Source organism: Escherichia sp. TC-EC600-tetX4, assembly GCF_019356055.1.
Classification (GTDB): domain Bacteria; phylum Pseudomonadota; class Gammaproteobacteria; order Enterobacterales; family Enterobacteriaceae.
The window spans coordinates 3,567,241-3,623,876 of record NZ_CP079924.1; the positions used below are offsets into that span (position 1 = coordinate 3,567,241).

54 protein-coding genes, 2 tRNA genes, 1 rRNA gene and 8 pseudogenes (1 of these 65 running past the window's edge) are annotated in these 56,636 nt (G+C 49.9%); 35 read left to right on the top strand and 30 right to left on the bottom strand.

All coding sequences use genetic code 11. The features are described from left to right. Positions 1-539: 539 nt before the first annotated feature. From ecpR to KXD89_RS17375, 7 genes are all read left to right on the top strand, one after another. On the top strand, positions 540-1,082 hold the full coding sequence (ecpR, locus tag KXD89_RS17345) for an ECP biosynthesis operon DNA-binding transcriptional regulator EcpR (protein WP_001301257.1): 543 nt from the start codon (positions 540-542) through the stop codon (positions 1,080-1,082). A 74-nt stretch (positions 1,083-1,156) separates the two neighbouring features. Further along, positions 1,157-1,744 carry a common pilus major fimbrillin subunit EcpA gene (ecpA, locus tag KXD89_RS17350; protein WP_000730972.1) on the top strand — a complete coding sequence of 196 codons (588 nt, stop codon included), beginning with the start codon at positions 1,157-1,159 and terminating at the stop codon, positions 1,742-1,744. A 57-nt stretch (positions 1,745-1,801) separates the two neighbouring features. Then, entirely contained in the window at positions 1,802-2,470 is a 669-nt protein-coding gene (gene ecpB, locus KXD89_RS17355) for a fimbrial chaperone EcpB (RefSeq protein WP_000716398.1), read from the top strand. A 25-nt stretch (positions 2,471-2,495) separates the two neighbouring features. Next, positions 2,496-5,021, top strand: a complete 2,526-nt coding sequence (gene ecpC / locus KXD89_RS17360; protein ID WP_001131096.1) for a fimbrial usher EcpC — start codon at positions 2,496-2,498, stop codon at positions 5,019-5,021. Next, the gene (gene ecpD / locus KXD89_RS17365; protein WP_001310578.1) at positions 5,011-6,654 is read left to right on the top strand and encodes a fimbrial adhesin EcpD; all 1,644 of its coding nucleotides are present in this window, start codon (positions 5,011-5,013) and stop codon (positions 6,652-6,654) included. Before ecpC ends, ecpD begins: the two co-directional genes overlap by 11 nt. Next, positions 6,623-7,333, top strand: a complete 711-nt coding sequence (ecpE, locus tag KXD89_RS17370; protein WP_001350485.1) for a fimbrial chaperone EcpE — start codon at positions 6,623-6,625, stop codon at positions 7,331-7,333. Before ecpD ends, ecpE begins: the two co-directional genes overlap by 32 nt. 312 nt (positions 7,334-7,645) lie before the next feature. Beyond that, positions 7,646-7,975 (top strand): YkgJ family cysteine cluster protein, encoded by a 330-nt coding sequence (locus tag KXD89_RS17375; protein ID WP_001303809.1) that lies wholly within the window; start codon positions 7,646-7,648, stop codon positions 7,973-7,975. A gap of 247 nt (positions 7,976-8,222) precedes the next feature. Here the strand turns inward: KXD89_RS17375 and KXD89_RS17380 are convergent, their stop codons facing one another. Next, positions 8,223-8,837 (bottom strand): YagU family protein, encoded by a 615-nt coding sequence (locus KXD89_RS17380; protein ID WP_001019920.1) that lies wholly within the window; start codon positions 8,835-8,837, stop codon positions 8,223-8,225. Positions 8,838-9,254: 417 nt separating this feature from the next. Here KXD89_RS17380 and paoA point away from each other — a divergent pair, with 417 nt between their 5' ends. The 11 genes and pseudogenes from paoA to KXD89_RS17435 all read left to right on the top strand — a co-directional run bounded on the left by paoA (position 9,255) and on the right by KXD89_RS17435 (position 19,506). Beyond that, a complete protein-coding gene (gene paoA / locus KXD89_RS17385; protein ID WP_000070700.1) occupies positions 9,255-9,944 on the top strand; it encodes an aldehyde dehydrogenase iron-sulfur subunit PaoA in 690 nt (229 codons plus the stop codon). Further along, positions 9,941-10,897: an aldehyde oxidoreductase FAD-binding subunit PaoB gene (gene paoB / locus KXD89_RS17390; protein WP_000643333.1), complete on the top strand. Its 957-nt coding sequence runs from the start codon at positions 9,941-9,943 to the stop codon at positions 10,895-10,897. Before paoA ends, paoB begins: the two co-directional genes overlap by 4 nt. After that, complete coding sequence (gene paoC, locus KXD89_RS17395) at positions 10,894-13,092, top strand: aldehyde oxidoreductase molybdenum-binding subunit PaoC (RefSeq protein ID WP_000667026.1); 2,199 nt, start codon at positions 10,894-10,896, stop codon at positions 13,090-13,092. The genes paoB and paoC overlap by 4 nt, the downstream gene beginning before the upstream one ends. A gap of 9 nt (positions 13,093-13,101) precedes the next feature. Then, complete coding sequence (paoD, locus tag KXD89_RS17400) at positions 13,102-14,058, top strand: molybdenum cofactor insertion chaperone PaoD (protein ID WP_000121359.1); 957 nt, start codon at positions 13,102-13,104, stop codon at positions 14,056-14,058. Positions 14,059-14,108: 50 nt separating this feature from the next. Beyond that, positions 14,109-14,447: pseudogene (locus KXD89_RS17405) on the top strand (LysR substrate-binding domain-containing protein); the annotation flags it as partial. Between the two features lie 284 nt (positions 14,448-14,731). Beyond that, the gene (locus KXD89_RS17410; protein WP_001407714.1) at positions 14,732-16,132 is read left to right on the top strand and encodes an integrase family protein; all 1,401 of its coding nucleotides are present in this window, start codon (positions 14,732-14,734) and stop codon (positions 16,130-16,132) included. A gap of 116 nt (positions 16,133-16,248) precedes the next feature. Beyond that, positions 16,249-16,689, top strand: a complete 441-nt coding sequence (gene yagN, locus KXD89_RS17415) for a protein YagN (protein ID WP_000224818.1) — start codon at positions 16,249-16,251, stop codon at positions 16,687-16,689. Next, positions 16,686-16,910, top strand: coding sequence for an AlpA family transcriptional regulator (locus KXD89_RS17420; protein WP_001272156.1), 225 nt, complete (start codon positions 16,686-16,688; stop codon positions 16,908-16,910). The genes yagN and KXD89_RS17420 overlap by 4 nt, the downstream gene beginning before the upstream one ends. Positions 16,911-17,028: 118 nt before the next feature. Beyond that, entirely contained in the window at positions 17,029-17,883 is an 855-nt protein-coding gene (yagM, locus tag KXD89_RS17425) for a protein YagM (RefSeq protein WP_000072039.1), read from the top strand. Between the two features lie 26 nt (positions 17,884-17,909). Further along, entirely contained in the window at positions 17,910-18,608 is a 699-nt protein-coding gene (locus tag KXD89_RS17430) for a recombinase family protein (RefSeq protein WP_001214248.1), read from the top strand. 271 nt (positions 18,609-18,879) lie between these two features. Beyond that, positions 18,880-19,506: an inovirus Gp2 family protein gene (locus KXD89_RS17435; protein ID WP_000860996.1), complete on the top strand. Its 627-nt coding sequence runs from the start codon at positions 18,880-18,882 to the stop codon at positions 19,504-19,506. 90 nt (positions 19,507-19,596) lie between these two features. Here the strand turns inward: KXD89_RS17435 and KXD89_RS17440 are convergent, their stop codons facing one another. Continuing rightward, a complete protein-coding gene (locus KXD89_RS17440) occupies positions 19,597-20,328 on the bottom strand; it encodes a protein YagJ (RefSeq protein ID WP_000388269.1) in 732 nt (243 codons plus the stop codon). A 153-nt stretch (positions 20,329-20,481) separates the two neighbouring features. Here KXD89_RS17440 and KXD89_RS17445 point away from each other — a divergent pair. The 3 genes and pseudogenes from KXD89_RS17445 to fbpC all read left to right on the top strand — a co-directional run bounded on the left by KXD89_RS17445 (position 20,482) and on the right by fbpC (position 22,601). After that, a protein-coding gene (locus KXD89_RS17445; protein ID WP_223293341.1) for an IS1-like element IS1B family transposase occupies positions 20,482-21,179 on the top strand; the annotation gives its coding sequence in 2 pieces (ribosomal slippage) (positions 20,482-20,731 and positions 20,731-21,179; 699 coding nt in all). Between the two features lie 16 nt (positions 21,180-21,195). Beyond that, positions 21,196-21,543, top strand: a pseudogene (locus tag KXD89_RS17450) (ABC transporter permease subunit); the annotation flags it as partial. An 11-nt stretch (positions 21,544-21,554) separates the two neighbouring features. After that, the gene (gene fbpC / locus KXD89_RS17455; protein WP_000192349.1) at positions 21,555-22,601 is read left to right on the top strand and encodes a ferric ABC transporter ATP-binding protein; all 1,047 of its coding nucleotides are present in this window, start codon (positions 21,555-21,557) and stop codon (positions 22,599-22,601) included. 108 nt (positions 22,602-22,709) lie between these two features. On the opposite strand, the gene mmuM is transcribed toward fbpC, so the two are convergent. Together mmuM and mmuP are read right to left on the bottom strand one after the other, a co-directional pair. Then, positions 22,710-23,642: a homocysteine S-methyltransferase gene (mmuM, locus tag KXD89_RS17460; RefSeq protein ID WP_000081352.1), complete on the bottom strand. Its 933-nt coding sequence runs from the start codon at positions 23,640-23,642 to the stop codon at positions 22,710-22,712. After that, entirely contained in the window at positions 23,629-25,032 is a 1,404-nt protein-coding gene (gene mmuP / locus KXD89_RS17465; RefSeq protein WP_001393629.1) for an S-methylmethionine permease, read from the bottom strand. Before mmuP ends, mmuM begins: the two co-directional genes overlap by 14 nt. A 243-nt stretch (positions 25,033-25,275) precedes the next feature. Between mmuP and KXD89_RS17470 the strand changes: the two genes are divergently transcribed. Both KXD89_RS17470 and pepD read left to right on the top strand, forming a co-directional pair. Beyond that, positions 25,276-26,256: an IS5-like element IS5 family transposase gene (locus KXD89_RS17470; protein WP_000019403.1), complete on the top strand. Its 981-nt coding sequence runs from the start codon at positions 25,276-25,278 to the stop codon at positions 26,254-26,256. A gap of 321 nt (positions 26,257-26,577) precedes the next feature. Continuing rightward, positions 26,578-28,035: a cytosol nonspecific dipeptidase gene (gene pepD, locus KXD89_RS17475; protein ID WP_001292994.1), complete on the top strand. Its 1,458-nt coding sequence runs from the start codon at positions 26,578-26,580 to the stop codon at positions 28,033-28,035. Between the two features lie 56 nt (positions 28,036-28,091). Here the strand turns inward: pepD and prfH are convergent. The 7 genes and pseudogenes from prfH to lafU all read right to left on the bottom strand — a co-directional run. Beyond that, positions 28,092-28,598, bottom strand: a pseudogene (gene prfH, locus KXD89_RS17480) (peptide chain release factor H); the annotation flags it as partial. Between the two features lie 10 nt (positions 28,599-28,608). Then, positions 28,609-28,815, bottom strand: a pseudogene (locus KXD89_RS17485) (RtcB family protein); the annotation flags it as partial. 317 nt (positions 28,816-29,132) lie between these two features. Next, positions 29,133-29,585 (bottom strand): GNAT family N-acetyltransferase, encoded by a 453-nt coding sequence (locus KXD89_RS17490; protein ID WP_001059892.1) that lies wholly within the window; start codon positions 29,583-29,585, stop codon positions 29,133-29,135. Positions 29,586-29,594: 9 nt separating this feature from the next. Then, positions 29,595-29,993: a type II toxin-antitoxin system mRNA interferase toxin YafO gene (yafO, locus tag KXD89_RS17495; protein ID WP_001263489.1), complete on the bottom strand. Its 399-nt coding sequence runs from the start codon at positions 29,991-29,993 to the stop codon at positions 29,595-29,597. Between the two features lie 2 nt (positions 29,994-29,995). Beyond that, positions 29,996-30,289 carry a type I toxin-antitoxin system antitoxin YafN gene (yafN, locus tag KXD89_RS17500; protein ID WP_000554758.1) on the bottom strand — a complete coding sequence of 98 codons (294 nt, stop codon included), beginning with the start codon at positions 30,287-30,289 and terminating at the stop codon, positions 29,996-29,998. A gap of 51 nt (positions 30,290-30,340) precedes the next feature. Continuing rightward, on the bottom strand, positions 30,341-31,396 hold the full coding sequence (gene dinB, locus KXD89_RS17505; protein ID WP_001226164.1) for a DNA polymerase IV: 1,056 nt from the start codon (positions 31,394-31,396) through the stop codon (positions 30,341-30,343). Positions 31,397-31,466: 70 nt separating this feature from the next. Beyond that, positions 31,467-32,252 carry a putative lateral flagellar export/assembly protein LafU gene (lafU, locus tag KXD89_RS17510; RefSeq protein ID WP_000207552.1) on the bottom strand — a complete coding sequence of 262 codons (786 nt, stop codon included), beginning with the start codon at positions 32,250-32,252 and terminating at the stop codon, positions 31,467-31,469. On the opposite strand from lafU, the pseudogene KXD89_RS17515 reads away from it, so the two are divergent. Continuing rightward, positions 32,218-33,936 (top strand): annotated as a pseudogene (locus KXD89_RS17515) (flagellar biosynthesis protein FlhA); the annotation flags it as partial. The gene lafU and the pseudogene KXD89_RS17515 sit on opposite strands and share 35 nt — an antisense overlap. Before the next feature lie 223 nt (positions 33,937-34,159). On the opposite strand, the gene rayT reads toward KXD89_RS17515, so the two are convergent. Both rayT and KXD89_RS17525 read right to left on the bottom strand, forming a co-directional pair. Next, positions 34,160-34,657, bottom strand: coding sequence for an REP-associated tyrosine transposase RayT (gene rayT / locus KXD89_RS17520; protein WP_000006255.1), 498 nt, complete (start codon positions 34,655-34,657; stop codon positions 34,160-34,162). 175 nt (positions 34,658-34,832) lie between these two features. Continuing rightward, positions 34,833-35,582, bottom strand: a complete 750-nt coding sequence (locus KXD89_RS17525; protein WP_000056849.1) for a C40 family peptidase — start codon at positions 35,580-35,582, stop codon at positions 34,833-34,835. Positions 35,583-35,791: 209 nt separating this feature from the next. On the opposite strand from KXD89_RS17525, the gene dinJ reads away from it, so the two are divergent. From dinJ to dpaA, 3 genes are all read left to right on the top strand, one after another. Continuing rightward, positions 35,792-36,052: a type II toxin-antitoxin system antitoxin DinJ gene (dinJ, locus tag KXD89_RS17530; protein ID WP_000729703.1), complete on the top strand. Its 261-nt coding sequence runs from the start codon at positions 35,792-35,794 to the stop codon at positions 36,050-36,052. Between the two features lie 2 nt (positions 36,053-36,054). Further along, a complete protein-coding gene (yafQ, locus tag KXD89_RS17535; protein WP_000615983.1) occupies positions 36,055-36,333 on the top strand; it encodes a type II toxin-antitoxin system mRNA interferase toxin YafQ in 279 nt (92 codons plus the stop codon). Between the two features lie 155 nt (positions 36,334-36,488). Next, positions 36,489-37,229, top strand: coding sequence for a peptidoglycan meso-diaminopimelic acid protein amidase (gene dpaA, locus KXD89_RS17540; protein WP_001225679.1), 741 nt, complete (start codon positions 36,489-36,491; stop codon positions 37,227-37,229). On the opposite strand, the gene KXD89_RS17545 is transcribed toward dpaA, so the two are convergent. Beyond that, positions 37,200-37,967, bottom strand: a complete 768-nt coding sequence (locus KXD89_RS17545; protein ID WP_000333380.1) for a class II glutamine amidotransferase — start codon at positions 37,965-37,967, stop codon at positions 37,200-37,202. The two genes, dpaA and KXD89_RS17545, sit on opposite strands and share 30 nt — an antisense overlap. A 205-nt stretch (positions 37,968-38,172) precedes the next feature. Further along, positions 38,173-38,751, bottom strand: a complete 579-nt coding sequence (lpcA, locus tag KXD89_RS17550; protein WP_000284050.1) for a D-sedoheptulose 7-phosphate isomerase — start codon at positions 38,749-38,751, stop codon at positions 38,173-38,175. A gap of 239 nt (positions 38,752-38,990) precedes the next feature. Here lpcA and fadE point away from each other — a divergent pair, with 239 nt between their 5' ends. Further along, positions 38,991-41,435, top strand: coding sequence for an acyl-CoA dehydrogenase FadE (gene fadE / locus KXD89_RS17555; protein WP_000973083.1), 2,445 nt, complete (start codon positions 38,991-38,993; stop codon positions 41,433-41,435). 42 nt (positions 41,436-41,477) lie between these two features. Here the strand turns inward: fadE and ivy are convergent, their stop codons facing one another. Continuing rightward, on the bottom strand, positions 41,478-41,924 hold the full coding sequence (gene ivy, locus KXD89_RS17560; protein ID WP_001308392.1) for an Ivy family C-type lysozyme inhibitor: 447 nt from the start codon (positions 41,922-41,924) through the stop codon (positions 41,478-41,480). 180 nt (positions 41,925-42,104) lie between these two features. Here ivy and yafV point away from each other — a divergent pair, with 180 nt between their 5' ends. Then, positions 42,105-42,875, top strand: a complete 771-nt coding sequence (gene yafV, locus KXD89_RS17565) for a 2-oxoglutaramate amidase (protein ID WP_001118036.1) — start codon at positions 42,105-42,107, stop codon at positions 42,873-42,875. Positions 42,876-42,915: 40 nt separating this feature from the next. Here the strand turns inward: yafV and KXD89_RS17570 are convergent. Next, positions 42,916-43,203 (bottom strand): annotated as a pseudogene (locus tag KXD89_RS17570) (ISAs1 family transposase); the annotation flags it as partial. Between KXD89_RS17570 and KXD89_RS17575 the strand changes: the two are divergent. Both KXD89_RS17575 and ykfM read left to right on the top strand, forming a co-directional pair. Continuing rightward, positions 43,192-43,548: pseudogene (locus KXD89_RS17575) on the top strand (hypothetical protein); the annotation flags it as partial. The pseudogenes KXD89_RS17570 and KXD89_RS17575 overlap by 12 nt on opposite strands. Positions 43,549-43,557: 9 nt before the next feature. Beyond that, positions 43,558-44,037: a protein YkfM gene (gene ykfM / locus KXD89_RS17580; protein ID WP_001236645.1), complete on the top strand. Its 480-nt coding sequence runs from the start codon at positions 43,558-43,560 to the stop codon at positions 44,035-44,037. A gap of 136 nt (positions 44,038-44,173) precedes the next feature. Here ykfM and KXD89_RS17585 read toward each other — a convergent pair whose 3' ends face one another. The 3 genes from KXD89_RS17585 to dnaQ form a co-directional block, all read right to left on the bottom strand. Continuing rightward, entirely contained in the window at positions 44,174-44,959 is a 786-nt protein-coding gene (locus KXD89_RS17585) for a lipoprotein (protein ID WP_001086141.1), read from the bottom strand. A gap of 327 nt (positions 44,960-45,286) precedes the next feature. Then, positions 45,287-45,363: transfer RNA gene (locus KXD89_RS17590), tRNA-Asp, on the bottom strand. Positions 45,364-45,495: 132 nt separating this feature from the next. Beyond that, positions 45,496-46,227 carry a DNA polymerase III subunit epsilon gene (dnaQ, locus tag KXD89_RS17595; protein ID WP_001340895.1) on the bottom strand — a complete coding sequence of 244 codons (732 nt, stop codon included), beginning with the start codon at positions 46,225-46,227 and terminating at the stop codon, positions 45,496-45,498. 64 nt (positions 46,228-46,291) lie between these two features. On the opposite strand from dnaQ, the gene rnhA reads away from it, so the two are divergent. Beyond that, positions 46,292-46,759 (top strand): ribonuclease HI, encoded by a 468-nt coding sequence (rnhA, locus tag KXD89_RS17600; RefSeq protein WP_000917883.1) that lies wholly within the window; start codon positions 46,292-46,294, stop codon positions 46,757-46,759. Here the strand turns inward: rnhA and KXD89_RS17605 are convergent. After that, positions 46,756-47,478 carry a class I SAM-dependent methyltransferase gene (locus KXD89_RS17605; RefSeq protein ID WP_001326702.1) on the bottom strand — a complete coding sequence of 241 codons (723 nt, stop codon included), beginning with the start codon at positions 47,476-47,478 and terminating at the stop codon, positions 46,756-46,758. The two genes, rnhA and KXD89_RS17605, sit on opposite strands and share 4 nt — an antisense overlap. A 33-nt stretch (positions 47,479-47,511) precedes the next feature. Here KXD89_RS17605 and gloB point away from each other — a divergent pair, with 33 nt between their 5' ends. Together gloB and mltD are read left to right on the top strand one after the other, a co-directional pair. Beyond that, positions 47,512-48,267 (top strand): hydroxyacylglutathione hydrolase, encoded by a 756-nt coding sequence (gloB, locus tag KXD89_RS17610; protein WP_001052715.1) that lies wholly within the window; start codon positions 47,512-47,514, stop codon positions 48,265-48,267. A 71-nt stretch (positions 48,268-48,338) separates the two neighbouring features. Then, positions 48,339-49,697, top strand: a complete 1,359-nt coding sequence (gene mltD / locus KXD89_RS17615; RefSeq protein ID WP_000644685.1) for a murein transglycosylase D — start codon at positions 48,339-48,341, stop codon at positions 49,695-49,697. A gap of 47 nt (positions 49,698-49,744) precedes the next feature. On the opposite strand, the pseudogene KXD89_RS17620 reads toward mltD, so the two are convergent. Next, positions 49,745-50,341, bottom strand: a pseudogene (locus KXD89_RS17620) (class I SAM-dependent methyltransferase); the annotation flags it as partial. Positions 50,342-50,371: 30 nt separating this feature from the next. Next, a complete protein-coding gene (locus tag KXD89_RS17625) occupies positions 50,372-51,172 on the bottom strand; it encodes an endonuclease/exonuclease/phosphatase family protein (RefSeq protein ID WP_001230983.1) in 801 nt (266 codons plus the stop codon). 240 nt (positions 51,173-51,412) lie between these two features. On the opposite strand from KXD89_RS17625, the gene yafC reads away from it, so the two are divergent. Further along, entirely contained in the window at positions 51,413-52,327 is a 915-nt protein-coding gene (yafC, locus tag KXD89_RS17630) for a DNA-binding transcriptional regulator YafC (RefSeq protein WP_000648572.1), read from the top strand. Here yafC and dkgB read toward each other — a convergent pair. The 7 genes from dkgB to KXD89_RS22605 all read right to left on the bottom strand — a co-directional run. Beyond that, positions 52,324-53,127: a 2,5-didehydrogluconate reductase DkgB gene (dkgB, locus tag KXD89_RS17635; RefSeq protein ID WP_000997010.1), complete on the bottom strand. Its 804-nt coding sequence runs from the start codon at positions 53,125-53,127 to the stop codon at positions 52,324-52,326. The two genes, yafC and dkgB, sit on opposite strands and share 4 nt — an antisense overlap. 162 nt (positions 53,128-53,289) lie before the next feature. After that, positions 53,290-53,366 (bottom strand) — tRNA-Asp (locus KXD89_RS17640). Positions 53,367-53,420: 54 nt separating this feature from the next. Beyond that, positions 53,421-53,536, bottom strand: a 5S ribosomal RNA gene (gene rrf, locus KXD89_RS17645). Between the two features lie 324 nt (positions 53,537-53,860). After that, positions 53,861-54,558 (bottom strand): IS1-like element IS1A family transposase gene (locus KXD89_RS17650; RefSeq protein ID WP_236727822.1). Its coding sequence is split into 2 segments (ribosomal slippage): positions 53,861-54,309 and positions 54,309-54,558, totalling 699 coding nucleotides; the frame shifts between segments, so codons are not numbered across the junction. A 264-nt stretch (positions 54,559-54,822) separates the two neighbouring features. Continuing rightward, positions 54,823-55,980 carry a tetracycline-inactivating monooxygenase Tet(X4) gene (locus KXD89_RS17655; RefSeq protein ID WP_094309310.1) on the bottom strand — a complete coding sequence of 386 codons (1,158 nt, stop codon included), beginning with the start codon at positions 55,978-55,980 and terminating at the stop codon, positions 54,823-54,825. Between the two features lie 210 nt (positions 55,981-56,190). After that, positions 56,191-56,604, bottom strand: a complete 414-nt coding sequence (locus KXD89_RS17660; RefSeq protein ID WP_042062454.1) for an IS1 family transposase — start codon at positions 56,602-56,604, stop codon at positions 56,191-56,193. Positions 56,605-56,612: 8 nt separating this feature from the next. Beyond that, a protein-coding gene (locus tag KXD89_RS22605) for an IS1-like element transposase (RefSeq protein WP_024133889.1) crosses the window boundary here: on the bottom strand, positions 56,613-56,636 show its final stretch. The gene runs 78 nt beyond the window's last position; only the last 24 of its 102 coding nucleotides appear in the window; its start codon lies off the right edge, out of view; it ends in the stop codon at positions 56,613-56,615.

Genomic DNA, 56,636 nt, shown 5'->3' on the forward strand with positions numbered 1-56,636 from the left:
TGAACACCTGTAACCATTTTGTGCGGCATGTTAATCCATTAAAATATCTTACTGATTGGCAAATCATCTTCAATGACAGCTCATCATAGTTTTATATTCTATCCCTTACCCTTAAAACTTGTTTTTTTACTAGTCCATCACACAGCGCATTAAGACTATTCCTAACACTTCAGGGCAAAGTTCCTGACCAATATAAAATGCAAGTAAGAATTGAACGTTATATTGCCAATAACCTTATGAAACCAAATGTCTTTTTCTTCTTATCAAAAAAGCAATATTTTCAGTTTTTCTAAATATTGACTTAACCATTGAATTCCTTTTCCGTTCACATATTGACACTCATCGGGAAAAAAAACATAAATTTAAGCCCAATCGAAAATAATTAAACTTAATCTCGTTTAACCTTTATTGATATGTACTACGTATCTTATTTACTTCCGGTTTACTAAGGAAACTGAATGCACCTGTAAAAATTACAGGTTTGGAAAGTAGTGACATGGCAAAGTGATTACAGTAGGGACTATGAGGTTAAAAACCATATGGAATGTCAAAACCGTTCTGATAAATACATCTGGTCTCCCCATGACGCCTACTTCTATAAAGGACTATCTGAACTGATTGTGGATATCGACAGATTAATTTATCTATCGTTGGAGAAAATTAGAAAAGATTTCGTGTTTATCAATCTCAGTACGGATTCTTTATCTGAATTTATAAACCGTGATAATGAATGGTTATCCGCGGTAAAGGGGAAACAGGTCGTATTGATTGCGGCCAGAAAGTCAGAGGCCTTAGCAAATTATTGGTATTACAATAGCAATATTAGGGGCGTGGTATACGCTGGACTGAGTCGTGATATTAGAAAAGAACTGGTCTATGTGATTAATGGCAGGTTCCTGAGAAAAGATATTAAGAAAGATAAAATCACGGACCGGGAAATGGAAATTATCCGCATGACGGCCCAGGGAATGCAACCTAAATCGATTGCCAGAATTGAAAATTGTAGTGTGAAGACAGTGTATACCCATCGGCGTAATGCTGAGGCCAAGCTGTACTCAAAAATATATAAGTTGGTTCAGTAAACTCCAGGCAAGTTAGTTTTAAAAAATGACTCACTGGGACATCACGTCCTCAATTCAACTCGGGAAGAAATGCAATGAAAAAAAAGGTTCTGGCAATAGCTCTGGTAACGGTGTTTACCGGCATGGGTGTGGCGCAGGCTGCTGACGTAACAGCTCAGGCTGTAGCGACCTGGTCGGCAACAGCCAAAAAAGACACCACCAGTAAGCTGGTTGTGACGCCACTCGGTAGCCTGGCGTTCCAGTATGCCGAAGGCATTAAAGGTTTTAACTCACAGAAAGGTCTATTTGACGTGGCTATCGAGGGTGACTCAACGGCTACCGCCTTTAAACTGACCTCACGTCTTATCACCAACACATTAACCCAGTTGGATACCTCAGGTTCCACACTGAATGTGGGCGTGGATTATAACGGCGCGGCAGTCGAAAAAACTGGCGATACCGTGATGATCGATACCGCCAACGGCGTACTGGGCGGCAACCTTAGCCCGCTGGCTAACGGTTACAATGCCAGCAATCGTACCACCGCACAGGATGGTTTCACCTTCTCCATCATCAGCGGTACCACCAATGGTACCACCGCAGTAACAGATTACAGCACTCTACCGGAAGGCATCTGGAGCGGCGACGTTAGCGTACAGTTCGACGCGACCTGGACCAGTTAATCTCTCTGATGTACCAGCAGGGGTAGCCCCCCTGCTTTATTCCTGGACGGAATTGTTATGAAAAAGCACCTTCTGCCTCTCGCTCTGCTGTTTTCCGGAATATCTCCGGCCCAGGCGCTGGATGTCGGCGATATATCATCGTTTATGAACAGTGACAGCAGCACGCTGAGCAAAACGATCAAAAACAGTACCGACAGTGGTCGCCTTATCAATATCCGTCTCGAACGGCTCTCTTCACCGCTTGACGACGGGCAGGTTATCTCAATGGACAAGCCGGATGAGTTGCTACTCACTCCCGCCAGCTTGCTGCTACCCGCCCAAGCCAGCGAAGTGATCCGCTTCTTCTATAAGGGACCCGCAGATGAAAAAGAGCGCTACTACCGCATTGTCTGGTTTGATCAGGCCCTCAGTGATGCGCAGCGCGATAATGCCAACCGCAGCGCTGTGGCCACTGCTTCCGCCCGCATCGGCACCATTCTGGTCGTCGCCCCTCGTCAGGCGAACTACCACTTTCAGTACGCCAACGGCTCCCTGACAAATACAGGAAATGCGACGCTGCGGATCCTCGCCTACGGACCTTGCCTGAAAGCCGCCAACGGTAAGGAGTGTAAAGAGAATTACTACCTGATGCCGGGCAAGTCGCGTCGTTTTACCCGCGTGGACACTGCGGATAACAAAGGACGGGTTGCACTTTGGCAGGGTGATAAGTTCATTCCCGTGAAATAGATAGCTGTGCAGATGGATAACGACAATGCCTTTACGACGGTTCTCCCCAGGACTGAAAGCCCAGTTTGCCTTCGGCATGGTCTTTTTGTTCGTTCAGCCCGATGCCAGCGCTGCTGACATAAGTGCGCAGCAAATAGGTGGGGTGATTATTCCGCAGGCCTTCAGTCAGGCGCTTCAGGACGGCATGAGCGTCCCGCTCTATATTCATCTCGCCGGTAGCCAGGGTCGCCAGGACGATCAGCGAATCGGCAGCGCTTTTATCTGGCTGGACGATGGACAGCTACGCATCCGGAAAATACAGCTGGAAGAGAGTGAAGATAACGCCAGTGTCAGCGAACAAACTCGACAGCAGCTGATGGCTCTGGCCAACGCCCCGTTCAATGAGGCCCTTACCATCCCCCTGACTGACAACGCGCAGCTGGATCTCAGCTTGCGCCAACTGCTGCTGCAGCTAGTGGTCAAGCGCGAAGCGCTGGGCACCGTACTACGCTCACGTAGCGAAGACATCGGGCAGTCCAGTGTTAACACCCTCAGCAGTAATCTGAGCTATAACTTGGGCGTCTATAACAACCAGTTGCGTAACGGCGGGAGCAACACATCCAGCTATCTGTCGCTGAATAACGTTACTGCACTGCGCGAACATCATGTGGTGCTCGACGGCTCGCTGTACGGGATCGGTAGCGGTCAACAGGACAGTGAATTATATAAAGCGATGTATGAACGCGATTTTGCCGGTCACCGATTTGCCGGTGGAATGCTCGACACCTGGAACTTGCAGTCCTTAGGGCCGATGACCGCCATTTCAGCAGGGAAGATTTACGGCCTTTCCTGGGGAAACCAGGCCAGCTCCACCATCTTCGACAGCAGCCAGTCAGCCACGCCAGTGATCGCCTTTTTACCGGCGGCGGGCGAAGTACATCTCACCCGTGATGGGCGGCTACTAAGCGTTCAGAACTTCACTATGGGCAATCATGAAGTGGATACCCGGGGTCTACCGTACGGGATTTACGATGTGGAAGTTGAGGTGATCGTTAACGGTCGCGTGATCAGCAAACGCACCCAGCGGGTCAATAAGCTGTTTAGCCGGGGGCGCGGCGTCGGTGCACCACTGGCGTGGCAGGTATGGGGCGGTAGCTTTCATATGGATCGCTGGTCGGAAAACGGGAAAAAGACGCGACCAGCTAAAGAGAGTTGGCTAGCAGGTGCCTCGACCTCCGGCTCATTGAGTACGCTTAGCTGGGCGGCAACGGGATATGGATACGATAATCAGGCGGTGGGTGAAACCCGTCTGACGCTGCCGCTTGGGGGGGCGATCAACGTTAACCTGCAAAATATGCTGGCCAGTGACAGCTCATGGAGCAGCATCGGCAGCATCAGCGCCACTCTACCGGGAGGCTTTAGTTCGCTGTGGGTTAATCAGGAAAAAACCCGCATTGGCAATCAATTGCGACGTAGCGATGCCGACAACCGTGCAATCGGCGGCACACTCAACCTGAACTCACTGTGGTCGAAGCTGGGCACATTCAGCATCAGCTACAATGATGACCGCCGTTACAACAGCCATTATTACACGGCAGATTACTATCAAAATGTCTACAGCGGTACCTTTGGTTCGCTTGGCCTGCGGGCCGGTATTCAGCGCTATAACAACGGCGACAGCAACGCCAATACAGGAAAATATATCGCTCTCGATCTCTCGCTACCACTGGGCAACTGGTTTAGCGCAGGGATGACTCATCAAAACGGCTACACCATGGCAAACCTGTCAGCACGCAAACAGTTTGATGAAGGAACCATTCGCACTGTTGGTGCCAATCTGTCACGTGCCATCTCCGGCGATACCGGTGATGACAAAACCCTCAGCGGCGGGGCGTATGCACAATTCGACGCTCGTTACGCCAGCGGAACGCTGAACGTCAATAGCGCGGCGGACGGCTACGTCAATACCAACTTGACCGCCAATGGCAGCGTCGGCTGGCAGGGTAAAAACATTGCTGCCAGCGGGCGGACTGATGGCAACGCTGGGGTGATATTCAACACCGGGCTGGAGGACGACGGTCAGATCAGCGCCAAAATCAACGGGCGGATTTTCCCGCTTAACGGCAAGCGTAACTATCTCCCGCTCTCTCCCTATGGAAGATATGAGGTGGAGTTACAGAACAGCAAAAACTCACTCGACAGTTACGATATCGTCAGCGGCCGCAAAAGTCGTCTGACTCTCTATCCAGGCAATGTCGCTGTCATTGAGCCAGAGGTGAAGCAGATGGTTACCGTCTCCGGTCGTATCCGTGCGGAAGACGGCACACTGCTGGCTAACGCACGGATTAACAACCATATCGGCCGAACCCGAACCGATGAAAACGGCGAGTTTGTCATGGACGTGGATAAGAAATACCCCACTATCGATTTTCGCTACAGTGGCAATAAAACCTGCGAAGTGGCTCTGGAACTCAACCAGGCGCGCGGTGCCGTCTGGGTCGGTGATGTGGTCTGCAGCGGCCTCTCATCGTGGGCGGCGGTGACGCAGACAGGAGAAGAGAATGAGAGTTAACCTACTAATAACGATGATAATTTTCGCGCTAATCTGGCCAGTAACTGCGCTCAGAGCGGCAGTGAGCAAAACAACCTGGGCGGATGCACCGGCACGCGAGTTTGTGTTTGTCGAAAACAACTCAGACGACAACTTTTTCGTCACTCCTGGCGGGGCGCTGGATCCGCGCCTGACCGGTGCCAACCGCTGGACCGGTTTAAAATACACTGGTTCAGGAACCATCTATCAGCAAAGCCTCGGCTACATTGATAACGGTTACAACACCGGCCTTTATACCAACTGGAAGTTTGATATGTGGCTGGAAAATTCACCAGTTTCATCTCCTTTAACTGGCTTGCGCTGCATCAACTGGTACGCTGGGTGTAATATGACCACCAGTCTTATCCTGCCGCAAACCACCGACGCCAGTGGATTTTATGGCGCGACGGTGACCAGCGGCGGCGCGAAGTGGATGCACGGCATGTTGTCAGACGCGTTTTACCAGTATATGCAACAAATGCCCGTCGGCAGCAGCTTTACAATGACCATCAATGCCTGCCAGACCTCTGTGAACTATGACGCCAGCAGCGGCGCACGCTGTAAGGATCAGGCCTCCGGCAACTGGTATGTTCGCAACGTCACCCATACGAAAGCAGCAAATCTACGGTTGATAAATACCCACTCGCTGGCGGAAGTATTTATCAACAGCGACGGAGTACCGACTCTGGGCGAAGGGAACGCCGACTGCCGGACGCAAACCATCGGCAGCCGTTCAGGATTAAGTTGTAAGATGGTTAACTATACCCTGCAAACAAACGGACTCAGCAACACCTCAATCCATATATTCCCGGCGATCGCCAACTCGTCGTTAGCCTCGGCCGTCGGGGCGTACGATATGCAGTTCAGTCTGAATGGCAGTTCATGGAAACCGGTGAGCAATACCGCCTATTACTACACCTTCAACGAGATGAAGAGCGCAGACTCGATCTATGTTTTCTTCTCGAGCAACTTCTTTAAGCAGATGGTGAACCTCGGGATCAGCGATATCAACACCAAAGATCTATTCAACTTTCGCTTTCAGAACACCACATCACCGGAGTCTGGCTGGTATGAATTTTCTACCTCCAACACGCTGATTATCAAACCCCGTGATTTCAGCATCAGTATTATCTCCGATGAATATACTCAGACACCGTCGCGGGAGGGATATGTTGGCAGCGGCGAGTCGGCACTCGATTTCGGCTATATCGTAACCACCAGCGGTAAAACAGCTGCCGACGAAGTGCTGATCAAGGTGACCGGACCCGCGCAGGTGATTGGCGGGCGCTCCTATTGTGTCTTCAGCTCCGATGACGGTAAGGCGAAAGTACCGTTCCCGGCGACACTTTCCTTTATTACCCGCAACGGAGCTACAAAAACCTACGATGCCGGGTGCGATGATAGCTGGCGGGATATGACCGATGCGCTGTGGTTGACCACACCGTGGACTGATATCTCTGGCGAAGTGGGGCAGATGGATAAGACCACAGTCAAATTTTCGATTCCAATGGATAACGCCATTTCGCTGCGTACGGTAGATGATAACGGCTGGTTTGGCGAAGTCAGCGCTTCAGGAGAGATTCATGTTCAGGCGACGTGGCGTAACATTAACTAAGGCCCTGCTGACAGCGGTCTGTATGCTGGCGGCACCTTTGACACAGGCGATTTCGGTCGGCAATCTGACATTTTCGCTGCCGTCCGAGACTGACTTTGTCAGCAAACGTGTAGTGAATAACAACAAAAGCGCACGGATATACCGTATTGCCATCAGTGCTATTGATAGCCCGGGCAGCAGTGAATTGCGCACCCGACCGGTGGATGGTGAACTGCTTTTCGCCCCCCGCCAGCTGGCGTTGCAGGCTGGTGAGAGCGAGTATTTTAAATTTTACTATCATGGTCCACGGGATAACCGCGAGCGCTACTACCGGGTCTCATTTCGCGAGGTCCCCACTCGTAACCATACAAGACGCAGCCCAACCGGCGGCGTGGTCAGCACGGAGCCGGTGGTGGTGATGGATACCATTCTGGTAGTACGACCACGTCAGGTTCAGTTTAAATGGTCCTTCGACAAGGTGACAGGAACGGTAAGTAACACTGGCAACACATGGTTTAAGCTACTGATTAAGCCAGGATGTGATTCGACCGAAGAGGAAGGCGATGCCTGGTATCTACGTCCGGGAGACGTGGTTCATCAGCCTGAGTTACGTCAGCCGGGGAATCACTATCTGGTCTATAACGACAAATTCATTAAGATTAGCGATTCCTGTCCGGCTAAGCCCCCTTCGGCGGACTAAGACTTATCCATCGGTCGAGGGAAGAATTCCACCTCAGAGCCCCAAAAATCGTTTAAATGATGTGGAAGCGATCGTCAATATCACCTGTAACGATGGGCTTTCTCATATGCACACCATAGTGTTCAGGAGACACGGAAAGGTATCAGGCAGCCTGCTAACGAGTGGTTTAATCACGAATTAGTACGTAAAATCGGTAACGGCTGGAAATCATTCAATACTCACACTATCGAAAGTTCCCCAGCCAACCGCGGTACGTTCTTACATACGATGTACCGCTGTTCTCTTTACGATTTTTAGCTGTACTGGTGAATTATGAGCAATCTGAATCCATGCATGACGTGTGGTGCCTGTTGTGCATTTTTCCGCGTCTCTTTTTACTGGGCCGAAGCCGACGATGCTGGCGGTACTATTCCCGCCAGGCTCACTGAACAAATATCCCCTTTTCACCGATGCATGAGCGGTACCAATCAGAAAAACCCCCGATGTATTGCCCTTGCAGGAACCCCGGGCAAAAATGCCTGCTGCACGATATATAAAAATCGATCGTCCACATGCAGAGAATTCGCCATGTCTGGTGAGAACGGAGTCGTCAATGAGGCTTGCAATCGTGCAAGGGCTAAATACGGGCTGACACCGTTATAAACATACAATAATTAATTGCACTGCCCCGCCAGCGATAATAGCGGGGCTTCGTTTTTCAGGGGTAACAAAACCCGATACTTCTTCTATTTGCCAGCAACAATGCCTCTCTTCTGTAGCGTTCTTCGGATCTACATCATCCTGAAGTAGCGCGATATACTCACTGACTATCTGCATCAGAATATAAAAAGCAATGTTTTTAACCTATAAAAATGGCGCTGTATTTGCGCCATTTTTATCATTCAATGCATTATCTGTTTGAGCCTAAAGGGATCTCAGGGTCTGGCTCATGAGTAATTCTGTTTCGTAAATCTCTGCGAATAATTTCAATAGACCAGAACCAGACTAAATGTCCAAAAATTTCAGAAACATTCTCATACCACGGGAGATCAAACAGAGGTGGCGTCAGTCCCATGAGAGGGAATGAAATCATATGAACAAAAAGTTGGGCTAAAGCACCTGCCAGTAAGCCCTGCCAGAGTTTAATTTTTGGAAATACTTCAGCGACCACACAATAACCGACAGCAAACACTATCGAAAAGATAATGTGCGTAACACCAACCCAGTTAAAGACATGCCCGGCAAAGGTATAAACAGCCGCATTGGGATCTGTCAGCCCCAACCAGTCTCGAAGAAAAATATACGGTGGATTGAGAAAATTACGCGAGCAATCAATTTGGCCTGCAGCCCTGATTAATGATTCCGGGCCACACGCTGCATTAAACATATCCACCGGGCTACGTGGCGGCAATGGAACTTCAGCCCCCCACTTCACGAATGCGGAAACAACGCCAGCAATCAGCCCAATGAATGCAGCAAGACCATAACGTCTGCGGTTCGGTGGAGTTTGTTCAAATATATTCATATCTACCCTGCTTGTACCATTATGTTATACACCTCTTCAGGAGTATTCATAAAACAAGGCAAATGTAAAGAACTGTATTGTTTTGTATAACAAGATAGTTTCCTAATCGCCAATGAATATAAGCTCCATCATTTCTCCCTATTTTTATATTAGAAGTGACAGAGATTTGCAGGGTGATGTAGAGCTGAAAATCACAGGTTTCCTTATTGGTTTTTGCATCGTACAACTAAAGCAATAAACCAGCTCCCATCATCATCAACATCCCGGCGAACATGAATTTATTAGCCGGGCTCATAGCTGCATTCGCGTTTTAAGAATAATCCTCCTGCTGTCGCCGACTATGCTTAACGTTTAAAAAAGCATCAGCACTCTCGCAACGCACTCTTATTTTCCCCTTTAGAATACCGGAGGCCTGGTATGAGCAACCAAGGCGAATACCCCGAAGATAATCGGGTTGGGAAGCACGAGCCGCACGATTTAAGTTTGACCCGTCGCGATCTGATTAAAGTGAGCGCCGCAACAGCGGCGACCGCCGTGGTTTATCCTCATTCTACGCTGGCGGCAAGCGTTCCGGCAGCTACACCCGCGCCAGAGATAATGCCCCTGACACTGAAGGTGAACGGCAAAACCGAGCAGCTTGAGGTGGATACCCGAACCACGCTACTGGACACTTTGCGTGAAAATCTGCATTTGATCGGTACCAAGAAAGGTTGCGATCACGGACAGTGCGGAGCCTGTACCGTGCTGGTCAATGGTCGCAGGCTTAATGCCTGCCTGACGCTTGCAGTCATGCATCAGGGGGCCGAGATCACCACCATTGAAGGCCTGGGTTCGCCAGATAATCTTCACCCCATGCAGGCGGCCTTTATCAAGCATGATGGCTTCCAGTGCGGCTACTGCACCTCCGGGCAAATTTGCTCATCAGTAGCGGTGCTAAAAGAGATTCAGGACGGCATTCCCAGTCACGTCACGGTCGATTTGGTTTCCGCTCCAGAAACAACTGCCGATGAGATCCGTGAACGTATGAGCGGCAACATCTGTCGCTGTGGTGCATACGCTAACATCCTTGCCGCCATTGAAGATGCTGCGGGGGAGATAAAATCATGAAGGCGTTTACCTATGAACGAGTGAATACCCCAGCCGAGGCGGCACTTAGCGCTCAGCGCGTACCCGGCGCAAAATTTATCGCGGGCGGGACCAATCTGCTGGACCTGATGAAGCTGGAAATTGAAACGCCCACCCACCTTATCGATGTGAACGGCCTCGGGCTCGATAAGATTGAAGTGACCGACGCGGGTGGGCTGCGCATCGGCGCACTGGTACGGAACACCGACCTGGCGGCTCACGAGCGCGTGCGTCGTGATTACGCGGTACTCTCCCGCGCCCTGCTCGCTGGCGCGTCTGGTCAGTTACGTAATCAGGCAACCACCGCAGGTAATCTGCTCCAGCGCACGCGCTGCCCCTATTTTTACGACACCAATCAGCCCTGCAATAAGCGCCTGCCCGGGAGCGGCTGCGCGGCGCTTGAAGGCTTTAGCCGTCAGCACGCGGTGGTAGGCGTAAGCGAAGCCTGCATTGCCACCCATCCGAGCGATATGGCGGTCGCAATGCGGTTGCTGGATGCGGTGGTGGAAACCATCACGCCGGAGGGAAAGACTCGCAGTATCACACTGGCTGATTTTTATCACCCTCCGGGAAAAACGCCGCACATTGAAACCGCCCTGCTTCCCGGTGAGCTTATCGTTGCGGTGACGTTACCTCCACCGCTCGGCGGAAAACATATCTACCGTAAGGTGCGCGATCGCGCCTCCTACGCCTTTGCCCTGGTATCGGTCGCGGCGATTATTCAGCCTGACGGCAGCGGGCGCGTCGCGCTGGGCGGAGTAGCACATAAGCCCTGGCGCATTGAGGCTGCGGATGCTCAGCTATCCCAGGGGGCGCAGGCCGTATATGACACGCTGTTCGCCAGCGCCCATCCCACCGCTGAAAACACCTTTAAACTCCTGTTGGCGAAGCGAACGCTTGCCTCCGTACTGGCTGAAGCGAGGGCACAGGCATGAAATTTGATAAACCCGCAGGGGAAAACCCGATCGATCAGCTGAAGGTTGTCGGTCGTCCCCATGACCGCATCGACGGACCGCTGAAAACTACCGGCACGGCACGCTACGCCTACGAATGGCATGAAGAAGCCCCCAACGCCGCCTATGGCTATATCGTCGGTTCCGCCATTGCCAAAGGACGCCTCACCGCCCTTGATACGGACGCCGCGCAAAAAGCGCCGGGCGTACTGGCTGTCATTACCGCCAGTAACGCCGGGGCACTCGGCAAAGGCGACAAAAACACCGCCAGGCTGTTAGGCGGCCCCACTATTGAGCACTATCATCAGGCCATTGCGCTGGTAGTGGCCGAGACCTTCGAACAGGCGCGAGCGGCGGCCTCGCTGGTGCAGGCACACTATCGCCGTAATAAAGGAGCTTACTCCCTGGCGGACGAAAAACAGGCCGTCAATCAGCCGCCGGAAGACACGCCCGACAAAAACGTCGGTGACTTTGACGGGGCTTTCACCTCCGCTGCGGTGAAGATTGATGCTACCTACACGACCCCGGACCAGAGCCATATGGCGATGGAGCCGCATGCCTCGATGGCCGTCTGGGATGGAAATAAGCTTACCCTCTGGACCTCAAATCAGATGATTGACTGGTGCCGCACCGATCTGGCAAAAACGCTGAAAGTTCCCGTGGAGAATGTGCGTATTATCTCCCCGTATATCGGCGGAGGGTTTGGCGGCAAGCTGTTCCTGAGAAGCGATGCGCTGCTGGCGGCCCTCGCCGCCCGAGCGGTGAAACGTCCGGTTAAAGTGATGCTCCCCCGCCCCTCTATTCCCAATAACACCACGCACCGCCCCGCCACCCTTCAGCACTTGCGTATCGGTGCCGACCAGAGCGGGAAAATCACCGCTATCTCACATGAAAGCTGGTCTGGAAACCTGCCCGGCGGCACGCCGGAAACGGCGGTACAGCAAAGCGAATTACTCTACGCCGGGGCGAATCGTCATACCGGCCTGCGGCTCGCCACGCTTGATTTGCCGGAAGGGAACGCCATGCGTGCGCCCGGCGAAGCCCCCGGTCTGATGGCGCTCGAAATCGCGATCGACGAACTGGCGGAAAAAGCGGGCATCGATCCCGTCGAGTTTCGCATCCTGAATGACACTCAGGTTGACCCCGCCGACCCGACGCGCTGCTTCTCTCGCCGTCAGCTTATCGAGTGCTTGCGCACCGGAGCGGATAAATTTGGCTGGAAGCAGCGCAACGCCACACCCGGACAGGTGCGCGACGGGGAGTGGCTAGTCGGCCACGGTGTTGCGGCGGGCTTTCGCAATAATCTGCTGGAAAAATCGGGTGCTCGGGTTCACCTCGAACAAAACGGCACCGTTACCGTAGAAACGGACATGACCGACATTGGCACCGGCAGCTACACCATTCTGGCCCAGACGGCAGCGGAAATGCTTGGCGTACCGCTGGAGCAGGTTGCGGTTCACCTCGGCGATTCCAGTTTCCCGGTTTCTGCGGGTTCTGGTGGACAATGGGGCGCGAATACCTCCACCTCCGGCGTTTACGCCGCCTGTATGAAGCTTCGCGAAATGATTGCCTCGGCAGTCGGGTTTGATCCTGAGCAGTCGCAGTTTGCCGACGGCAAGATTACCAACGGTACCCGAAGCGCCACGCTACATGAAGCCACCGCAGGCGGCAGACTGACAGCGGAAGAGAGCATTGAATTCGGAACACTGAGCAAAGAGTACCAGCAGTCGACCTTTGCCGGGCATTTTGTGGAGGTCGGCGTGCATAGCGCGACGGGAGAAGTTCGGGTCCGGCGTATGCTCGCTGTGTGTGCTGCAGGACGCATCCTGAATCCGAAAACTGCGCGCAGCCAGGTCATTGGCGCAATGACTATGGGCATGGGCGCGGCACTGATGGAGGAGCTGGCGGTGGATGACCGTTTGGGCTACTTCGTTAATCACGATATGGCGGGGTATGAGGTGCCGGTTCATGCGGATATCCCAAAACAGGAGGTGATTTTCCTGGATGATACCGACCCCATATCCTCCCCGATGAAGGCCAAAGGTGTCGGTGAGCTGGGCCTGTGCGGCGTGAGCGCGGCTATCGCCAACGCGGTGTATAACGCCACCGGTATTCGGGTACGGGATTATCCCATCACTCTGGATAAGCTGCTCGATAAGCTGCCGGATGTGGTTTAAGGAGGAACAATGTCATACCCGCTTTTTGACAAAGACGAACACTGGCATAAGCCAGAGCAGGCGTTTCTCACCGATGACCACCGGACCATTCTGCGCTTCGCCGTAGAGGCGCTAATGTCCGGTAAAGGAGCGGTGCTGGTGACGCTGGTGGAGATACGCGGCGGCGCGGCGCGCCCGCTCGGGGCGCAGATGGTGGTGCGCGAAGATGGTCGTTACTGCGGTTTTGTCTCTGGCGGCTGCGTGGAGGCCGCTGCCGCTTTTGAAGCGCTGGAGATGATGGGCTCAGGCCGCGATCGCGAAATTCGCTATGGCGAAGGTTCGCCGTGGTTTGACATCGTTCTGCCCTGCGGCGGTGGGATCACGCTGACGCTCCATAAACTACGCTCGGCACAGCCTCTGCTCGCCGTGCTGAACCGCCTGGAACAGAGAAAACCGGTGGGGCTGCGCTACGATCCGCAAGCACAATCGCTGGTGTGCCTGCCCACGCAAACCCGGACGGGCTGGAATCTCAATGGCTTTGAGGTGGGGTTCAGGCCATGCGTCAGGCTGATGATTTACGGACGTTCTCTTGAGGCGCAGGCAACCGCGAGTCTTGCAGCAGCCACAGGCTATGACAGCCATATCTTCGATCTTTTTCCGGCCTCAGCCAGCGCTCAGATCGATACCGATACGGCGGTCATTTTGCTGTGCCATGATCTCAACCGGGAGCTGCCAGTGTTGCAGGCCGCGCGAGAAGCAAAACCCTTTTATCTCGGCGCATTGGGCAGCTATCGAACCCACACGTTACGTCTGCAAAAGCTCCACGAGCTGGGATGGTCCAGGGAGGAAACAACGCAAATCCGGGCACCCGTCGGGATATTCCCCAAAGCCCGGGATGCGCATACTCTGGCACTCTCCGTGCTGGCAGAAGTCGCCTCTGTACGTCTCCATCAGGAGGAGGATTCATGCCTGCCCCCGTCGTCCTGATCCTTGCGGCCGGGCGTGGAGAGTGCTTTCTCGCCTCCGGGGGAAATACCCATAAGTGTATCGGCTGGCGTCAGTCCCCGGAGGTTGCGCCTTATCGCTGGCCATTTGAAGAAAACGGGAGAACTTTCGACCTTGCGATTGAACCGCAGATTACGACTAATGATCTGCGTCTGATGTTGAGGCTGGCTCTTGCCGGCGGAGGAATAACAATTGCCACTCAGGAAACTTTCAGGCCATATATTGAAAGCGGTAAGCTTGTATCGCTGCTTGATGACTTTCTTCCACAATTTCCGGGCTTCTATCTGTATTTCCCACAGCGTCGCAATATTGCACCAAAGCTCCGCGCCCTGATTGACTACGTCAAAGAATGGCGGCAGCAATTGGCTTAAATGTCTGCACCTGCACTGCCTGATGTCAGAACAGTATTTTGATGAATTGCCAAGGTTACAATGGCACAAATACGGCACAGGAGGAAACGTGGTGTATTTAAATATGGGGTAACTCTTTGATTTTAATGGTGCCGATAATAGGAGTCGAACCTACGACCTTCGCATTACGAATGCGATGTTAATGCATTTTTAACTACTTGAGCAATCAATCAAAACAACATACTTTATATTATAAAACACCAAGTTATAGCAATAAACCCGTTGATTGAAATTAACAAAAGTTGATGTTTATTCCCTCCATTTACTTACACCAGCAGTTACATTATTGTAAGACAGCAATTCTCAACTGGAGCCGAAAAATGGCGCTTTCAAGACAAAAATTTACCTTCGAAAGACTTCGCAGATTCACCTTACCGGAAGGGAAAAAACAAACTTTTCTTTGGGATGCAGATGTAACAACCCTGGCATGCCGAGCAACTAGCGGAGCAAAAGCCTTTGTATTCCAAAGCGTATATGCGGGGAAAACCCTTCGCATGACTATTGGCAACATTAACGACTGGAAGATTGATGATGCGAGAGCCGAGGCAAGACGGTTACAAACATTGATCGATACAGGGATAGATCCACGAATTGCTAAGGCTGTAAAAATCGCAGAAGCAGAATCCCTGCAGGCAGAATCACGTAAAACAAAAGTGACTTTCTCCGTCGCCTGGGAAGACTATCTTCAAGAATTGAGAACCGGTATCAGTGCAAAAACTAAACGCCCATATTCTACTCGATACATTGCCGATCACATTAACTTGTCCAGTCGTGGAGGCGAAAGTAAAAAAAGAGGCCAAGGCCCGACTTCGGCTGGACCATTGGCTAGTTTGCTCAACCTGCCGTTATCGGAGCTAACCCCAGATTACATAGCAGCGTGGCTGAGTACAGAAAGGCAAAATAGACCTACCGTCACTGCTCACGCTTATCGCCTACTACGTGCTTTCATCAAATGGAGTAATTATCAGAAAAAATATCAAGGGATCATTCCTGGCGATCTGGCACAAGATTACAACGTAAGAAAAATGGTTCCCGTGTCAGCGAGTAAAGCTGATGATTGCCTGCAAAAGGAACAACTAAAAAGCTGGTTTAGTGCCGTGCGTAGCCTCAATAATCCTATTGCATCGGCCTATCTCCAAGTACTTTTGCTCACTGGTGCTCGGCGTGAAGAAATTGCGTCGCTTCGCTGGTCAGACGTAGATTTCAAATGGTCAAGCATGCGAATTAAAGACAAGATCGAAGGTGAACGTATCATCCCTCTCACTCCTTATGTTTCTGAATTGTTAAATGTACTAGCGCAATCCCCAAATTCTGACGTAAATAAGGAGGGTTGGGTTTTCAGAAGTAACAGTAAAAGTGGCAAAATTATTGAGCCGCGTTCAGCGCACAACAGAGCATTAGTGCTGGCTGAGTTACCACATATCAGCCTTCACGGTTTACGTCGTAGTTTTGGTACTTTGGCCGAGTGGGTTGAAGTTCCCACTGGTATTGTTGCTCAAATTATGGGACACAAACCCAGCGCTCTTGCCGAAAAACACTATCGCCGTCGTCCGTTAGATCTGTTACGAAAATGGCACGAGAAAATTGAGACATGGATCTTAAATGAAGCAGGTATTACCATAAAAAACAACGTTGATATGCGTTGATTCCATTAAAAATCAACATATTACAAAATATCATCAACTATTGATCAAGATAGATTTTCATGTATCGTAATACACAGTTTAGTCAATGATACAGCAACTACACAGGAGATAAGCCAATGGCAACCCCAGCAACTGTATCCATAGAACCCACTCTGGCAGCTATCAGAGCTCGCTGGTGTATTAATTCAAGTAAAACAACTCAATCCTTTAACGATCCTGCGTCCATGGAAGAGGTTGTCGAGTATCTCAAAGGAACATACTCAGCTCTTCGCAAGTCTGTCGCATGCGCCAAACTGAAAATTTTACATCTTAAACAAAGAATGCAAAATGCTACTAACTTTCTCGCGCGTCTGATGTCATGTAAAAATCAGGCATCCAGATCGCATCACAGTACGGCTAAATCAGCTAAAAGTGCCTTATCATCAGATTCAGGTGATGGTAGTGACCCCGACCCCGAGCCCGAAACGTTTCCTTCTGCCTTCATTACTACCCCTACTAATTCAATAATGCTTAAAGCTTTCTTTGCCAATATCTCAATCACTGAGGTGGCAAAATGAGCGCATTCAAACTCCCGGATACATCTCAATCACAGCTCATTTCAACAGCTGAGTTAGCTAAAATCATTAGCTACAAATCTCAAACCATTCGTAAATGGCTTTGTCAGGACAAATTGCCTGAGGGGCTACCTCGCCCAAAACAAATCAATGGCCGCCATTACTGGTTACGTAAAGATGTCCTCGATTTTATAGATACATTTTCTGTACGAGAAAGTCTGTAATAAATTACAGATTTAATTTTATTGATTTATAGCGATGTTGCCCCGAGAAAAATGGGGCAACACTGAGAAATTTCAGATAGTAGTTTTATATTGAGATAACAAAGAGGTTTCCTTAAAAATGTCTAATAGTGTTACTAATTTTGAGATGAGCAGCGTTCTACCAGGAAAAAAACCTTGTCAAGGCAAAAACAATGAGTCACAGGTAGTACAGACTACTCCCATAAAAAAACACTCAGTCACGTTCAAAAATCAATCTTCATTAGGAGTAATTGATCATTATGCCAGACTAACAAATAAATCTCACTCTTCCGTAATAGCGGAAGTTGTGGATTTGGCTATCCCTATATTAGAAAAATGCAATCGTCATAACTGGTCAATAAATGAAATAAAAAATGACCTGTTAAAGTTCTCTATAAAAGAAAGCATCAATCGAAGCCGAGGTAAAACAGAAGTAACTCTGGAAGAGTACTGTTCGTTAATCTGGAAAACGAACATCATGAGTCCATTAAAAATCCCCATTGCAGATTACTTTCAACTGAACGCTAATGATGAATTCATGGGGAAAGATGAAAAAACAGTTATACGTGAAAGGCTATCCTCGCTAAGGGAAAATTACGATATGGAAAAAGCCATTTACATTTACAATCAAAGACATTTTGATGTAAAGCATCAAAGTGTCTCAGGATATTCAAACATTATTCTTATTCATAGAACAACCTTTGAGGGTTATTACTTTGATGCCGGGCAGGCTCTACTCTTGTCAACATCCCAATTGATTATATTCGGGATAAATGAAGTTCTTAGAAGAAAGGGGATTGTTATGCCTTATCCGGTTGTTTGTTGGATTGATATTTACCATGTCAATGAAATGGTGGTTATGCTGCCAGTGCTCCGCAAAACAGATGTTTCCAACCGTGTTAATGTACCGGATGACATCATTATAAACCCATACTCACAAGAGAGCAGAACCTAAGAGGTAACAAAGAAGGACAAACAATTATGAGAGGTAAAATACTACTTTACCAGTTAAAGTATCGCTGGCAATCACTCTCTATTTTTGGTTGTTTTTTATGCAAAATGACATTATTCAGGTATCAAAAAATAATTTATGACACCGGAGTGCATCAGATGCGTTCATTTTTTTACACCATATGCAGTAGCGAACAGCAAGAAAGCATTACAGATCATCACTCACTTGCTGAGATATGCCAAAAATTTAATATTCTACCTGAACATGTTGTGATCGAGCAGGTAGATATTAAAGAGGTTGTTTCAGAGCAACGTTTACTCAGACAATTGATTCATCATGAAATGAACCGGCAGGACACGCTTGTCATTCCAGATCTAAGCTGTCTTGGCAGAACTGTGGAGGACTTACAGAATATTTTATTTTTTTGCCTTCAAAAAGAAATGTTTATCTACAGCTACCATCCAGCTTCAAGGATAGAGCCTTCTGCTGAAAGTTGCTTGTCTTTTTTGATTGCTCGTCAGGATACGATTGACATTCACAATCTGAAATCAACTAAAAGCCGATATCGACATGTTAAGAAAAAATTAGGACGAAAGGAGGGAAGCAAATACCGACGTGATATCACAATACTTAAGAAAGGTGGATTTACTCAGGCTGAGATTGCAAAGAAATTGAGTATCAGTTTATCGACTGTGAAGCGGCACTGGAATAACGGAATCATCGGTTAATTCCAGAAGCTAATTGCAGAGTAACTTTTTAACAGCCATCACAGGCTGGGGCTACCTTCGTCTCAAATTTAGATGTTGGATAGGTATTATATAATGGCATTGTGTACTCTTACTACCTGTATTCACCAGTAAGAGTAGTAATCAGATCAGTATGTCCGTACTAAAATCTGATACCAGTATATACCGACAACAGTGACCAGGAATAGCCCTGCCTGTATGGCATCCCTGTACGGTCTGCTATAGACCGTAGGACCAAATACAGGTATATATTATGAAAACATATCAAGGTACTCATGGAGTACATATCCTCGAATATCAGAGTAAGATTAATAAATTATTATGTTATTTGACTAACCGGTATCCTAGGTTAATTGCTGTACGTGTCGATCTCCACTATCCCAAAATAGTTGATAACGGTGACAATATCTGTTGCTTCCCTAACCTGGAACCTGGGGTGATATCCCGGATGCGTGAATCCCTCAGAGCTAAGCTGGAGGCTGACCGTACCCGTAAGGTGCGTGAGGATAAACGCATTTACCGTTGCCCTTTATTTATTATATGGGCGAAAGAGTATTCTGAATCAGGTAAATGCCACTATCACATTTGCCTGTTGTTCAACAAAGACGCTTACTACCACCTCGGGGATTACGATCAGGACGATAACCTTAGAGGGATGATCACAGGAGCCTGGTACAGCGCCCTGAGACTGGAGAGAGACGATCACCCTGGTCTGGTCCATTTTCCTGAAAACTGTAAGTATGTGCTAGACACCAATAGTACTGACTTCCAGCAGAACTACCAGGCGCTGTTAACCCGACTGGACTACCTGACCAAAGTTGAAAGCAAAGTGTTTGGTGAAGGAGACCGTAACTTCGGCTGTAGCCAAATCGAACTGTAAGTCGGTAATGGCCTTCTCAGTGAGAAGGCCTTATTTGTATTGTTTCAAAAAATTACTAAAATGCAGTTTCGTTACGCAATTTTCTATAGATTACTGATAGTCATCAGCAAGTCCGCTACTAAATAACGTTTCTGCATTTTCAGCGGTAGCAACAGCATCCTGCACATCCTGCCGTTTCAAATCTAACACTCGTAATTTACCCTTTACTTCGGCGACAGATTCGATTCGCCTGTAAGCATCAGAATGATGTTCGGCATATAGCGCAAGTCCTTCCAGTTTGGGCAAAGCATCAGCCAGATGTAGGCTATGTGGATCTACCAGGTCCACAACCATTTTGCCATCCTGTTCGGCAAAGAACAGGAAATCGGGACGAACAATCTTGTACTGTTCAGCTTCAACATAAGCGATTCCCAGTGACGACTGCCCTGTGTACTGTGGATTACGATACCAGAAAGCAAATCCTTCACGTTTGGTTTCGATCTCAAAAACCTTGGTTTCCCAATGGTTCAACAGAGCCGGATAGTTCCCGCTTTCGTCACACAACAAATGGTGTTTCCAGACTGGAAGGTCAGCTTCCTTTTCACCTTCACGCACCCTGGTCATTTCAAACTTGTTCGCCGGCCTGACCAGATCCACATCCTGCGGTTCGGTACTCATTTCGACGATTTGACGATAGGCCTCTTTACGCTCATCTTTCAACGACTTGATTTGCGGTGTGTACTCGGCCAGCCACGCCTTCGCCAGTCTATCGGCCTCGCCATCGAAGTAATCCTGCACCTCCATCACCAGCCCCATGCCAGCAACGGTAACACGAGCCTCCATGATTGCTTCCAGATATTCCTCTGCATCCTCTTCTCGATCCGCAACCTTATCGGCCAGATATTCGACATAGGTACGTGAAACATCCGGGCTGAAAATTCGGTGATGCTGCCAACTTACTGATTTAGTGTATGATGGTGTTTTTGAGGTGCTCCAGTGGCTTCTGTTTCTATCAGCTGTCCCTCCTGTTCAGCTACTGACGGGGTGGTGCGTAACGGCAAAAGCACTGCCGGACATCAGCGCTATCTCTGCTCTCACTGCCGTAAAACATGGCAACTGCAGTTCACTTACACCGCTTCTCAACCCGGTACGCACCAGAAAATCATTGATATGGCCATGAATGGCGTTGGATGCCGGGCAACCGCCCGCATTATGGGCGTTGGCCTCAACACGATTTTCCGCCATTTAAAAAACTCAGGCCGCAGTCGGTAACCTCGCGCATACAGCCGGGCAGTGACGTCATCGTCTGCGCGGAAATGGACGAACAGTGGGGCTATGTCGGGGCTAAATCGCGCCAGCGCTGGCTGTTTTACGCGTATGACAGGCTCCGGAAGACGGTTGTTGCGCACGTATTCGGTGAACGCACTATGGCGACGCTGGGGCGTCTTATGAGCCTGCTGTCACCCTTTGACGTGGTGATATGGATGACGGATGGCTGGCCGCTGTATGAATCCCGCCTGAAGGGAAAGCTGCACGTAATCAGCAAGCGATATACGCAGCGAATTGAGCGGCATAACCTGAATCTGAGGCAGCACCTGGCACGGCTGGGACGGAAGTCGCTGTCGTTCTCAAAATCGGTGGAGCAGCATGACAAAGTCATCGGGCATTATCTGAACATAAAACACTATCAATAAGTTGGAGTCATTACCGGGCCAAATCGATAAATCGCTCGATGAAGCCTCACTCAGCCTGCGCGCCGGTTCCCTGCGTACCATTACGCACATCCTGCTGCCGCTGCTGCGCCCGGCGATCCTCTCGGCGCTGATTTACAGCTTTGTGCGCGCCATTACCACCGTCAGCGCCATTGTGTTCCTCGTCACGCCGGATACCCGCGTAGCGACGGCTTACATCCTCAACCGCGTGGAAGATGGCGAATACGGTGTAGCGATTGCCTACGGTTCCATTCTGATCGTGGTGATGCTGGCGATTATTTTCATCTTTGACTGGCTGATCGGTGAATCACGTACCTCCCGTTCAAAAGCCAAAAACCAGGCGTAATGGAGCGCACTATGACTCAGAAAAATTTCGTTGAACTGCGCAACGTCACTAAACGATTTGGCAGTAATACGGTAATCGACAATATCAACCTCACCATCCCGCAGGGGCAAATGGTGACGCTGCTCGGCCCGTCCGGCTGCGGCAAAACCACTATTTTGCGCCTGGTTGCCGGGCTGGAAAAACCGAGCGAAGGGCAAATTTTCATTGATGGCGAAGACGTCACCCATCGCTCTATTCAGCAGCGCGATATCTGTATGGTGTTTCAGTCCTATGCCCTGTTCCCGCATATGTCGCTGGGAGAGAATGTCGGTTATGGCCTGAAAATGCTCGGCGTACCGCGCGCAGAGCTGAAAGCCCGCGTCAAAGAGGCGTTGGCGATGGTGGATCTGGAAGGATTCGAAGACCGCTTTGTCGATCAGATCTCCGGCGGGCAGCAGCAGCGCGTGGCGCTGGCCCGCGCGCTGATCCTCAAGCCGAAAGTGCTGCTGTTTGATGAGCCGTTGAGTAACCTCGACGCCAACCTGCGTCGCAGCATGCGCGACAAGATCCGCGAGTTGCAAAAGCAGTTTGATATCACCTCGCTGTACGTCACCCACGATCAGAGCGAAGCCTTTGCGGTTTCTGATACTGTGCTGGTGATGAACAAGGGACACATCATGCAGATCGGCTCACCGCAGGATCTTTACCGCCAGCCCGCCTCCCGCTTTATGGCGAGCTTTATGGGCGATGCCAACCTGTTCCCGGCAACCTTCAGCGACGGATACGTTGATATCTACGGCTATCATCTGCCGCGCCCGCTGCACTTTGGTACACAGGGTGAAGGGATGGTCGGTGTGCGCCCGGAAGCGATCACGCTCAGCGATCGCGGCGAAGAGAGCCAGCGCTGCGTGATCCGCCATGTCGCCTATATGGGGCCGCAGTATGAAGTGACGGTGGAATGGCACGGGCAGGAGATATTATTGCAGGTCAACGCTACGCGTCTGCAACCGGACGTCGGCGAGCAGTATTATCTTGAAATCCATCCGTACGGCATGTTTGTTCTGGCGGATGCGGCATAACGTTTTGTGGTTTTGTAGGCCGGATAAGGCGCTTGTGCCGCCATCCGGCAATGCCTGATGCGCTGCGCTTATCAGGCCTACAATGAACGATGTAGACCCGATAAACCCTCAGCTTCGCGCTTTTAACGCGGCGATATCCGCAGGCGTGGTGCGACAGCACCCGCCAATCAACCGTGCGCCAGCGGCCTGCCACTGCGGCAGATAATCCGCCAGCTGCGCGCAATGTTCACCGTGATGATGCCAGGTTTTGCTCACGGCATCGTAATGCTCGCCCGAGTTCGGATACACCACCAGCGGCAGCACCGTTAAACCGTGTAAATGCTGCAACGCAGCGGTGGTGTTTTCCAGCGCAATACAGTTAATGCCTAGCGCCACCACCTGCGGATAACCCGCCAGCAACGCAACCACGTCACGCAGCGGCGTACCGTCGCTCAGGTGTTCGCTGTCGCGCAGGGTAAATGAGAACCACGCCCGCGCACGCGGATATGCGGTCAACAGCTCGGCCAACGCCTCAATCTCGGAAAAATTCGGCAGGGTTTCGCAGGCCAGCAGATCGGCCCCGGCATCCAGCAAGGCTTCCACGCGCGGGCGATGAAACGCCTGAAATGCCTCAACGCTACAATGATAATCGCCACGGTATTCAGAGCCATCCGCCAGATACGCGCCGTAAGGCCCGACGGATCCCGCCACCAGAAGCGTTCCCGCCTGCGGGTTCTCTGCCAGATACGCTTCACGGGCTTTACGCGCCAGCTCCACGCTTTTGCCAATCAGCGCTTTCGACTGCGCTTCATCCAGACCTCGCGCGGCGAAGCCCGCCGGCGTCGCCTGATAGCTGGCAGTGATCGCGCATTGCGCCCCCGCCCGGTAGTAATCAAGATGCACTTCGCGGATAAGCTCCGGGTTTTCTACCAGCACTTTGGCTGACCACAGGCTGTCGGCTAAGTTACACCCTCGCGCTTCCAGCTCCGTCGCCATCGCGCCATCCAGCAGCAGGATATCCTGTTTATCAAGAAGAGCGCGTAACGGATTATTCTGCGACATGTTCTGGCTCCTGTTTTGCGTTTCGGGGTTGAGTAAGGAAATAAGCACCATAGCACAACGCAACAAACGGTAACCCGCACCACAACGCAATTCTCTGCGCTGGATCGAATGCCAGCCCAACACAGGCCACCAGGCACAGCACAAAACCTAATACTGGCACCAGCGGATACCACGGCGCGCGATAATGTAATTCACTCAATGCCTTACCTTGTTGCAGATGACGGCGACGAAAAACAAAATGCGAGGCGCAGATACTCAGCCACACCGCTACCACCGCAAACCCGGAGATTGCCGACAGCGCAACAAATACCGTGTCCGGGGCCACCACGCTGGAAAACAGCGCCAGCACACCACCGAGCATACTGACCGACAGCGCCGTCAGTGGCACGCCGTTTTTCGTTACTCGCGCAAAACAGGCCGGTAGCGTACGTTCATTCGACAACGACCACAGCATGCGCCCGGAGGCATATAACCCGGAGTTCGCTGCAGAAAGAATAGCCGTCAGGATCACGAAGTTAAAAATATCAGCGGCGTACGGGATCCCTACTTTCTCAAATACCAGCACAAACGGGCTTTTCTCCACGCCCACCTGCTGCATCGGGATCAGCGCTGCCAGCACAAACACGGTGCCGATAAAGAAAATAATCAGTCGCGCGATGGTAGTACGAATCGCTACCGGGATAACTTTGCGCGGGTTTTCCGTTTCACCGGCGGCAATGCCGATAAGCTCGGTACCCGAAAAAGCAAAGTTCACTGCCACCATAGTCATCAAAATCGGTAAGCCACCGTGCGGGAACCAGCCTTCTGCCGTGATATTACTCAGCCCCGGCGCGGGCGAGCCATCCTGCATCGGAATAAAGCCGAAAATCGCCGCCCCACCGAGGATGATAAAGGCGATGATAGTGACCACTTTGACCAGCGAGAACCAGAACTCCCCTTCGGCAAAAAAGCGCGTGGAGATAACATTCAGACCAAAAATAATCGCGCAGAACACCACGCACCAGACCCATACCGGCACCTGTGGAAACCAGTACTGCATACAGAATCCAGCGGCGGTAAAGCTCGAACCCAGCGCCACGGTCCAGGTCAGCCAGTAAAGCCAGGCCACGGTATACCCGGTAGCCGGACCAAGATAGCGCGCGGCATAAACGTGAAACGCTCCGGTCTCCGGCATCGCGACCGACAGCTCGCCCAGACACTGCATAACCAGCCAGACCACCAGCGCACCAATCAGATAGGCCAGCAGCGTTCCCGCCGCTCCAGTGGTGGAAATGATGTACCCGGTATTGAAGAATAATCCTGTGCCAATCACGCCGCCCAAGGAAAGCATAATCAGGTGACGCGTTTTCATTGTGCGCTTCAGTGGCGCATTTTGTTGTGTTGTTTGCATATAACCTTCTAAACGTATGGACATCTAAACATCCAAAGAAGGTTTGTTATACCGCGTTTGTTAACAGAATGCAAAGTCAACCCTGCACCAGACGCAGATGCCCGCGCCGGGCGCTTAATAGCGGGTGGGGATTAATAATCAGATACAAAAAGGGCCGCCAGCTCATAACGCCTCCGGAAGGTGCGAACAAGTCCCTGATATGAGATCATGTTTGTCATCTGGAGCCATAGAACAGGGTTCATCATGAGTCATCAACTTACCTTCGCCGACAGTGAATTCAGCAGTAAGCGCCGTCAGACCAGAAAAGAGATTTTCTTGTCCCGCATGGAGCAGATTCTGCCATGGCAAAACATGGTGGAAGTCATCGAGCCGTTTTACCCCAAGGCTGGTAATGGCCGGCGACCTTATCCGCTGGAAACCATGCTACGCATTCACTGCATGCAGCATTGGTACAACCTGAGCGATGGCGCGATGGAAGATGCTCTGTACGAAATCGCCTCCATGCGTCTGTTTGCCCGGTTATCCCTGGATAGCGCCTTGCCGGACCGCACCACCATCATGAATTTCCGCCACCTGCTGGAGCAGCATCAACTGGCCCGCCAATTGTTCAAGACCATCAATCGCTGGCTGGCCGAAGCAGGCGTCATGATGACTCAAGGCACCTTGGTCGATGCCACCATCATTGAGGCACCCAGCTCGACCAAGAACAAAGAGCAGCAACGCGATCCGGAGATGCATCAGACCAAGAAAGGCAATCAGTGGCACTTTGGCATGAAGGCCCACATTGGTGTCGATGCCAAGAGTGGCCTGACCCACAGCCTGGTCACCACCGCGGCCAACGAGCATGACCTCAATCAGCTGGGTAATCTGCTGCATGGAGAGGAGCAATTTGTCTCAGCCGATGCCGGCTACCAAGGGGCGCCACAGCGCGAGGAGCTGGCCGAGGTGGATGTGGACTGGCTGATCGCCGAGCGCCCCGGCAAGGTAAGAACCTTGAAACAGCATCCACGCAAGAACAAAACGGCCATCAACATCGAATACATGAAAGCCAGCATCCGGGCCAGGGTGGAGCACCCATTTCGCATCATCAAGCGACAGTTCGGCTTCGTGAAAGCCAGATACAAGGGGTTGCTGAAAAACGATAACCAACTGGCGATGTTATTCACGCTGGCCAACCTGTTTCGGGCGGACCAAATGATACGTCAGTGGGAGAGATCTCACTAAAAACTGGGGATAACGCCTTAAATGGCGAAGAAACGGTCTAAATAGGCTGATTCAAGGCATTTACGGGAGAAAAAATCGGCTCAAACATGAAGAAATGAAATGACTGAGTCAGCCGAGAAGAATTTCCCCGCTTATTCGCACCTTCCCTAAAAACCAGTATTTCACATGAGTCCGCGTCTTTTTACGCACTGCCTCTCCCTGACGCGGGATAAAGTGGTATTCTCAAACATATCTCGCAAGCCTGTCTTGTGTTGACAACATTTTCTGCTAACCCTGTGACCTGCAATACTGTTTTGCGGGTGATCGACAAGGAGACTTAACGTGTCTGAACTGTCTCAATTATCTCCACAGCCGCTGTGGGATATTTTTGCCAAAATCTGTTCTATTCCTCACCCGTCCTATCATGAAGAGCAACTCGCTGAATACATTGTTGGTTGGGCAAAAGAGAAAGGTTTCCATGTCGAACGCGATCAGGTAGGTAATATCCTGATTCGTAAACCTGCTACCGCAGGTATGGAAAATCGTAAACCGGTCGTCTTACAGGCCCACCTCGATATGGTGCCGCAGAAAAATAACGACACCGTGCATGACTTCACGAAAGATCCTATCCAGCCTTATATTGATGGCGAATGGGTTAAAGCGCGCGGCACCACGCTGGGTGCGGATAACGGCATTGGTATGGCCTCTGCGCTGGCGGTTCTGGCTGACGAAAACGTGGTTCACGGCCCGCTGGAAGTGCTGCTGACCATGACCGAAGAAGCCGGTATGGACGGTGCGTTCGGCTTACAGGGCAACTGGTTGCAGGCTGATATTCTGATTAACACCGACTCCGAAGAAGAAGGTGAAATCTACATGGGTTGTGCGGGGGGTATCGACTTCACCTCCAACCTGCATTTAGATCGTGAAGCGGTTCCAGCTGGTTTTGAAACCTTCAAGTTAACCTTAAAAGGTCTGAAAGGCGGTCACTCCGGCGGGGAAATCCACGTTGGGCTGGGTAATGCCAACAAACTGCTGGTGCGCTTCCTGGCGGGTCATGCGGAAGAACTGGATCTGCGCCTTATCGATTTCAACGGCGGCACACTGCGTAACGCCATCCCGCGTGAAGCCTTTGCGACCATTGCTGTCGCAGCTGATAAAGTCGACGTCCTGAAATCTCTGGTGAATACCTATCAGGAGATCCTGAAAAACGAGCTGGCAGAAAAAGAGAAAAATCTGGCCTTGTTGCTGGACTCTGTAGCGAACGATAAAGCTGCCCTGATTGCGAAATCTCGCGATACCTTTATTCGTCTGCTGAACGCCACCCCGAACGGTGTGATTCGTAACTCCGATGTAGCCAAAGGTGTGGTTGAAACCTCCCTGAACGTCGGTGTGGTGACCATGACTGACAATAACGTAGAAATTCACTGCCTGATCCGTTCACTGATCGACAGCGGTAAAGACTACGTGGTGAGCATGCTGGATTCGCTGGGTAAACTGGCTGGCGCGAAAACCGAAGCGAAAGGCGCATATCCTGGCTGGCAGCCGGACGCTAATTCTCCGGTGATGCATCTGGTACGTGAAACCTATCAGCGCCTGTTCAACAAGACGCCGAACATCCAGATTATCCACGCGGGCCTGGAATGTGGTCTGTTCAAAAAACCGTATCCGGAAATGGACATGGTTTCTATCGGGCCAACTATCACCGGTCCACACTCTCCGGATGAGCAAGTTCACATCGAAAGCGTAGGTCATTACTGGACACTGCTGACTGAACTGCTGAAAGAAATTCCGGCGAAGTAATTATTTGATTTGCTGCCGGATGGCGTTTAATCGCCTTCCGGCAGTTTCATCCTTCATTATCCTTCGATAAAAGCCATCCCTGTAAATGTCCGTCGCGGGTTGCCACGTTCAATCTGGTGATGGAACATTCGCCGCTGCGATTTCAGCGCCGCGCTATTTTCCTGTTGCTGTTGCTCCAGCTTCCAGGCAATCAGCAATCGTGCCAGCCGCTTGTTAGCATGCTGACTACGCTCTGACTGAACCTTCACGCTAATACCGGATGCCAAATGCGTGGCGCGTACCGCCGAGTCGGTTTTATTGACATGTTGACCGCCCGGCCCCGACGAACGCAGCGTCTCATAACGGATTGCATCCGATTGTTCCTGCTCATCAGCGGTAAAACGCCCAATGCCCAGAAACCAGTTTTTGCGCCCATGATGAGGCCGATACGGACTCGGACAAATCCACTGAATAGTGCCACACCAGCTTTCGCTTAATGCCCATGCGTTATCGCCATCGAGAGAAACCAGCGCCGAACGCAGTGTGTCAGAGTAGCGGCCCGTTTCTGTTTCCAGCACCGTTACCGCGACGTCTTGCCGGGTAAAAACGACCAACAGAGAAGAACGCTGCGCCAATCGGGTAGCCGCGTCCGGGGTGTAAATCTGGCATCCCCACTACGCGCTGCATGTTGGGTAAATTTGCCGTGGTGTGTAATTGTTGGATCGCTAAACTCTCGATCCACAGGTCATCAGATGCGATGGTAAATACCGCATCGGATAAGGGACGAATATATTTGCCCATGTACCATTCCATTTATACTCGTCATACTTCAAGTTGCATGTACTGCGACTGCGTTCGTTCACCCCAGTCACTTACTTATGTAAGCTCCTGGCGATTCACTCGCTTGTCGCCTTCCTGCAACTCGAATTATTTAGAGTATATAAATATAAAAATCAGGAAATGGCAGACGAATCCAGGGCAAGAAAAAAAGAATTAATCCTGGAAAGGTCTGCAAAGAGTCATTGATAAAGGATTTGTCATGATTTACCTCCTTGCAGTTTGTGGAATCAGAAAACGCGCACATACCAGGCGGGCGTTATTTTCATTGCAAGCTGGATTTAATGTTGCGGTTTATATCGCATATAAAAATTAGTAAACCACGCTCCCCGGCATTCAACGCGCTGCTGCTTAACTGTCTGAAAACCATAACGTTCAAAAAAGGGTTTTGCGGTTATGCTTGCGTCCACCGTAAGTTCGGATTCAGACTTAATCAAAGGTTTTAACAAAGCGCTGGCAACCCCACGGCGGGTGTATTCAGGGTCAACAAATAACATATCGATATAATGTTCAATGCGGGAAATAAAACCAACCGGTTGTGCATTAATGATCGCAACCCACACTTGTGATTTCGCGAGTTTCTCCTTCCAGCGAGATTCGTCAATCTGCGCCCAGGCGGAAATTTGTTGTGGTGAATAATGCTGACTGGCGGTCATCGTAACCGCTCTAATGAAAATAGCGCATAGTTGCTGAAAATCGCCAGGCTGATAGTTTCTTATTTGTATGTTATTCATAATATAAATTCAAAAACGCATGCGAAACGCTTCTGCCATTTTCCCAATTTTATGCATTTGGTTGTTATCTCGAGCCAGTTTATGAGGTTCAGGTTTCAGAATGGCAATGAGCAACCATGCTTGCTCATCAAACGCCCCCTGACAATATACCAAATGCGCTTCGTCATTCGTTCTGCTGAATTGGCGCAACTGTGGCGGAAATGGATTATTCTCATTTGCCAGATGAATATGAGCAACTCGCTCAAATTTGATTAATGGCCAGGTAAAGGAGTCGTCGTAGAGTGCATCGCGACCAAATATATCTGGCAAAACACCGTCACGCTTATAGGAAATAAAATCCGCCGTTAACGCATCAAGTTCCTCTGCTGTAAGTTGCAGGCGAATAAGTTTTGTTTTGAATACCCGCATCCTTATTCCTTAAAGTCATTGAAATCATCATCCGTCATATCATTAAGATATTGTTCAGCGCGGCGTGTAATTTCCTCTAATCTTGCAGCACTTGGACGGAAGCGCGCCTTTATGGGCTTTTTCTCCTCTTGTTCAGCAAGCATGTCCATTAACGCTTCGAATGCGCTGGCACTTAAGAGATATCCTGCGGGGCGATTATTAGAAAGAACCGCAACCGGTTGATCAATAAAGTATTTAGCTGGGTTTTTACGTAACTCAGTGATATTGACCGATTTTTCAGCGAGAATTCGATGCATACAGTGATACCCTCATAATAATGCACACCAGAATATACATAATAGTATACATCATAATCCCAGCACCAGTTGTCTTTCCATTTGCGGGTCAAGCAACGTCACATGCAGCCCCACCAGACGCACACCGCGCCCGCCGCGGCGTTCATCCCAGGTTTTACGCGCGGTGGCGATTAGATCAGCTTTATTCAGCCGCGGCCAGACGTGCTCCTGGGTGGTTTGCTGAAAATCGTCGAACTTTAATTTCACCCCCTGGCGAGCAATCAGTAAATCAGGTTTTACCTTTGCCAGACGGCGTTCAAGTTCCGGATACAGCCGCTCGATAATCGCTTCACATTCAGACCAGTGATGAATATCTTCCGCCATCGTGCGTTCCACGCCGACGGATTTTCGCAACCGTTCGCTGTTAACATCGCGTTCGTCAATCCCCTGACTACGCTCCCACAAAATGCGGCCAAATTTGCCAAAGCGTTTAAGCAGCATCACCAGATCACACTTTTGTACATCACCGCAGGTCCGCAGCCCCATCGCTTCCAGTTTTGCCGCTGAGACTTTGCCGACGCCGGGGATTTTTGCCAGCGGTAAGGTTTGTAAAAATGCCGGAACTTCTGCCGGCGTAATCACAAACTGGCCGTTGGGTTTATTCATGTCGGAGGCGATTTTGGCGAGAAACTTTACTGGTGCCACGCCCGCAGACGCCGTCAGTTGCAGCTCGTTGAAGATTGTCTGGCGGATTTCCTGGGCGATGAGGGTCGCAGAACCGTGGCAATGGACGCTATCGGTGACATCGAGATAAGCCTCATCCAGTGACAACGGTTCAATGCGCGAGGTGTAGCGCGAGAAGATTTCACGGATATGATTTGAGGCTTCTTTGTAGGCGTCAAAGCGCCCCGGAAGCAAGGTGAGATGTGGGCATAATTTGAGCGCCATCCCTGTCGGCATAGCGCTACGTACGCCAAATTTACGCGCGGGATAATTGGCGGTGCTGATCACCCCCCGACGTTCGCGGCTGCCGCCAATAGCAATAGGGATATCGCGCAGGGCGGGATTGTCGCGCATCTCCACTGCGGCGAAAAAGCAGTCCATATCCACATGAATGATTTTACGCATTGCTCACCTCTCAACACTGGTAAAGTATACAGTGATTTCAGGGTTTGAGAAATGCGTAAAGATTCAGCATTTAACGCGTTCGCTGCGAAAGCACCTGCTGCTTATCCAGCTTTTGCACCAGCGGCTGCACCACTTTATCCCCATGCTGACCAAAGTATTGATACAGCGTATCGGACGCACTTTTGGTCAGCACCATAATCTCAATGCGCCGGTTGCCCGCGCTTTGCGGATTTTTGGAATCCAGCAGCATCTGGTCCGCCATTGCGCTTACCTGCATCACTTTATCTTCCGGCATTCCGGCCTCTTCCAGCACCCGACGAGCCGAAAGCGCGCGGTCACCCGAAAGGTTCCAGTTGTTGTAGATATTGTTTTTGTAGGCCATCGCATCGGTATGCCCGGTAATAATAATTTTATTATCGAGCGAGTCGAACACTGGCGCGAGCTCCACCAGCAGCGTTTTAAAGAACGGCATAATCTTCGCGCTGCCGCGTTCAAACATATTGCGGTTCTGGTCGTCTTTAATCAGCACGCGTAATCCCTGGGGAACAATCTCCATCTCCAGATTCGCTTCCATATGCGCATCACGGGCAATGGTGTTGATACTGGTTGCCAGCTCACCAAGCTCGGTGGCGGATTTCTTCTTCAGCAGCGCCGTTTTCTCATTCACATCACGCGCTTTTTTCTCCGTCTCTTCCGGCACCGCCACGGTGGCAGGTTTTGGCGGATGAGACGGGCTGATTTTATTTAACGGCGACAGCCCACCACCGTTAAAAATCGACTGCCCGTGCAGCGCGGCGATAATGCTTTCACGCTCGGATTTACTGACGCTGTTGACAATCAACTTTATTGTCGTCACCAAAGGGGCCGAGCGTATTTCCGAGGTTTCTGCCCGCTTTACCTTAGACGCGATGCCCGGCAAACAGATGGCGATTGACGCCGATCTTAACGCCGGATTGATCAACCAGGCGCAGGCGCAAACCCGGCGTAAAGATGTTGCCAGCGAGGCCGATTTCTACGGCGCGATGGACGGGGCATCGAAGTTTGTGCGCGGGGACGCCATCGCCGGGATGATGATTCTGGCGATCAACCTGATCGGCGGCGTCTGTATCGGGATCTTCAAATACAACCTGAGCGCCGATGCTGCCTTCCAGCAGTATGTGCTGATGACCATCGGCGACGGCCTGGTGGCGCAGATCCCTTCCCTGCTGCTCTCCACCGCGGCGGCGATTATCGTCACCCGCGTCAGCGACAACGGCGATATCGCCCATGACGTGCGTAACCAGCTGCTGGCAAGCCCGTCGGTGCTCTACACCGCCACCGGGATTATGTTCGTGCTGGCGGTGGTACCGGGAATGCCGCACCTGCCGTTTTTGCTGTTCAGCGCCCTGCTTGGTTTTACCGGCTGGCGGATGAGCAAACAGCCGCTGGCGGCGGAGGCGGAAGAGAAAAGCCTCGAAACGCTGACCCGCACCATCACCGAAACCAGCGAGCAGCAGGTCAGTTGGGAAACCATTCCGCTGATCGAGCCTATCAGTTTAAGCCTCGGTTACAAACTGGTGGCGCTGGTGGACAAAGCACAGGGTAACCCGCTCACCCAGCGGATTCGCGGCGTGCGGCAGGTGATTTCTGACGGCAACGGCGTGCTGCTGCCGGAGATCCGCATTCGGGAAAACTTCCGCCTTAAGCCCAGTCAGTACGCCATTTTCATCAACGGCATAAAGGCTGATGAAGCGGATATTCCGGCGGATAAACTGATGGCCCTGCCCTCCAGCGAAACCTACGGCGAGATTGACGGCGTGCAGGGGAACGACCCGGCGTACGGGATGCCGGTCACCTGGATCCAGGCGGCGCAGAAAGCGAAGGCGCTGAATATGGGGTATCAGGTGATCGACAGCGCCAGCGTGATCGCTACCCATGTAAATAAGATTGTGCGCAGCTATATTCCTGATTTGTTTAACTATGATGATATTACGCAGTTGCATAACCGTTTATCGTCGACGGCACCGCGTCTGGCGGAAGATTTGAGCGCGGCGCTCAATTACAGCCAGTTGCTGAAAGTGTACCGGGCGCTGCTGACCGAAGGCGTTTCCCTGCGCGATATCGTCACCATCGCCACCGTGCTGGTCGCCAGTAGCACGGTGACGAAAGATCATATTCTGCTGGCGGCCGATGTGCGCCTGGCATTGCGGCGCAGCATTACCCATCCGTTCGTTCGCAAGCAGGAGCTGACGGTGTATACGCTGAATAATGAGCTGGAAAATCTGCTGACCAACGTGGTGAATCAGGCGCAACAGGGCGGGAAAGTGATGCTCGACAGCGTGCCGGTCGATCCGAATATGCTCAACCAGTTCCAGAGTACGATGCCACAGGTGAAAGAGCAGATGAAAGCGGCGGGGAAAGACCCGGTGCTGCTGGTGCCACCGCAGCTGCGCCCTTTGCTGGCGCGTTATGCAAGGTTGTTTGCGCCGGGGCTGCATGTGCTGTCGTATAACGAAGTGCCGGATGAGCTGGAGTTGAAGATTATGGGGGCGTTGATGTAAGTATCCAGCATTGGTGCACAACTGCCGGATGCGGCGTGAACGCCTTATCCGTCCTACCGTTCAGGCACAAGTTTGTAGGCATGATAAGACGCGCCAGCGTCGCATCAGGCATCTGCGCATAACTGCCGGATGCGGCATAAACGCCTTATCCGGCCTACCGATCCGGCACAAGTTTGTAGGCATGATAAGACGCGCTAGCGTCGCATCAGGCATCTGCGCACAATTATGAAATGATACGCTCCCCGGCACTAAAATCCGTTACGTCCCCCGCCCAATCGATGGGATATAACCCTCGCGCGACATCGCGATGGAACGTTGAGAATGGCCAATCACTCACTTGCTTTACCCAACCATGCTTTACTGGATTTATATAAATATAATCAACATGATGCCTATAATCTTTGGTATTGCGGATGGCGTGCTCCCAAAAACGTGGTTGCCAGATATTTTTCAATCCACAAGCATGGGTAAATTGCTTTTTAATTTCCCGCCAGCGCGAGGAAAAATCATCATCGCCTTCAGGTAATGTCCAGATACAGTGCATATGCTCTGGCAAAACGACCCAGGCGTTGATTTCAAAAGGCCTGTCTCGCTTAACTTTAATAATGGCGTGACGGAGCATCTGGTACTGGGTGGTCAAAAGTTGGCTTCGACGATTTCGTAAATTCACCGTGAAAAACCATGTTCCCCCCTTGATGTAATAACGACGATATTCAGACATGGCGACTCCTTTTTCTCAACGGTAAGAAGAAAAGGAAAGGTTGGCAATGAGGTTGTTTTATATCGGGAAAGCGGCTCGCAAATATTCGCGGGCTCGTAGGCATGATAAGACGCGCCAGCGTCGCATCAGGCACCTGCGTACAACTGCCGGATGCGGCGTAAACGCCTTATCCGTCCTACAAAATCGTCTCTTCCGTCAAAATCCTGCGCGCGCCCAAAAAATGGTCCTGCCAGAAAGGTTCGGCTAATCGGCTTATCCGAATGGTTTCGCCGGTACGTGGCGACTCGATAAATTGCCCATCGCCCAAATACACGCCCATATGATCGGCTATCTCGCGGCTGTGGATATGGAAAAACAGCAAATCTCCCCGGCGCAGGTCGTTGTTCGCCACAATCGTTGCCCGGCGATAGTGGTACATCTCATTGGCCGTGCGCGGGAGCTTAGCCTCAAGGATCTTGTTGTAGGCATAAAAAACCAACCCGCTACAGTCAAAGCCTTTATCAGGCCGCGTACCGCCCCAGACGTAAGGCTTGCCAAGCTGCTGCTCCAGGCGGTGAATCGCCACTTCGGTAATGTTATGCAGATGGTCGCTGCTTAAAAAGTGGTTGTTTTCCGCCAGCGCCTGCCAGCGTCTGTCACTCGCCTTGAGCGGAGCAGGAAACCATTCTGGATGCTGTTTTATCTGCTCCCGGTTGTGCTGGCGTAGCGCCCTTTTGCTTTCGGCATTGCCTTCCACAATATAGCTGGCCTGCTTTTTCAGATGAGTTTGGTACTGTTTTAATAAACGCGCACGGTTTTGCATCCGCTGGCGGGCGGCGTAGCTGAAAGAGATATGTGATGTGGTGGCGCTGGCAAATGAAGAAAACGGCAAACAAATCAACAGTAATCCCGACAATACAAAGGATGGAATCGACGGCAAGGACATACTCAATAATGGCTGGTCATGCTTTAATGTTGCAGTGTATCCCGGATCGTTTCTGAACAAACTTAATAAACCATTATTATAAAATTAACATATATATTTCAGTTAATTATGTAAAAACATCCGTTTATTAAATTACTCATGGATTGTCGCTGTTGCTCATTTGAGCTACAATTCAAGCTGAATAAATATACAGCACAGGAGATACCCCAATGGCTGCTAACGCGTTTGTTCGCGCCCGAATCGATGAAGATCTGAAGAATCAGGCAGCGGACGTACTGGCCGGGATGGGGCTGACCATCTCTGACCTGGTTCGCATAACCCTCACAAAGGTCGCGCGTGAAAAGGCATTGCCGTTTGATTTACGCGAGCCTAATCAATTAACCATTCAATCAATCAAAAACAGCGAAGCTGGCATTGATGTTCATAAGGCCAAAGACGCCGATGATTTATTTGATAAATTAGGAATTTAAATATGATTCAAAGGGATATTGAATACTCGGGACAATATTCAAAGGATGTAAAACTTGCACAAAAGCGTCATAAGGATATGAATAAATTGAAATATCTTATGACGCTTCTTATCAATAATACTTTACCGCTTCCAGCTGTTTATAAAGACCACCCGCTGCAAGGTTCATGGAAAGGTTATCGCGATGCTCATGTCGAACCGGACTGGATCCTGATTTACAAACTTACCGATAAACTTTTACGATTTGAGAGAACTGGAACTCACGCGGCGCTCTTTGGGTAAAGCCCGCTTCCGATGAAATTTGTAAACCCTGCGCCGACAGGCTTGCGTAAAACTCTTTTGGTGATAATGTGAGCCTTCCAAATCCAGACTATTCCGATTTGGGATCCATTTTGCCGTCCTGGCGTGTGTAACCGTTTTATCAAGGAATAAGCAGTATGCGTAAAATCGCATTAATTCTTGCGATGTTGTTGATCCCGTGCGTTTCATTTGCCGGTTTGCTGGGCAGCAGTAGCTCTACCACGCCTGTGAGCAAAGAGTATAAGCAGCAGTTGATGGGATCCCCTGTCTACATCCAGATCTTCAAGGAAGAACGTACGCTCGATCTCTACGTCAAAATGGGCGAGCAATATCAACTGCTCGACAGCTATAAAATCTGTAAATATTCCGGCGGCTTAGGGCCAAAACAGCGTCAGGGCGATTTCAAAAGCCCGGAAGGGTTTTATAGCGTCCAGCGTAATCAGTTAAAACCAGACAGCCGTTACTACAAAGCGATTAATATTGGTTTCCCCAATGCCTATGACCGTGCGCATGGTTATGAAGGGAAATACCTGATGATCCACGGCGATTGTGTTTCCATCGGCTGCTACGCAATGACCAATCAGGGTATTGATGAGATATTCCAGTTCGTTACTGGTGCGCTGGTGTTTGGTCAGCCGAGCGTGCAAGTGAGTATTTACCCGTTCCGCATGACCGACGCCAATATGAAGCGCCATAAATATTCCAACTTTAAGGACTTCTGGGAGCAACTGAAGCCGGGTTACGACTACTTTGAGCAAACCCGTAAGCCACCAACCGTTTCTGTGGTCAATGGTCGTTACGTGGTCAGCAAGCCGTTAAGCCACGAAGTTGTGCAGCCACAACTGGCATCAAACTACACGCTCCCCGAGGCAAAATAAGCGCCATTCGCCTGGCATAATCTTTTGCCAGGTTTCATTGCCCGTCAGCGGCTGTGTTGCAATCACCGTGACCACATCATTCGGTGTGGTCTGCGAGCTGAAGTCGATTTCCACATCCTGATCCAGCAACGTTGCCACGCCAAACGGCGCGCGGCGGGTGATCCAGTGTAAATTAGTCGAGCAATACGCCATTACATAGCGCCCGTCCGAAAGCAGCATGTTGAAAACGCCCTTCTGCCGCAGTTCATCCGCCAGTGAGGCGATATATTTAAATACCGCCGCCATGTTGCCCGGTGTGCGCGGGTAACGCTGCGTTAATTTATGCAGGAGCCAGCAGAAGGCTTTTTCGCTGTCGGTTTCGCCTACCGGGCGGAAGTTGCCGGTTTCCAGTGATTTGTAGCCCGTCAGTTGTCCGTTATGGGCATAAGTCCAGTTACGCCCCCATAACTCGCGGGTAAATGGGTGAGTATTTTCCAGCGCCACCTCGCCCCGATTAGCCTGGCGAATATGAGCCACCACCGAACAGGATTTTATCGGGTAGTCCTGGACAAGTTTGGCGATGGGGGAATTAAAGCTGGGTTGTGGATCTTTAAATGTGCGACAGCCTTTACCTTCGTAAAAGGTAATGCCCCAGCCATCTTTATGTGGCCCGGTTCCACCACCACGCTGTACAAGCCCGGTGAAACTAAAGCAGATATCGGTAGGGACGTTGGCGCTCATCCCGAGCAATTCGCACATGGGTAACCTCCACAACAGCGGGAGCGCATGGCCCCCGGCGAAGATTGATTTAAGAATTTTCAGGTCGGATGCGGCGTGAACGCATTATTCGGCCTACGGTTCGCGTACAGATTTGTAGGCATGATAAGACGCGTCAGCGTCGCATCAGGCATCAGCGCACAAATGCCGGATGCGGCGTAAACGTCTTATCCGGCCTACGCCAGACTTACTTAACCATCTCTTTTTCAATCAACTGGATCAGGATATGGATCACTTTAATGTGAATCTCCTGAATGCGGTCGGCATAACCAAAGTGCGGTACGCGAATTTCGATATCCGCCGTGCCAGCCATTTTGCCGCCGTCTTTACCGGTCAGGGTGATCACTTTCATTCCCTTCTCACGCGCCGCTGCGATCGCTTTGATCACGTTTGCAGAGTTACCGGAGGTGGAGATCCCCAGCAGTACATCGCCTTCGCGACCTACCGCTTCAACGTAGCGGGAGAAAATATCATTGAAACCGAAATCATTACCGACGCAGGAAATATGACTAACGTCAGAAATAGCAATCGCCGGGTAGCCCGGACGGTTTTCACGGTAGCGACCGGTCAACTCTTCGGCAAAGTGCATAGCGTCGCAATGGGAACCGCCGTTGCCGCAGGAAAGCACTTTGCCACCGGCTTTAAAGCTGTCTGCTAACAGGACCGCCGCGCGCTGAATGGCGTGAATATTGGCGTCATCTTTTAAAAAGTTAGCCAGCGTTTCCGCCGCTTCGTTCAGTTCGTTACGAATAAGATCCTGGTACATGAGGATATCCTTCAGCATAAATGTAATAGACAAAATGCAGTGTACCGGATACCGCCAAAAGCGAGAAGTACGGGCAGGTGCTATGACCAGGACTTTTTGACCTGAAGTGCGGATAAAAACAGCAACAATGTGAGCTTTGTTGTAATTATATTGTAAACATATTGCTAAATGTTTTTACATCCACTACAACCATATCATCACAAGTGGTCAGACCTCCTACAAGTAAGGGGCTTTTCGTTATGATGATTTTGAGTATTCTCGCTACGGTTGTCCTGCTCGGCGCGTTGTTCTATCACCGCGTGAGCTTATTTATCAGCAGTCTGATTTTGCTCGCCTGGACAGCCGCCCTCGGCGTTGCTGGTCTGTGGTCGGCGTGGGTACTGGTGCCTCTGGCCATTATCCTCGTGCCATTTAACTTTGCGCCTATGCGTAAGTCGATGATTTCCGCGCCGGTATTTCGCGGTTTCCGTAAGGTGATGCCGCCGATGTCGCGCACTGAGAAAGAAGCGATTGATGCGGGCACCACCTGGTGGGAGGGCGACTTGTTCCAGGGCAAGCCGGACTGGAAAAAGCTGCATAACTATCCGCAGCCGCGCCTGACCGCCGAAGAGCAAGCGTTTCTCGACGGCCCGGTAGAAGAAGCCTGCCGGATGGCGAATGATTTCCAGATCACCCATGAGCTGGCGGATCTGCCGCCGGAGTTGTGGGCGTACCTTAAAGAGCATCGTTTCTTCGCGATGATCATCAAAAAAGAGTACGGCGGGCTGGAGTTCTCGGCTTATGCCCAGTCTCGCGTGCTGCAAAAACTCTCCGGCGTGAGCGGGATCCTGGCGATTACCGTCGGCGTGCCAAACTCATTAGGCCCGGGCGAACTGTTGCAACATTACGGCACTGACGAGCAGAAAGATCACTATCTGCCGCGTCTGGCGCGTGGTCAGGAGATCCCCTGCTTTGCACTGACCAGCCCGGAAGCGGGTTCCGATGCGGGCGCGATTCCGGACACCGGGATTGTCTGCATGGGCGAATGGCAGGGCCAGCAGGTGCTGGGGATGCGTCTGACCTGGAACAAACGCTACATTACGCTGGCACCGATTGCGACCGTGCTTGGGCTGGCGTTTAAACTCTCCGACCCGGAAAAATTACTCGGCGGTGCAGAAGATTTAGGCATTACCTGTGCGCTGATCCCAACCACCACGCCGGGCGTGGAAATTGGTCGTCGCCACTTCCCGCTGAACGTACCGTTCCAGAACGGACCGACGCGCGGTAAAGATGTCTTCGTGCCGATCGATTACATCATCGGCGGGCCGAAAATGGCCGGGCAAGGCTGGCGGATGCTGGTGGAGTGCCTCTCGGTAGGCCGCGGCATCACCCTGCCTTCCAACTCAACCGGCGGCGTGAAATCGGTAGCGCTGGCAACCGGCGCGTATGCTCACATTCGCCGTCAGTTCAAAATCTCTATTGGTAAGATGGAAGGGATTGAAGAGCCGCTGGCGCGTATTGCCGGTAATGCCTACGTGATGGATGCTGCGGCATCGCTGATTACCTACGGCATTATGCTCGGCGAAAAACCTGCCGTGCTGTCGGCTATCGTTAAGTATCACTGTACCCACCGCGGGCAGCAGTCGATTATTGATGCGATGGATATTACCGGCGGTAAAGGCATTATGCTCGGGCAAAGCAACTTCCTGGCGCGTGCTTACCAGGGCGCACCGATTGCCATCACCGTTGAAGGGGCTAACATTCTGACCCGCAGCATGATGATCTTCGGACAAGGAGCGATTCGTTGCCATCCGTACGTGCTGGAAGAGATGGAAGCGGCGAAGAACAATGACGTCAACGCGTTCGATAAACTGTTGTTCAAACATATCGGTCACGTCGGTAGCAACAAAGTTCGCAGCTTCTGGCTGGGCCTGACGCGCGGTTTAACCAGCAGCACGCCAACCGGCGATGCCACTAAACGCTACTATCAGCACCTGAACCGCCTGAGCGCCAACCTCGCCCTGCTTTCTGATGTCTCGATGGCAGTGCTGGGCGGCAGCCTGAAACGTCGCGAGCGCATCTCGGCCCGTCTGGGGGATATTTTAAGCCAGCTCTACCTCGCCTCTGCCGTGCTGAAGCGTTATGACGACGAAGGCCGTAATGAAGCCGACCTGCCGCTGGTGCACTGGGGCGTACAAGATGCGCTGTATCAGGCTGAACAGGCGATGGATGATTTACTGCAAAACTTCCCGAACCGCGTGGTTGCCGGGCTGCTGAATGTGGTGATCTTCCCGACCGGACGTCATTATCTGGCACCTTCTGACAAGCTGGATCATAAAGTGGCGAAGATTTTACAAGTGCCGAACGCCACCCGTTCCCGCATTGGTCGCGGTCAGTACCTGACGCCGAGCGAGCATAATCCGGTTGGCTTGCTGGAAGAGGCGCTGGTGGATGTGATTGCCGCCGACCCAATTCATCAGCGGATCTGTAAAGAGCTGGGTAAAAACCTGCCGTTTACCCGTCTGGATGAACTGGCGCACAACGCGCTGGTGAAGGGGCTGATTGATAAAGATGAAGCCGCTATTCTGGTGAAAGCTGAAGAAAGCCGTCTGCGCAGTATTAACGTTGATGACTTTGATCCGGAAGAGCTGGCGACGAAGCCGGTAAAGTTGCCGGAGAAAGTGCGGAAAGTTGAAGCCGCGTAAATGAATAACGGAGCCGAAAGGCTCCGTTTCTTTATCCGCTAATTATTTAAAATTAAAGCCATCCGGATGGTTTTCCAGGCTGCCGGTCAACGCCGCGAACAACACCGTTTTACCATCAATCGAAAGCGCATCGTTCACATTCAGCCAGGTGAGTTTCTCTTGCGACGTTTTCTCATCAATAGTCGAGAACAGCCCCGTCATCTGATTAGATTTCTCGGACCACATCACAGCGATACGTTGCGAGCCACAGTCATGCGGTTTGCACGCGCTCATCACCTGATACGTCTCATCTCCCAACGTTACGGTTTGTGCGGGAGTATAAGTACCGCCTTTCATCACCCAGGCAGGCAGCTTATGCCCTTGTACCATCTGATTAAATGCAGCTTTGGTGGTTTCGCCCTTTGCAAGGCTGCTAATGGTTAAATCATCCTGCGCCATTGCACTGGTGGCGATGACCAGAGCGGCGACTGTCGTTATTGCCTTAAACATCATTCCTCCCGAGCTTATCCTGCCCATGTTATTAACCTCCTAAAGCCTGGCGATAACACGATAATTTGCAAATCAGATATTTCCAATATCAGCATTTGTTATCAATTTATTCTGCGCTAAGGCAACTGCCTGATAAGGTGTTAAAGTTATAAAACCCTTCGCATAAAGGAGTTGTACACCGTGCCTGGTTTGAAGATTACGCTTTTGCAGCAACCACTGGTGTGGATGGATGGTCCTGCCAACCTGCGTCATTTTGATCGTCAACTGGAAGGTATTACCGGGCGCGATGTGATCGTTCTACCGGAGATGTTTACCAGCGGCTTTGCCATGGAAGCGGCAGCTTCGTCGCTAGCACAAGATGACGTAGTGAACTGGATGACAGCTAAGGCGCAGCAGTGCAATGCGCTGATTGCAGGCAGTGTTGCATTACAAACGGAGTCTGGTTCGGTTAACCGCTTTTTGCTGGTTGAGCCGGGCGGCACGGTACATTTTTATGATAAGCGTCATCTGTTCCGCATGGCAGATGAGCATCTACATTATAAAGCGGGCAATGCGCGAGTGATTGTGGAATGGCGCGGCTGGCGTATTTTGCCGCTGGTGTGCTACGACTTACGTTTTCCTGTGTGGTCGCGCAATCTCAACGATTATGACCTCGCCCTGTACGTCGCCAACTGGCCTGCTCCGCGCTCTCTGCACTGGCAGGCATTGCTGACGGCCCGCGCGATTGAGAATCAGGCGTATGTGGCGGGATGCAATCGCGTCGGCAGCGATGGCAACGGCTGCCATTATCGCGGTGACAGCCGGGTGATTAATCCGCAAGGAGAGATTATCGCTACTGCCGACGCGCATCAGGCAACGCGCATTGATGCGGAGCTGTCGATGGCAGCATTGCGGGAATATAGAGAAAAGTTTCCGGCATGGCAGGATGCGGATGAGTTTAGGTTGTGGTGAGTGGGGGTTGTGTTTAAGGACGGGGAGAGTCGGGGTATTACTACGAAAGCCCGCTCCCCGCAAGGACTGACGCCAGGTAGTTTCTGTCCATGGCTGCTTTTCGCATCTTACGTCTTAACCCTGCCTTGAATACCTTCTCATTCGTCAAAATATTAATAGCAATGTGCCGTATCCCTGAAAATAATTCTGCTGCGTTTCCTCTTCTTATTTTGTAGTCGTCTTCATTCATTACCACGTCCAGACGCCTGTGCAGCTTATTCTCCACGTGCCAGTGGTTTCGGATTGCTGTGGCGAACTTCTCTGCGGTTAAATCAGCAGAACCATAGAATTTATTATGAGTTCAGAGCGAGATCTGGTTAATTTTCTTGGCGATTTTTCAATGGATGTGGCCAAAGCAGTTATAGCCGGTGGTGTTGCAACCGCTATTGGAAGTCTGGCTTCTTTTGCCTGTGTTAGCTTTGGCTTTCCAGTAATTCTTGTCGGAGGAGCAATTTTACTGACAGGGATAGTGTGTACAGTTGTTTTAAATGAAATCGATGCTCAATGCCATTTATCAGAAAAATTAAAATATGCAATTAGAGATGGACTAAAACGGCAACAGGAACTTGATAAATGGAAAAGGGAAAACATGACTCCATTTATGTATGTTCTTAACACTCCACCCGTGATATGAGGATTAACCATGCGTTTACATGTTAAATTAAAAGAGTTTCTTTCGATGTTTTTTATGGCCATATTATTTTTCCCTGCATTCAATGCTTCTTTGTTTTTTACCGGAGTTAAACCTCTATATTCAATAATAAAATGCTCCACGGAAATATTTTATGATTGGAGAATGTTGATTCTGTGCTTCGGTTTCATGTCGTTTTCCTTTTTAAATATTCATGTAATTTTACTTACGATAATAAAATCATTCTTAATCAAAAAAACGAAGGTAGTCAATTTCGCCACAGACATAACAATACAGCTAACTCTTATATTTTTACTAATAGCTATCGTAATAGCACCTTTAATAGCTCCTTTTGTCACAGGATATGTCAATACTAATTATCACCCCTGCGGTAATAATACGGGAATTTTCCCAGGAGCAATCTATATTAAAAATGGCATGAAATGTAATAATGGATATATTTCTCGCAAGGAAGATTCAGCAGTTAAATAATTAAATATTCTAAAACAAACAGTTTTTAACTCCGGATTCCATGTCCTTTCTTGCACTGTCTTTGTCAAGAAAAATTTCTTATGCAAAGAATTTTGTATTATTGCCGCCAGAAATTCCTGGCGGCAGATATAATTTATTATTGATAGCGGTTAACCAAATCTTTTACCATCGCTTTATAGGTCTTTTGCTTAAGTTGCATGATTTGCTGCTCTGTCATATCAGTCGTACTGGCTTCATTCTTGTCGGGCAATGGTGGAAGCACTTTATATTCATAATTCACCGGCGACCAGGTAGCCCACTCACCTGTTGCCACATCCACCAGCGTGAAACGTACCAGGTAGCGCAGGGAGATAGCGTCAGTGAGTTTGTCATTTTTATAGTCGGACCATACTGTTGATTTCAGCGCAGAGTCATATTTTCCTGTCTGCAACATATCCTGGTAAACAATAATCGCTTTCTGATGTCCTTTTGCAGCCACAAAACGCAGTGCCTGCATCCAGTTCATATTCTCAGCACTGGCAACATCCTCGTTCTCATTTTTATCTTTGTTTTTGTTACAAGTCAGAGGCTTTTGCCTGTCCGGGATACCAGAGAATGTGGAAACAGTATAATATTTTCGCATCTCCTCCTGCATAATGGTTTCCGGTGCGCGGTTGCCGGATTGAACAAGTATTACAGGAGAATTAAGGGGAACGCGGAACTCATCTCCATCAAGCGCAGCTTGAATATCCTCTTCGGATACGGCCAGAGTGGTTTCATTACCGAATAAATCTTTGTCTGTCAGTTGCTGGGGAGTGTTTTTATTAATATTACTTTGTGTGACTTGAGCTTTTTTCTTCTTTTCATCAATAGAAGATTCAGAGGCACATCCTGCAAGCAGCGAGAATAACACACATATGCAACAAAGCTTTTTTGAATTCATAATTGGACACTCCCTCGCCTGTCATAATGATTAGAATATTTAGCATTGATAACGGACTCTAATTATATACCTCACTTAAATAATAACAAACAAAATCAATTTGAAATATACATTCATTTAATCAATATAAATTTATTCTCTAGAAATATATTTAAGCTGAATGGTTCGATATCATTATTGAATTTTAATGAATGAGACAACAAGCGAGAATCACGCACCTACGCCAGAGTAAAATCATTGAACAGAGAAATGGTGGAATTCAAATACAAAAAAACCGCAAAATTAAAAATCTTGCGGCTCTCTGAACTCATTTTCATGAGTGAATAGTGGCGGAACGGACGGGACTCGAACCCGCGACCCCCTGCGTGACAGGCAGGTATTCTAACCGACTGAACTACCGCTCCGCGTTGTGTTCCGTTGGGAACGAGGCGAATATTACGGATTGCCTCGACCTTCGTCAACGGTTTTTCTCATCTTTTGAATCGTTTGCTGCAAAAATCGCCCAAGTCGCTATTTTTAGCGCCTTTCACAGGTATTTATGCTCGCCAGAGGCAACTTCCGCCTTTCTTCTGCACCAGATCGAGACGGGCTTCATGAGCTGCAATCTCTTCATCTGTCGCAAAAACAACGCGTAACTTACTTGCCTGACGTACAATGCGCTGAATTGTTGCTTCACCTTGTTGCTGTTGTGTCTCTCCTTCCATCGCAAAAGCCATCGACGTTTGACCACCGGTCATCGCCAGATAAACTTCCGCAAGGATCTGGGCATCGAGTAATGCCCCGTGCAGCGTTCGTTTACTGTTATCTATTTCGTAGCGAGCACATAACGCATCGAGGCTGTTGCGCTTACCGGGAAACATTTTCCTCGCCACCGCAAGGCTATCGGTGACCTTACAGAAAGTATTGGTCTTCGGAATATCGCGCTTAAGCAACGAAAACTCGTAGTCCATAAAGCCGATATCGAACGCTGCGTTATGGATCACCAACTCCGCGCCGCGAATATAGTCCATGAACTCATCGGCTACTTCGGCAAACGTGGGCTTATCGAGCAAAAATTCATCGGCAATACCATGTACGCCAAAGGCTTCCGGATCCACCAGCCGATCGGGTTTGAGATAAACATGGAAGTTATTGCCCGTCAGGCGACGGTTCACCACTTCAACGGCACCAATCTCAATGATCTTGTGGCCTTCATAGTGCGCACCAATCTGGTTCATACCGGTGGTTTCGGTATCGAGAACGATCTGGCGTGTAATTGCAGTGCTCATAGCGGTCATTTATGTCAGACTTGTCGTTTTACAGTTCGATTCAATTACAGGAAGTCTACCAGAGATGCTTAAACAGGTAGAAATTTTCACCGATGGTTCGTGTCTGGGCAATCCAGGACCTGGGGGTTACGGCGCTATTTTACGCTATCGCGGACGCGAGAAAACCTTTAGCGCTGGCTACACCCGCACCACCAACAACCGTATGGAGTTGATGGCCGCTATTGTCGCGCTGGAGGCGTTAAAAGAACATTGCGAAGTCATTTTGAGTACCGACAGCCAGTATGTCCGCCAGGGTATCACCCAGTGGATCCATAACTGGAAAAAACGTGGCTGGAAAACCGCAGACAAAAAACCAGTAAAAAATGTCGATCTCTGGCAACGTCTTGATGCTGCATTGGGGCAGCATCAAATCAAATGGGAATGGGTTAAAGGCCATGCCGGACACCCGGAAAACGAACGCTGTGATGAACTGGCTCGTGCCGCGGCGATGAATCCCACACTGGAAGATACAGGCTACCAAGTTGAAGTTTAAGCCTGTGGTTTACGACATTGCCGGGTGGCTCCAACCGCCTGGCGAATTCGTGGCTTGTTTTTACTCTGTTTCATCGGATTTAGCGTTAAAGGAATAGTCCGTTTCCGGGCAACAATAAGTTGTAAGCAACCAAGCGCAGGAATATGCGCATTCAATAGTTTTCCTCCGTGTTTGTTCCACGGGAGAACGTGGAAACGGCTGGCGTGTAGCACTTCAAAATTCAACAAAGAGAGCCAGTCCAGCTGCCGCATCAGAGTAAACATCCGGCTGTTATAGGGCGAGGTTTTGCGCAATACCGGCACAAGTTTGCGTAATCCCATAAAACTGATGGGATTGAAGCCACTAATGACCAGCCAGCCATCATCAATCAATACCCGATCGGCTTCACGCAATAAACGATGCGGATCGGTGCACCACGGCAATGTATGTGCCAGTAGACAAACATCAACGGATTTATCGGCAAAAGGAAGATGAAGTGGGTCCGCCTGTACCTGGACGGGCATTCCTTGCGCAGAAACATTCACTTGATGAGAAACCGCGCACGCTTCGCAATTGATTTCTGCGCTTAAATTGCCAATCTTAAGCAGATGAAAACCATACATTTTAGTGAACCACGGGTTGAGCTGGCGCTCCAGCGCCTTGCGATAAAGCTTTCCCCAGGGCAAATCGCCCCAGCAATCAGGAGCCACGACAGTTTGAGGGACTCTTGCCGGTTTCATCACAACCTTCCGTTTCACACTGAGAGGTAATCTATGAATCTTAACAGTATTCCCGCCTTTGATGACAATTACATCTGGGTTTTGAATGATGAAGCAGGTCGCTGCCTGATTGTCGATCCCGGAGACGCAGAGCCAGTATTAAACGCCATTGCCGCCAATAACTGGCAACCGGAGGCCATATTTCTCACCCACCATCACCACGATCACGTTGGCGGCGTAAAAGAACTGGTGGAAAAGTTTCCACAAATTGTGGTGTATGGTCCACAAGAGACACAAGATAAGGGAACAACACAGGTAGTCAAAGATGGCGAAACTGCCTTCGTTTTGGGGCATGAATTTAGTGTAATTGCTACGCCGGGTCACACTTTAGGACATATCTGTTACTTCAGTAAACCTTATCTATTTTGCGGCGACACACTGTTTTCTGGTGGGTGTGGTCGGTTGTTTGAAGGGACAGCATCACAAATGTATCAATCACTTAAAAAGTTAAGTGCGTTACCTGACGATACATTGGTATGTTGTGCTCATGAATATACCTTATCAAATATGAAGTTTGCTTTGAGTATTCTTCCGCACGATTTGTCCATAAATGATTATTATCGTAAAGTTAAGGAGTTACGGGCAAAAAATCAAATAACACTACCCGTAATTCTGAAAAATGAGCGGCAAATTAATGTTTTTTTAAGAACGGAAGATATTGATTTAATTAATGTAATTAATGAAGAAACATTATTGCAACAACCTGAAGAGCGTTTTGCATGGTTAAGGTCAAAGAAAGATAGGTTCTGATAAAACTTTCTTGTCATCGGCTCCGTTCGCCGTTATGATCGGTCGTCTTTTAAGCAACTATTGACACACACATGAAGGCAAAAGCGATATTACTCGCCTCTGTCCTGCTCGTGGGTTGCCAGAGTACCGGCAACGTTCAACAGCACGCACAGAGCCTTTCTGCAGCTGGTCAAGGGGAAGCAGCAAAGTTTACAAGTCAGGCACGATGGATGGACGATGGGACGTCTATCGCGCCAGATGGTGACTTGTGGGCTTTCATTGGCGACGAGCTAAAGATGGGAATTCCGGAAAATGACCGGATTCGCGAACAGAAACAGAAATATTTACGCAATAAGAGCTATCTCCACGATGTAACTTTACGGGCAGAGCCGTATATGTACTGGATAGCAGGGCAAGTTAAAAAACGTAACATGCCTATGGAACTGGTACTACTACCCATAGTGGAGAGCGCTTTTGATCCTCACGCAACGTCTGGCGCCAATGCCGCAGGCATCTGGCAGATCATTCCGAGCACGGGGCGCAATTATGGTTTGAAACAGACCCGCAATTATGACGCGCGTCGCGATGTTGTTGCTTCAACAACTGCCGCGCTGAATATGATGCAGCGTCTGAACAAAATGTTTGACGGCGACTGGCTTCTGACCGTAGCGGCTTATAACAGCGGCGAAGGTCGGGTCATGAAGGCAATTAAAACGAACAAAGCGCGTGGGAAATCCACGGACTTCTGGTCGTTACCGTTGCCGCAGGAAACGAAGCAGTACGTGCCTAAAATGCTGGCATTGAGTGATATTCTCAAAAACAGCAAGCGTTATGGCGTACGTCTGCCAACGACCGATGAAAGCCGTGCTCTGGCGCGTGTGCACCTGAGCAGCCCGGTTGAAATGGCGAAGGTAGCAGATATGGCGGGGATTTCCGTCAGCAAGCTGAAGACATTCAACGCTGGCGTAAAAGGCTCCACGCTGGGCGCAAGTGGCCCGCAGTACGTGATGGTGCCAAAGAAGCATGCAGATCAACTGCGTGAATCTCTGGCTTCAGGCGAAATTGCTGCTGTACAGTCGACGCTGGTTGCCGACAATACGCCGCTTAACAGCCGTGTTTACACCGTACGCTCTGGCGACACGCTTTCAAGTATCGCTTCACGTCTCGGCGTAAGCACCAAAGATTTGCAGCAGTGGAACAAACTGCGCGGATCTAAGCTGAAGCCAGGCCAAAGTTTGACGATTGGTGCAGGCAGTAGCGCACAGCGACTGGCAAACAACAGCGATAGCATTACGTATCGTGTGCGCAAAGGCGATTCGCTTTCAAGCATTGCTAAACGCCACGGCGTGAACATCAAAGATGTGATGCGCTGGAACAGCGACACTGCGAATCTGCAACCAGGCGATAAGCTGACGTTGTTTGTGAAAAACAACAACATGCCAGATTCCTGACAAACCAGATAATAAAAAGGCACCGATTCCCCCGGTGCCTTTTTTATTTATGCCGCTTTATGTGCATCTACCATGATGATATCACTGGTGAAAAAGCCATCATTCTGCAAGGCAAAATACGTTCTCACCTCTGTCGATGCGCTCTGTTGGTAAATGCGAATAGCGTCTACTAACGCTTCTGGCGTACGCATTCTCGCGACCCATGAAGAAAATTCCAGCGGTAACTTATCTGTAATTAAATTATCAACTATCAGATTGGCTTCATTGATTAACGTCAACCACTCACCGCTGGCGTAGTTTCGTACGTGAGAGGTATCGCGTAATGCTTCTACCGTCTGTAACCAGATGTCGCGCACTGGGTGACCCGGAGACATTACGTCCATCACAATCAGCCTACCGCCAGGTTTCAATATCCTATTCACTTCTCGCAGTGCTGCACCAACATCATGCCAGTGATGGGCAGAATAACGGCTGATAACAATATCAAATGCGTTATCGGCAAATGGCAGACTTTCGGCATATCCCTGGCGGGTGGTGATATTTTTCAGTTGCCGGGCTTCGGCAGCTTGTGCCACGACATCCAGCATGTGGGCAGATAAGTCATACGCCACCACCGCGCTCACGTTTTGCGCAGCGCCAAACGTTGGTCTGCCCTGTGGCAGACCTGACATACCTTATTTATCAGGCTTGCCGGGACTGAATTCAACGAGTAGCGGATTGTGATCGGAAGCGCGCGTAACCAGTACAGAAGCTTCACTGACGTTCAGACCACGGTAGAAAACAAAATCGAGCGGGCGACCAAACGCCCGACGGCGCTGATCATCGGTAAAACGCACCTGGCGCAGCGACATTTCCCGCGCAAAGCGATATAACGCGTTCATCCTTCTACGGCTCCAGGCATTGAAATCTCCCGCCATAATGACCGGGCCGCTGTGGTGAGCTATCTGATCGCCAATAGGAAGTAACTGCTTACTATAGACATCCACGCCCAGACTGAAGTTGACGGCGTGTATATTAACCACCATCAACAGGCGGGTGTCAGGTAATGGATAGACCGTCACCAGTGCCGACTTCGCCAGACGCAAAATGGGTTCTCGTTCACGTAACGGGCAGCAATACACTGGATGTGCCGCCGAAAGGGTCATTACGCCAGAAGGATGTTGTGGCAGCACGAAAGCGGGTACCTGATCGGCGGCAAGATAGTTAGCGGTCGCAAACTGTACTAACTCTGGCGTTGTCTGCGCTTCCTGCAATAACACCAGATGTGCATCTTTGCCGTAGTTCTTTAATACCGACAACCATTCAGCGCGTTGCTGTTTGTATATGTTCCACACCAGGATCCGAATACGCTCTTCGGTACTTAACGGTTCCCCAGGTGGTAATGCCTGGCCGATGCTCGCAAAAGACCCCGGCGGTAAGATCCTTTCCGCAGGTTGTCCGGCAACATAGCGCATGGCATAGGTGTTTTTTCGCACTTTTGACTTTGAAACCTCTATTACGTCAACCCTTCCGCACTCGGGAGGGTTCTACTGTTATAGGGATTTTAGCTCACTCTTTCAACGAGCAATTGTATATTGTTATGTAAGCAAGTGCTTACACCGGTCAGAATTTTGCTCATTATGGAGAACATTAAATCGCATGACATATCACGCATCCTGATGGTTTAATGACAAATAAATTCAAAATATCTCTTCTATTTTGCAACAGGAGCAAAAATGAAAGCCACGTCGGAAGAACTCGCCATTTTTGTTTCGGTCGTCGAAAGCGGCAGCTTTAGCCGGGCAGCGGAACAATTAGGGCAAGCAAACTCAGCGGTAAGCCGGGCGGTGAAAAAGCTGGAGATGAAACTTGGCGTTAGCCTGCTTAATCGGACCACGCGACAACTTAGCCTGACGGAAGAAGGCGAGCGTTATTTTCGTCGCGTACAGTCAATTTTGCAGGAGATGGCAGCGGCAGAATCAGAAATTATGGAGACGCGTAATACACCGCGTGGACTGTTACGGATCGATGCCGCAACTCCAGTGGTGCTGCACTTTCTGATGCCGTTAATTAAGCCTTTCCGTGAACGCTATCCGGAAGTCACTTTGTCGCTAGTCTCCTCCGAAACGATTATTAATTTGATCGAAAGAAAAGTGGATGTCGCGATACGCGCTGGTACGTTAACGGATTCCAGCTTACGTGCCAGGCCGTTATTTAACAGTTATCGAAAAATTATCGCCTCCCCCGATTATATTTCCCGCTACGGGAAGCCAGAAACGATCGACGATTTAAAGCAACATATTTGCCTGGGATTCACTGAACCCGCTTCCCTCAATACCTGGCCGATAGCCCGTAGCGATGGACAATTACATGAGGTGAAGTACGGTTTGTCATCCAATAGTGGGGAAACACTGAAACAGCTTTGCCTGAGTGGCAACGGGATTGCGTGTTTGTCCGACTACATGATCGACAAAGAAATCGCTCGCGGAGAATTGGTGGAGTTAATGGCAGATAAAGTGTTGCCAGTGGAAATGCCATTCAGTGCCGTCTATTACAGCGACCGTGCGGTAAGTACGCGCATCCGGGCTTTTATCGATTTCCTTAGCGAGCATGTAAAAACAGCTCCCGGAGGAGCTGTCAGAGAGGCTTAATCCCATTCAGGAGCCAGACCTTCCGGGCTAACCAGGCGGTCGTTGCAATCCAGTGCGGCGATCGCTTTTTTATCTTCGGCATCAAGCTGTAAATTTTGTGCCTTAAGATTACTTTCCAGGTTTTTACGTTTAGTAGAAGAAGGAATTACTGAGTAACCTTCCCCCATAGCCCACGCCAGAATCACTTGTGCCGGAGTCGCATTGTGTTTAGCTGCGATACGAGCAATAACCTCATCTTTCAGGGCCTTACCATACGCCAGCGTCATATAGGAAGTAATATGGATGCCGTGCTGTTTAGCCCAGGCAACCACTTTACGGTTTTGCAGATAAGGAGAGAGTTCAATCTGGTTAGTAGCGATGTTTTCAGCACCAACAGCAGCAATCGCTTTTTCCATCAACGGGATCGTGAAGTTGGAAATACCGATCTCACGCGTCAGCCCTTGTTTTTTGGCTTCCAGCAGCGCCTGCATAAACTCTTCAACAGAGACTTCATCGTTTGGTGACGGCCAGTGGATTAGCGTCAGATCAACATAATCGGTACGCAATTTTTGCAGGCTCTCTTTCAGACTTGGGATCAATTTGTCTTTGCTGAGATTTTCAATCCAGATTTTAGTGGTGATGTAGAGTTCATGACGTGGCACGCCACTTTCTGCAATCGCCTGACCTACTGCGGCTTCGTTATCATAGATTTGTGCGGTATCAATTGCGCGATAACCAAGTTCAAGCGCCGTTATCACAGATGAAATAACAACGTCGTCTTTCAGACGGAAAGTACCTAAACCAAATGCAGGGATAGCCATAATATGCCTCTTTTAATGCTATTTTCGTTAACTGAGGTGATTATGGGCTTCAGACTGTTGAGGAAAAAGAGCGTAAAATGCAGAGGATTTTTGCGATTCTGGCAATAATAGATATACAGACGAAAAAAAACCTCGAGCGTTAACTCGAGGCTTCTTAATAAGTGGCGGAACGGACGGGACTCGAACCCGCGACCCCCTGCGTGACAGGCAGGTATTCTAACCGACTGAACTACCGCTCCACCGAATTCTTTTACAACCACCGGTTTTATGACCGGCTTACTGCTTAATTTGATGCCTGGCAGTTCCCTACTCTCGCATGGGGAGACCCCACACTACCATCGGCGCTACGGCGTTTCACTTCTGAGTTCGGCATGGGGTCAGGTGGGACCACCGCGCTACGGCCGCCAGGCAAATTCTGTTTTATCAGACCGCTTCTGCGTTCTGATTTAATCTGTATCAGGCTGAAAATCTTCTCTCAATCCGCCAAAACAGCTTCGGCGTTGTAAGGTTAAGCCTCACGGTTCATTAGTACCGGTTAGCTCAACGCATCGCTGCGCTTACACACCCGGCCTATCAACGTCGTCGTCTTCAACGTTCCTTCAGGACTCTCAAGGAGTCAGGGAGAACTCATCTCGGGGCAAGTTTCGTGCTTAGATGCTTTCAGCACTTATCTCTTCCGCATTTAGCTACCGGGCAGTGCCATTGGCATGACAACCCGGGTAATGACTCCAACTTATTGATAGTGTTTTATGTTCAGATAATGCCCGATGACTTTGTCATGCAGCTCCACCGATTTTGAGAACGACAGCGACTTCCGTCCCAGCCGTGCCAGGTGCTGCCTCAGATTCAGGTTATGCCGCTCAATTCGCTGCGTATATCGCTTGCTGATTACGTGCAGCTTTCCCTTCAGGCGGGATTCATACAGCGGCCAGCCATCCGTCATCCATATCACCACGTCAAAGGGTGACAGCAGGCTCATAAGACGCCCCAGCGTCGCCATCGTGCGTTCACCGAATACGTGCGCAACAACCGTCTTCCGGAGACTGTCATACGCGTAAAACAGCCAGCGCTGGCGCGATTTAGCCCCGACATAGCCCCACTGTTCGTCCATTTCCGCGCAGACGATGACGTCACTGCCCGGCTGTATGCGCGAGGTTACCGACTGCGGCCTGAGTTTTTTAAGTGACGTAAAATCGTGTTGAGGCCAACGCCCATAATGCGGGCAGTTGCCCGGCATCCAACGCCATTCATGGCCATATCAATGATTTTCTGGTGCGTACCGGGTTGAGAAGCGGTGTAAGTGAACTGCAGTTGCCATGTTTTACGGCAGTGAGAGCAGAGATAGCGCTGATGTCCGGCGGTGCTTTTGCCGTTACGCACCACCCCGTCAGTAGCTGAACAGGAGGGACGGCTGATAGAAACAGAAGCCACTGGAGCACCTCAAAAACACCATCATACACTAAATCAGTAAGTTGGCAGCATCACCATTTCGTCCAAGCTCGCCGCGTTTAAATAAAATGAAATGAAGGGAACAGGTAAAAATATTAGATGTTTAATTCTCATACGAGTTACCACCATGGAGCGGATCTTTGCGAACCGCCGAGTACGTGACCCGTACGCTCGGTGGTGTGAGAGGCGCACTCCGTCAGTTACTGGCGGAGCCGTCTACTCGATTATGTGCCGTTTTATTCCATTTTATACATTTAACAATTGCTGAAACGTAAAGTCGGGTTTAAACATTTCAATTTCGTTTTGAGTTGATTCTTCTTGTGCTTCTTTGCCATAGATAAACATTTGCTGTTCATAATTTTCAATAGCCTCTTCAATGCTGTTAAATTTCCCATTGGTCAGATTATCCGACAATATCAAGGCATCCATCAACCCGCTGTTTACGCCTTGTCCTGCAAAAGGAGGCATCAAATGAGCAGCATCTCCAATCATCGTTATGGGTAATGGACGCTTACTTTTCCAAGACTTACCTAAGGGAAATATTCGTGTCGCTAACCCTACAAAAGATGATGTCACACGAATCAGTTCTTTGTAGCGTTCGTCCCAATCGGAAAATTCTTTCAGAAGAAAATCAACGACACTATTTCTGTTTTGAAAATCTACCTGCGTTTGGTTTTTCCATTCATCAGGTGTTTTAAAACTTATTCCAAAATGCAATGCACCATTATTATTAGGATTCGCAAATAATAAATTACCTTGATGAGCAGCCATTAGCCGGTTTCCATTGCATAGCTGAAAAAATCCAGGACAGTTCACCTCTGGATGATGAATATCGGCTTGTATATTGAAAGTACCTGTTTCTTCAACTTCCGTGTCGGTAACAAATTTTCTTACTTTAGACATTCCACCATTGGCAATAATAACCAGATCTGCTGTTTCACTCGGTTTATTCTCAAAAGTTAGTGTCCACTTCTTCTTACCAGGTTCAAGCATAACAAGTTTTCTATCCCAAATAACCGTGTCGTTTTCTAAACTATTCAACAAGATAGCCCTTAAGTCATTTCTGTTTATTTCAGGATTGTCAAATCGATTTTCGGGCTTTACATTTTTTGTGGATAAAATATTGCCTTTTTCATCAGCAATATTTACACCCATTGGTAAGGCTAAGTCATAATAAGTTTGTAACAATCCCGCTTTTTTCATTGCTTCCTGACCTGAACCTTTGTGTAGGTCAAGGGTTCCACCAAAAATTCTTGCCTCTCGGTCGTTGTCTCTTTCGTAAACTGAAACGTCTATGCCGTTTTGCTGTAATAATTTTGCCATAGTCAGTCCAACGGGTCCACCACCAATTATTGCAACGTTCTTATCACTAAGTAAATTCATTTGTTTTTCTTTATTGCTCATTTATATGTTTTTCAATTCCGTCAATTATTGTTGTCCAATCTTCAAAGTGCAATTCGTGTCCTGTTCCTTCAAGAGTAATTAATTTCGTATTTTGTATTACGTGATGAGCGGCAGGGAAAAACACCAAAAGCCTCCCCCATTACCCCGGAACAAATTGAAATCCGTGAGCTCAGGAAAAAGCTACAACGTATTGAAGGTAATGACTCCAACTTATTGATAGTGTTTTATGTTCAGATAATGCCCGATGACTTTGTCATGCAGCTCCACCGATTTTGAGAACGACAGCGACTTCCGTCCCAGCCGTGCCAGGTGCTGCCTCAGATTCAGGTTATGCCGCTCAATTCGCTGCGTATATCGCTTGCTGATTACGTGCAGCTTTCCCTTCAGGCGGGATTCATACAGCGGCCAGCCATCCGTCATCCATATCACCACGTCAAAGGGTGACAGCAGGCTCATAAGACGCCCCAGCGTCGCCATCGTGCGTTCACCGAATACGTGCGCAACAACCGTCTTCCGGAGCCTGTCATACGCGTAAAACAGCCAGCGCTGGCGCGATTTAGCCCCGACATAGCCCCACTGTTCGTCCATTTCCGCGCAGACGATGACGTCACTGCCCGGCTGTATGCGCGAGGTTACCGACTGCGGCCTGAGTTTTT

What these genes read in the sequence shown, in the direction of transcription:
- rnhA (WP_000917883.1), top strand. Translation starts at nt 46,292, where the DNA reads ATGCTTAAACAGGTAGAAATTTTCACCGATGGTTCGTGTCTGGGCAAT.
- KXD89_RS17380 (WP_001019920.1), bottom strand. Translation starts at nt 8,837, where the DNA reads ATGAATATATTTGAACAAACTCCACCGAACCGCAGACGTTATGGTCTT.
- paoD (WP_000121359.1), top strand. Translation starts at nt 13,102, where the DNA reads ATGTCATACCCGCTTTTTGACAAAGACGAACACTGGCATAAGCCAGAG.
- paoB (WP_000643333.1), top strand. Translation starts at nt 9,941, where the DNA reads ATGAAGGCGTTTACCTATGAACGAGTGAATACCCCAGCCGAGGCGGCA.
- KXD89_RS17585 (WP_001086141.1), bottom strand. Translation starts at nt 44,959, where the DNA reads ATGAATTCAAAAAAGCTTTGTTGCATATGTGTGTTATTCTCGCTGCTT.
- gloB (WP_001052715.1), top strand. Translation starts at nt 47,512, where the DNA reads ATGAATCTTAACAGTATTCCCGCCTTTGATGACAATTACATCTGGGTT.
- KXD89_RS17490 (WP_001059892.1), bottom strand. Translation starts at nt 29,585, where the DNA reads ATGAATAACATACAAATAAGAAACTATCAGCCTGGCGATTTTCAGCAA.
- KXD89_RS17545 (WP_000333380.1), bottom strand. Translation starts at nt 37,967, where the DNA reads ATGTGCGAATTGCTCGGGATGAGCGCCAACGTCCCTACCGATATCTGC.
- ecpC (WP_001131096.1), top strand. Translation starts at nt 2,496, where the DNA reads ATGCCTTTACGACGGTTCTCCCCAGGACTGAAAGCCCAGTTTGCCTTC.
- ecpR (WP_001301257.1), top strand. Translation starts at nt 540, where the DNA reads ATGGAATGTCAAAACCGTTCTGATAAATACATCTGGTCTCCCCATGAC.
- yafO (WP_001263489.1), bottom strand. Translation starts at nt 29,993, where the DNA reads ATGCGGGTATTCAAAACAAAACTTATTCGCCTGCAACTTACAGCAGAG.
- KXD89_RS17440 (WP_000388269.1), bottom strand. Translation starts at nt 20,328, where the DNA reads ATGGAGGCTCGTGTTACCGTTGCTGGCATGGGGCTGGTGATGGAGGTG.
- yafC (WP_000648572.1), top strand. Translation starts at nt 51,413, where the DNA reads ATGAAAGCCACGTCGGAAGAACTCGCCATTTTTGTTTCGGTCGTCGAA.
- ykfM (WP_001236645.1), top strand. Translation starts at nt 43,558, where the DNA reads ATGCGTTTACATGTTAAATTAAAAGAGTTTCTTTCGATGTTTTTTATG.
- yafQ (WP_000615983.1), top strand. Translation starts at nt 36,055, where the DNA reads ATGATTCAAAGGGATATTGAATACTCGGGACAATATTCAAAGGATGTA.
- mltD (WP_000644685.1), top strand. Translation starts at nt 48,339, where the DNA reads ATGAAGGCAAAAGCGATATTACTCGCCTCTGTCCTGCTCGTGGGTTGC.
- yafN (WP_000554758.1), bottom strand. Translation starts at nt 30,289, where the DNA reads ATGCATCGAATTCTCGCTGAAAAATCGGTCAATATCACTGAGTTACGT.
- paoC (WP_000667026.1), top strand. Translation starts at nt 10,894, where the DNA reads ATGAAATTTGATAAACCCGCAGGGGAAAACCCGATCGATCAGCTGAAG.
- dinJ (WP_000729703.1), top strand. Translation starts at nt 35,792, where the DNA reads ATGGCTGCTAACGCGTTTGTTCGCGCCCGAATCGATGAAGATCTGAAG.
- ecpD (WP_001310578.1), top strand. Translation starts at nt 5,011, where the DNA reads ATGAGAGTTAACCTACTAATAACGATGATAATTTTCGCGCTAATCTGG.
- paoA (WP_000070700.1), top strand. Translation starts at nt 9,255, where the DNA reads ATGAGCAACCAAGGCGAATACCCCGAAGATAATCGGGTTGGGAAGCAC.
- lpcA (WP_000284050.1), bottom strand. Translation starts at nt 38,751, where the DNA reads ATGTACCAGGATCTTATTCGTAACGAACTGAACGAAGCGGCGGAAACG.
- KXD89_RS17430 (WP_001214248.1), top strand. Translation starts at nt 17,910, where the DNA reads ATGAGAGGTAAAATACTACTTTACCAGTTAAAGTATCGCTGGCAATCA.
- KXD89_RS17420 (WP_001272156.1), top strand. Translation starts at nt 16,686, where the DNA reads ATGAGCGCATTCAAACTCCCGGATACATCTCAATCACAGCTCATTTCA.
- ecpA (WP_000730972.1), top strand. Translation starts at nt 1,157, where the DNA reads ATGAAAAAAAAGGTTCTGGCAATAGCTCTGGTAACGGTGTTTACCGGC.
- mmuM (WP_000081352.1), bottom strand. Translation starts at nt 23,642, where the DNA reads ATGTCGCAGAATAATCCGTTACGCGCTCTTCTTGATAAACAGGATATC.
- fadE (WP_000973083.1), top strand. Translation starts at nt 38,991, where the DNA reads ATGATGATTTTGAGTATTCTCGCTACGGTTGTCCTGCTCGGCGCGTTG.
- dpaA (WP_001225679.1), top strand. Translation starts at nt 36,489, where the DNA reads ATGCGTAAAATCGCATTAATTCTTGCGATGTTGTTGATCCCGTGCGTT.
- fbpC (WP_000192349.1), top strand. Translation starts at nt 21,555, where the DNA reads ATGACTCAGAAAAATTTCGTTGAACTGCGCAACGTCACTAAACGATTT.
- mmuP (WP_001393629.1), bottom strand. Translation starts at nt 25,032, where the DNA reads ATGCAAACAACACAACAAAATGCGCCACTGAAGCGCACAATGAAAACG.
- rayT (WP_000006255.1), bottom strand. Translation starts at nt 34,657, where the DNA reads ATGTCTGAATATCGTCGTTATTACATCAAGGGGGGAACATGGTTTTTC.
- yagN (WP_000224818.1), top strand. Translation starts at nt 16,249, where the DNA reads ATGGCAACCCCAGCAACTGTATCCATAGAACCCACTCTGGCAGCTATC.
- yagM (WP_000072039.1), top strand. Translation starts at nt 17,029, where the DNA reads ATGTCTAATAGTGTTACTAATTTTGAGATGAGCAGCGTTCTACCAGGA.
- KXD89_RS17655 (WP_094309310.1), bottom strand. Translation starts at nt 55,980, where the DNA reads ATGAGCAATAAAGAAAAACAAATGAATTTACTTAGTGATAAGAACGTT.
- KXD89_RS17525 (WP_000056849.1), bottom strand. Translation starts at nt 35,582, where the DNA reads ATGTCCTTGCCGTCGATTCCATCCTTTGTATTGTCGGGATTACTGTTG.
- KXD89_RS17470 (WP_000019403.1), top strand. Translation starts at nt 25,276, where the DNA reads ATGAGTCATCAACTTACCTTCGCCGACAGTGAATTCAGCAGTAAGCGC.
- KXD89_RS17375 (WP_001303809.1), top strand. Translation starts at nt 7,646, where the DNA reads ATGAGCAATCTGAATCCATGCATGACGTGTGGTGCCTGTTGTGCATTT.
- ecpB (WP_000716398.1), top strand. Translation starts at nt 1,802, where the DNA reads ATGAAAAAGCACCTTCTGCCTCTCGCTCTGCTGTTTTCCGGAATATCT.
- ivy (WP_001308392.1), bottom strand. Translation starts at nt 41,924, where the DNA reads ATGTTTAAGGCAATAACGACAGTCGCCGCTCTGGTCATCGCCACCAGT.
- KXD89_RS17435 (WP_000860996.1), top strand. Translation starts at nt 18,880, where the DNA reads ATGAAAACATATCAAGGTACTCATGGAGTACATATCCTCGAATATCAG.
- dkgB (WP_000997010.1), bottom strand. Translation starts at nt 53,127, where the DNA reads ATGGCTATCCCTGCATTTGGTTTAGGTACTTTCCGTCTGAAAGACGAC.
- KXD89_RS17410 (WP_001407714.1), top strand. Translation starts at nt 14,732, where the DNA reads ATGTTTATTCCCTCCATTTACTTACACCAGCAGTTACATTATTGTAAG.
- KXD89_RS17605 (WP_001326702.1), bottom strand. Translation starts at nt 47,478, where the DNA reads ATGAAACCGGCAAGAGTCCCTCAAACTGTCGTGGCTCCTGATTGCTGG.
- dnaQ (WP_001340895.1), bottom strand. Translation starts at nt 46,227, where the DNA reads ATGAGCACTGCAATTACACGCCAGATCGTTCTCGATACCGAAACCACC.
- dinB (WP_001226164.1), bottom strand. Translation starts at nt 31,396, where the DNA reads ATGCGTAAAATCATTCATGTGGATATGGACTGCTTTTTCGCCGCAGTG.
- ecpE (WP_001350485.1), top strand. Translation starts at nt 6,623, where the DNA reads ATGTTCAGGCGACGTGGCGTAACATTAACTAAGGCCCTGCTGACAGCG.